Genomic DNA, 55,648 nt, shown 5'->3' on the forward strand with positions numbered 1-55,648 from the left:
GCCCCCCCCCTACCCCCCCCCCCGCGGTGCCCCCACCGCGGGCTGAGGTGGGGGGGGGGGGGTCCCCGGGGTGGTGGCGGTGCCCCCCCGCGTCTGGTGGTCGCAACTCACTCCGCAGCGTGGGGGAGTGGTTGCAGGTTGGGGTTAGCGGTGGCCGTGACCATGTCCGTGACCGTGACCGCGGCCCCAGGATTCGGTGTCGAGGATGCGGCGGTCGTCGTCGCGCAGGGTAGCGGTGTCGCGGTTGTCCCAGATGTAGTCGCGGCGGTCCTGGTAGACGTGGCGGTCGTTGTCGCGGCCGTGGCCGGTGTGGACCTTGACGCTGGAGTGGCCTTCGAGCCGCAGGTGGTGGAAGCGGTAGCGGTTGCCCTGCTTGTCGGTGAGGGTGTAGCCGCGGAGGTTGATGGCCCGGCGGGTGGTGTTCTTCACCTCGACCCATTCGGCGTTCAGGCTGCGGTTGGAGCGGTTGTCGTAACCGGGGCTGTCGTACTGGACGTCACCGATGACGACGGCGGACCGCCGTGCGCGGTCACGGTCGTAGCCGCTGTCGGCGGAGGCCGGCAAAGCTGCCGCGCCGATCACGGCGCCGGCAGCCAGGACGGCAGCGGCGATACGACGGGCGTTACGAGAAGCAGACATGCAGATTGCCCCTTTGCAAGACATGCCCCCAACCCCCGTTACGGCTCGGAGTCGGCGGGCGGTGCAAGTTCCCGGCTTGTTGCCGAGAGCCCACACTTTGGCCCCTGTCGGCCCACATCAGCGGGGACGCCGCGTTGTGTTACCGAAGGCGGACATTTGCGTAACAGTCGCCTGTATTCGGCATGCACCAGAACCGGTTATTAACCTGCGATTCGCTGCCTATTACACCGAGCCGTTGAGCAGTAAACGACAAGCGTTTACTGACCACCCCGCACCACCCCGTACGCCACCCCGCCCGCCAGGCCGGCGAGGGATCGTTTCGCCGTAACAGTGACCGTCCCCGTCCTCTCGCACGCATGGTGCGGACTCGTTCTGACGTACGGCTTCACGGCGGCTTCCTGTAGCCGTTCACCCGATGCTCCTCGTATACCGGGCCCCTGAAGTGGTCCTTCGCCGCGGACGGCCGCCTCGTCGTGACCTTCGGAGGCAATCCGACAACGCCGTAACCGACACCGTCGCCCGGCGTCGCCCCCGCTCGAGGGTGCCAGGGCAATGGCGCGTGCCGGCCCATCCGGTTCGTCTGGATGAGCCGACCCATGGCTGAGAGCGTCGTCGTGCAAGACGATGGGACATGGAGCTGAGACGGAAGGCTATTCTGCGGCTCGTTCGATCTCCCTAGAGTCGAGAACACCAAGCAGAACCGCGCCGGACACCGGCCGGCAACACTCAGGGAGAGATACACGTGCGCGCAGTAACCCAGAAGTCCTTCGGCGGCCCCGAGGTCCTCGAGACTGTGGACGTCGGGCGGCCGGCGCCGCTCACCGGCGAGGTCCTCGTCAAGGTCCATGCCGCAGCGGTCAACCCGGTCGATGTGGCCGTCAGGTCCGGAGCGCTGCCGCTGCTCGGCGAGCCGCCGTTCGGCGTGGGCTGGGACATATCCGGAGTCGTCGAGGAAGTCGGCCCCGGCGCCGGTTTCGAGGTGGGCGACGAGGTGTACGGGATGCCGTTCTTCCCGCGCGCCGCCAACGGGTACGCCGAGTACATCACCGCCCCGTCGAGCCATCTGGCCCGCAAGCCCGCCTCACTCGACCATGTCCACGCCGCCGCCGTCCCCCTCGCGGCGCTCACCGCCTGGCAGGGCCTCGTACGGGCGGCCGACGTCAAGAAGGGCGACAGGGTGCTGATCCAGCGCGCCGCCGGCGGCGTGGGTCACTTCGCGGTGCAGATCGCGAAGGCACGCGGCGCTCACGTGATCGCCGTCGCTGGCCCGGACCGTCGCGACTTCCTCACCGGCCTCGGCGCCGACGAGATCATCGACTACCGGACCACCGACTTCACCACGGCCGTCAAGGACGCGGACGTGGTACTCGACTCCCTGGCCCAGGGGGACCTCTCGCTCGGCGTGCTGCGCCCGGGCGGCGTACTCATCAGCATCCTGGAACACCATGACGCGGAGCTCGCCGCACGGGTCGAGGCGGCCGGCCGGCGTTTCGCCGGCATCCTCGTCGAACCGGACTCGGAGGCGCTCGAGGCGATCGCCGAGCTGGTCGACGCCGGCCGCGTCCGCCCGTACGTCGAGGAGACCTTTCCGCTGGAGGAGGCCGGAAAGGCACATGAGCTGGTCGCCTCGGGACACGTACAGGGGAAGATTGTCCTGACGGTCTGACCACGACGGGCCGGATCAGGAAGGGCGAGGCCGGATGGACATTCTCACCGAGGCACTGGCCTCGATGCGCACCGGGCAGCCGGCGTCCGTACGGACCAACGGCCGCGCCCCCTGGGGCCTGCGCCTGCCGCCGGTCGCGGGCGCCGGGTTCCATGTGGTGCTGTACGGCACGTGCTGGCTCGTCCCTCTCGGGGACACCGTGCCGCGCCCGAAGCCCATCCCGCTGAATCCCGGCGACGTGATCTTCCTGCGCGACGGGCGGGGTCACATCCTCGCCGACCATCCCTCCACCCCGGCGGAGGAATTCCAGGCCGAGCACTATCAAGGCGGTTCGCCGATCGGTGCGGTCACGATCGGCGGCCAGGGTGCCGAGACCAGCCTGCTGTGCGGCAACTACCACCTGGATCAGGGCCGTCCGCACCCCCTCGTGCGTCAGCTGCCCGAGGTGATCCATCTGCCGACCCGGCACGGCAGGCACCCGGAGCTCAGCGCCGCGGTGCAACTGCTGGGCACCGAGCTGGAGAATCCCCGCATCGGTTCGGACGGCATCGTGCCCACCCTGATCGACTCGCTGCTCCTCTACATTCTGAGGGCCTGGCTGGACGACCAGCCGCCGGCCGCCGCGCGGGGCTGGGCCGCGGCCCTGGGCGACTCGGCGGTGGCGCCCGCTCTGTCGGCCATCCATGCGGACCCGTCGGCCCAGTGGACGGTCGAGTCGCTGGCCCGGCGGGCAGGGCTGTCGCGCGCCGCGTTCGCCCGACGGTTCGCCGCGCTGGTGGGCGAGCCGCCGATGGCCTACCTGACCCGCTGGCGCATGACGACCGCCGCCCGCCTGCTGCGCGAGACCAACGCCCCCCTCACGACAGTCGCCGCCCGTACGGGATACGGCTCGGAGTTCGCCTTCGCCAAGGCCTTCAAGCGGGAGTACGGCCAGGCCCCGGGTGCCTACCGGCGTGAGGCCAGGGCGGCCTAGGCCGTGTTACGAAAGATCGCCGCCCTTCGTGATGATCTTCGCGTGGGGCGGGGAGATCTGTCAGGTGATCAATGGGCCGTGCTGGAGCCGCTTCTGCCGGCCCCGGCGACGACGGGCAGGCCGTCCGGGTCGAAGCATGCTGATCGACGGAATCCGGTGGCGAGTGCGGACCGGGGCTCCGTGGCGGGCCCTGCCGTCCTGCCTATGGGCCCTGGCAGACGGTCTACGGACTGTTCCGCCGCTTGGCAGCGCCCGGGAGCGTGGAACAGGGCTGCTCACCAAGCTCCAGGCGAGGACTTCTGATGCGCAGCGCGACCTATTCGATGGGCGTCTCCCTTAACGGCTACGTCGTCGGGCCGGACGGCGATTTCGGCTGGACGGCGCCTGACGAGGAGGTCTTTCGCTTCGTCACCGACGAGATTCGGGAGGTCGGTGTCCACCTGTTGGGACAACGGCTGCACGAGACGATGCTGTACTGGGGGACCGCCGACCAGGATCCATCGCTCGACGACTCGATGCTCGAGTGGGCCGCGCTCTGGAAGCCGCTCCCAAAGGTGGTGTTCTCCACCACGCTGTCGGCAGTGCGGGGCAATGCCCGCCTGGCCTCCGGCGGCCTGGCGGAGGAGATCGAGCGGTTGCGGGCCGAGCCGGGGGAGGGCGACATCGCGATTGGCGGCGCGACTCTCGCCGCCGAGGCGGCCGCGTTGGGTCTGATCGACGAGTACCGGGCCAGGGTCTACCCGGTGCTGGTTGGCGGTGGCATTCCGTTCTTTCCCCAGCGCGAGCGCCGGGTGGATCTCGAAATCGTCGAGAGCCGCACCTTCAGCTCAAGAGTCGTCTACCTCCGCCACCGCGTGGCGCGCTGGGCCGCCGGGTGGGGACGGCCGCCGCCCGTGCAGGGTGCCGGGCGGTATCCAGATCACCGTTTGAGGGCCCGGTACCGCCTCAGGAGAGCGGTGATCTTCTGCTGGTCGGCAGTGCCGTTGAGTTCGGTGAGGAGATCGTCGGGGCAGAGTTCGTAGAAGTCCCCCCACCATCTCCGCCCCCGGTTGTCCCAGACGCGGTAGCCCCCCGGCACGCCTCTGGCGACGTAGCGTCGTCGGCTCACGGCCTCTCCGATGTCCGGTGCTGTGACACGTCCCTGCCCCCTGTCGACCTCTGTGAGCGCACGGCTCGCTCGCTGCGCCGTCGATCTCGTCCTGAGCGGAGGCCGGGCGCCGTATGTCTCCCCCGCGTTCGCGTACGGAGCCGGGTAGGAAGGGGAGCTTATGCCCTGCGTGAAAGGCCCGATGCGGCGACAGGGCCGGCGGGAAGGATGAGGGGCATCCCCTCAGCCCCTGGAGTTACCGTGCCCCTGAGCCCGACCCGGATGATCCGTGCCTCGCCCTACTGGCCGGTGCTCACCCACTCGACGCTGCGGCGGCTGCTACCGGGGTTCACTGTCTCGTCCCTCGGTGACGGCATGGCAGTGGTCGCCGTGAGCTGGCTGGCGATCGAACTCGCACCAGCGGCGGAACGCGGCATGTGGGTCGCGCTGGCCGCAGCTGCCTACACGCTCTCAGGAGCTGTGGGCGCACTCGTCCTGGGAAGGTTCCTGCAGCGCCGCTCTCCCGCCCAACTGGTCGGCTACGACGCTCTGCTGCGAGCCACCGCTCTGGGCGCGATACCCGTGTGTCACGCCTTCGGGGTGCTCACCATCGAGCTGTACGTCGCGTTGCTCGCGACCTCTTCCGTCCTGCATTCGTGGGGCCAGGCGGGCATTTACACGGTCTTGGCACGCCTGCTTCCGGAGCGCGACCATCTGGCCGGGAACGCTGTCTTCTCCGGCGTCGGCTCACTGTCGACCGTCATCGGCCCGCCACTCGCAGGCGCCCTCATCGTCTGGGGCGGTGCGTCGACGGTGATCGCCGTCGACGCAGCGACGTTCCTCGTGCTCGCCGTCACGTTCCTCATCCGGGTCCCGCAGGACAGCGCGCCCGCACCGGAGAAGGGCAGCTCACGAACTGCGGGCTTCGCCGTCATCTGTCGCACACCGGCCCTGCTGGGGCTGCTCAGCATGAGTTTCGCCTTCTTCTTCCTCTTCGGCCCGGTGTACGTGGCACTGCCGCTGCACGTGGCGGACGACCTGGACGGCCCCGCCGGTCTGCTGGCCGCTTTCTACACCGCGTTCGGTGTCGGCGCCGTTCTCGGCGCTCTTCTGACCGGATACCTGAGCCGACTGCCGATGTGGCCGGTCACGACCGGCATCGTCATCGCCTTCGGACTATTCCTGCTCCCGGTCGGCATGGGAGCGCCGACAGGGGCAGCCATTGCCGGCTTCGCCGTCGCCGGTCTGCTCTGGCCTCCGTATGCCTCGCTCTCCACCACCCTTTTCCAGCGCTCGGCGCCCCGCGGGCTGCTCCCTCAGGCCCTGGCAGCAAGCTCAGCGGTCCGCGTGCTGTCGGTCCCGCTGGGCACTGCGCTCGGCGGCCCGCTGGTCACCGTGCTCGGAGCCCAGGAGACCCTGTTGGTCTCGGCCGTGGCGATCACTGTGCTCGGCCTGGCCGCCGCTTGCGCCGCTCGCGCAGTGCACCAGCTGAGGCCGTGACCCACCACGTCACGGCCGACGACCCTGCGGGGCGACCCAGGCACCCGCCAGGCGTACCGGCAGTGGACTTCGCCGCTCGGCCGCGTCAAGGTGCCCGGGTCCTGGTCGGGCTGGGGTCGGACCTGGCGGTGACACCGGCCAGCGAGGGGGGCCGGCTCCCGGCCGTCCTGCCGCCGGCGCTCCTGCCCACTGCGCCAACCGCTGTCGGAGGCGCTGTCGCAGTCGGCGCAGGTGTCAGTCGGCGCACGTGTCGGTCGGCGCAGGTGAGGGATCACGCTCAGAAACCGCTCAAATCTTCCGCGGAATGCGAACAGGAGATCGGGACATTCGTAGGGTCGGGATCATGACCACCAGCGGTTTCCACACCCTGCACATCCCTGACTCGTCGAAGGCCGCCGCGGGGGCCGCCCTGGACGCGTCGACCGAACTCGGCGGCCTAGTGCCCGACACCGCCCCCGGCCTGTATGGGGACTTCGGCGCCAAGCATTTACGCAACCACCTGCCGGCCGCGGTTCTCGGCGTACTCGCCCAGTGGCGGCACCGGCCCACACCATGGCTCACTCTGACGAATCTGCCCGGTCCCCTCCACCCCGCGCCCACGCCCACGGACGGGTTCTGCGACGAATCGCTCCTCAAAGTGCCCAACCTGGTGCACTTCGGCCTGATGCGGCTCCTCGGGCTCACCCCCGTCGCCTACCAGTGGGAGAACGACGGCCGCCTGATCAGGAATGTGGCTCCGCGCCGCGCGGCGGCTCGCGCACTCACCTCGTGGGGTTACGGACAGCAGCTCGACTGGCACACCGACGACTCGATACTCGATCACCGGGCGGATGCCGACCCCGCCCGGGCCATCCCCCACTGCCTGTCCTTCTTCGGTATGCGCAACGAGGAACAGGTCCCCACCGACCTGCTGCCCGTCGACACCGTCCTGGAGGCCTTGCCGACGGCGACCGCCGAGACGCTGCGCCGCCCGGAATTCGCCGTCACCGCGCCGGAGTCGTACATCACCGCGGACAGCGGCAAGCCGATGAGCAGGACCGGCGTCCCCATGCTCTGGACGCTGCCGGACGGCAGCAACGCTCTGCGGTACGGCCCCGGCAGGACGGCCGGACTCACCCCGCGGGCACGTGAGGCGCTGGAGCGCTTCGAGGATCGCGTCGCCGCCCTGCCGGGCATTGCGGTCCTCGTGGAGGAGGGAGGGTTCCACCTGTTCGACAACCGCCGGGTGATGCACCGCAGGGTGCCGTTCGAACCAGCGGCGCAGGGCCGGGCCCGCTGGCTGCGGCGCTGTTACGCGCAGCACGCTGCCAACTGAGCGGGTCCGGGCGCACCGCGGCCGCGTGACCGCGCCGGACTCCGTCGCGGTCACGGGGGAGCGACAGGGACGCCATGACCGCGTGCCTCGACCGTCTGGAGTAGGCCGGTCACATCCGGCGCGCCAGAGCGGCCGACGACCGCCGGGTGGTGCACCTGCACTACGCCGAGGCGGCCAAGAAGGTGGCCCGGGACTACTTCGCACCCCTCGCCCGCGGCACCGACGCCGCACGTGGCCGTTTCACCCCCGACGAGCTGACGGTGGTCGTCCGTTTCCTCGCCGAGATGCACCGGGAGCTCTCTCTCCTGCGCCGGTAGGACACTGCGCGAATCAGCCTCTCCGGGGTACCGAACTGGCCGCGATCGCGGTCCACTTCAGGCCCACCGCCGGGACCCTCGCCATGCGTCCCGCGCACTGCAAGGGATTCCCCTCTTACTCCGCGGCCGGGGTGTCTGACATGTTGCGTCCACCCCCTACACGTTTCGTCCCCGGCGGCCCCATCGGCGTGCCGGGACTCGGAGGACGCATTGAGACGTCACATATTCAGCCGGCTCCAGGCCCCCGCGGTCGCCGCCGTCGCCCTCGGAGCCACGCTGGCCCTCGCGGCTCCCGCCGCGGCCGTCGCGGCGGAGCCGCAGGCATCCACCGCCGCCTGGGCCGCCGGTACGCGCGCCCACCTGGTGATCACCGCCCCCGGGGACACCAGCGCCGTACGGGCGGCCGTCACGGGCAACGGCGGTTCGGTCTTCGCCTCGTACGACGCGATCGGCGTGATCGTCGCCCACTCGGCCTCGGCCGGCTTCGCCTCGGCCATGCGGAGCGTCGCCGGAGTGCAGCAGGTCGGCGCGACGCGCACCTCGGACGTTCCGGCCGACGCGTACAACCCCGCGCTCCCGGCGAACCCGACGCAGTCGTCCACCACACTCGCGGAGAGCCTGACCCGCTGGGACATGACCCAGATCAAGGCGGACCAGGCCTGGTCCGTGACGACCGGCTCCGCGTCGGTCAAGGTCGGCGTACTCGACACGGGCGTGGACGACCAGCACCAGGACATCGCCCCCAACTTCAACGCCGCCGACTCCGTCTCGTGCGCCTACGGCAAGGCGGACACCCGCACCGGAGCCTGGCGTGACGTCGGTACGCACGGCACGCACGTCGCCGGCACGATCGCGGCAGCCAAGAACAGCAAGGGTGTCGTCGGGGTGGCGCCGGGGGTCAAGGTCTCCTCGGTCCGCATCGCCGAGCCCGGCAGCAGCCTGTTCTTCGCCGAGAACACGATCTGCGGCTTCATGTGGGCCGGTGACCACGGCTTCAAGGTCACCAACAACAGCTACTACACCGACCCGTGGCAGTTCAACTGCCCGGACAACGCCAACCAGGCAGCCATCATCGAGGGCGTCAAGCGCGCCCAGGAGTACGCGGAGCGCAAGGGATCGCTCCAGGTCGCCGCGGCGGGCAACTCCAACCTCGACCTGGCGAACAAGACGGTCGACACGGAGAGCCCGAACGATTCCACACCTGTCACCCGGACGATCACCAACGCCTGCCTCGACATCCCGACCGAGCTGCCGGGCGTCGTGACCGTCGCCGCGATGGGCAAGGGCAATGTGAAGGCGTCGTACTCCAACTTCGGCAACGGAGTCATCGACATCGCCGCTCCGGGCGGTGACGGTACGTCAGGTGTCTACTCGACCCTGCCGGGCGGCAAGTACGGCAACATGAACGGTACATCGATGGCCTCCCCGCACGTCGCGGGTGTCGCCGCGCTCCTGGCGAGCGTCAACCCGACCGCCACCCCGGCCGACCTCCGCTCCAAGCTGGGCGTCCAGGCGACCGACACCGCCTGCCCGTCGGACGGCCGGTGCACGGGTACGACCACCAAGAACGGCTTCTTCGGCGAGGGGCAGACCGACGCGCTGCAGGCCGTCGGCAGCGCACCCCCCAACCCGGGCGCGTACTTCGAGAACACCGCGGACGTCACGGTCGCGGACAACGCGACCGTCGACAGCCCCCTCACGGTCTCGGGCGTGACCGGCAACGCGCCGGCCACTCTCAAGGTGGGCGTGGACATCAAGCACACCTACCGCGGCGATCTGGTCGTCTCCCTCGTCGCACCGGACGGGACGGTGTACCTCCTGGAGGATTTCGCCAACAGTGACGGCACGGACAACGTGGCCAAGACGTACACGGTGAACGCCTCCTCCGAAGCCGCCAACGGCACCTGGAAGCTCCGTGTCCGCGACATCGCGTCCCAGGACACCGGCAGGATCGACGCCTGGAACCTGACCTTCTGATTCCACCGCCCGCACACCGCACCGTTGCGCGTCCCGACACCCGGGGCGCGCAGCGGTGTTCCCACGGAGCGGTGCGTCGGCACGGTGCGGTGCCCCCCGGCCTCGTCAGCCGCCCCCTGGGTGGAACATCTCCCACGGCGACGGCTTCGATGTCGTCCGGCAGGCGCAGTACACGTTCCGGGCTTGGGTCGCCGACCGCTGGCAATGCGGCCGCGACACGAGCGTGAACGCAAGCCGCACGCCCGGCATGTGATCCGGCTCGCGGTAGCCACCCTGAGGGATTACGCCCGGACTGCCGCGCCTGCCTCGCCTCGCCGTAGCCACGCGATGGCCTCCAGGTGGTCCTCGCGCATGTCCTCGGCCATTGCCACGTAGTCGATCACCTGGCGCACGGCCTCCGTGCCGGCTGGGTGGGGCACCGCCAGAGAGCTGATGCCGTCCTGAAGGTGGTCCCGACCACGGAGACGGTGCTGTCGAGCGAGAGCATCGCGAACCCCGGACGTCCGGCTGGCGTGCCCAGACACACTCGCCGAATCCGAGCACGCATCTTCCCCAGTGGATCGCACACGCCGCGCCCATGACGTCCCAGCTGTCGAGCAGGCGCCCGGCGCCAGACGTAGCGCCGGTGCAGGTTCACATCCGGGTTGTAGCGGTGGGCGGGCAGGGCGAGCAGGAACTCACGGTCGGCGTCGAACAGGCCGAAGGAGGACGCGAGCTCGTACCAGCCCGGGGTGGCGCGGTCGATGAGGTGCGGGTCGTCGAAGTCGACGTAGGCGTCTCGCCGGCCCTCCTCCTTGTTGCAGTGGACCATCGCACCCACGGCGAACGCCGGCAAGGGAGCCTCCGGCACGCCGCCCTCGATCACCCGCAAGCCCGCCCGGCTCAGCGGCTCGAAGACCTTCCGGCGCATCTCCTGTCTGTCCATGACTTCCGCCTACAGCCGCTTGATCACCGGGTAGAGGATTGGAACCGTGCCAAGTCGGCCGCAGGGCGCGGTACGCGGGCCCTTCTCGTCTCACAGGAAATCACAGGCTCCTCTCATTCACCTGACAGGTCCGGTGTCTAACGTCCGTGCCATGACTGAAACCCAGGGGCCCGCTCACACACGGGACATGACGCGGCGCCGGTTCGTCGTCGCAGGTGGTGCGGCCGTGGCAGCGATCGGAGTCGGCGGTGCGGTGGTCGGTAGCGCTTCGGCCGGGCAGGACTCCGGAACGAAGCCAGGCACGTCTGGTGAGGCGTGCTACCGGCTCACCTCCGAGACCACAGAGGGGCCGTACTACATCGACGCCGACAAGATCCGGAAAGACATCACCGAGGACAGGGAGGGCATCCCGATGACCCTCCGGCTGAAGGTGATCGACACGGAAACCTGCGAGCCACTGCGGGGCGCCGCCGTCGACATCTGGCACTGTGACGCACTGGGCATCTACTCCGGGTACGAGAGCCTCAGCAGTGGGGGTGGGGGCGGGGGAGGTACGCCTCCGAGCGGCGCGCCCACCGCTGCGCCGAGCGGCGCGCCCCCGTCCGGTGAACCTGGTGGCGCGGGCGGCGGCGGTGGCGGTGGCGGGCACGAGGAGCCGACCGACGACGAGCGTTATCTGCGCGGCACCCAGCTCACGGACAAGCGCGGGTACGTGGAGTTCAGGACGGTCTTCCCCGGCTGGTACCGGGGGCGCTGCGTCCACATCCACACCAAGGTGCATGTGGGCGGCAAGCTGACCTCCACCGGCTATGAGGGCGGCTACACCTGCCATACCGGCCAGCTCTTCTTCGCCGAGGAGGCCGTACTTGACTCCGCGAAGGTCGAGCCGTACTCGACCACCACGACCGAGCGCACAACGCTCACCGAGGACACCATCTACCCCGGCAACGGGACCGAGGGCGGTCTGCTGACACTCAGGTACGCGGAGCGGAAGATCGCGAAGGGCGTGGTCGCCACGCTCACCATGGGCGTCGCTCCTGACGAGACCCACACCGGCACCGGCTGACCACGGCGTACGGCTCTGAGTGAGCACAGCGGTGCGGCCCCGGAACCTTCGGCTCCGGGGCCCCATTGGTCGTTCACCGCTCAACGAGTTTTCGTGGCTCGTGAGTTGCCTCGTCAATTGCCTCTTCCCCTGCTGCGGCACGCAACTGTGCCTCGCCATGCGTGGGAGGGGCCTGTGGGGCAATATTGAAGTAAACCCTGCGCCACAAGTCCGCTGAGGGTGCTGGGCGGTTGCTCAGTGATCAGAGCCACGCCTGGGTTCATTGAACCCATGACAACACATGGCACAGGTCAATATTTCCGACGCCTTCTTCGACGTCCGGAACGGTTCCACTGGGCAGAGGCCGGCCGGGCACGTCACCGACATCCCGGAAGCCCGTCGGGCGGTCGCATGTCTTCGCCGGACAAGGCTAGGGCGAGGCTCCCTCTTTTCGTGCCATCGGACTTTTCGTGCCATCGGACTTGAGCGCCTGGCGTCGCACCCATCAATTGAAGCGGAGAGATCCGGGCACGGAGGGCAGTCATGGGTGAGCTCCTCATCAACACGACAACGAACGGCAGTCAGTCTCAACCGTGCGTCGACTCGGTGCGCGGTACGCAGTATGAGGCCATGTGGGCGGATGGGAGCGATATCAGCATCAAGGGGCAGACCTTGAATACGAATGGGGCCAAGGTCGGGGACGAGTTCCGCATCGACGGATCGACGGCATCGGACGGCAATACGAATCGGCAGTGGCCGGCACTGGACTTCGCGGGCTTCAACTCGTTCGTCGTGTGGACAGAGCAACCCTTCACCAGCCCGCCGCCCCACCCTCAGGTAAAACTACAAAGATTTGTCGACGGACAACACGCTGGGCCGGAAGTTCAAGTCAGTACCACCGACATCGACCCGACGAGCCGGCCGTCCTTGACACGCATGATCGACGGCGGCTGCATCGTGGTCTGGACGGGGGCACGCCAGGACCAGCGGATTCGCGCCCAACGCTTCAACATCGAAGGCAACAAGGCCGGTCCGGAGATGACGGTCAACACCACCGAAGGGTTCCATCGCGGCCCGTCGGTGACGGTTCTGGCGGACGGAAACTACGTCATCGCCTGGACGAGTGATCCGTCGTCGATCGGAGGCAATCGGCTCACCTTCAGGGTGTTCAACTTTGACGGCTCGCCCCGGGGAGGCGAGATTCAACCCAACGTGTCGGGGTTTCAGGGAAGGAACTCATTGACCCTTCTCGACACTGGCAAGTTCGTCATCGCGCACATTGAGGAAATCGGTCCCAGCGATCTCGGTGTCCCACAGTCCACCGTGGAAGCCAGCATCTTCGACCCGAACGGTGACGGTACGGTCATCACCAGCGTGATCGCGGGCCCCCCGCGAGACTTCCACCGGTCGTGGCCGGCCCTGGTCCCGATGCCGGGTGGGCGCTTCCTGTTGGCATGGGTGGAAAAGAGCGCAATCACCTTCCAGACCGTTCCCACCGTCATGGCAAAGATGTGCTCTGACAGCGAGCTCTCGTTGAGTGAGAAAGTGCGGGTCAGCTCGGCAACGACCGGTAATCGTTTCCAGGTCTGCGCCGCGGCGGCCTTTGGGGACGGGACGGAAAGTGTCTTCATCGCATGGGCGGACCTGGGAGGCGCCGACGGTGACACGTCGGATGTGTCCGTGCGAGGCCGGGCCTTCCAAGTCACTTCATCAGGCCAACTGACCGAGTAGTGATCCCGCGCCTGGTCAGCGGGCGGTTGCACGTGCACGAAGGTGGTTTGGTTGAGGTCGCCCAGCAGATGGGCCAGTCCCGCATTGAGAGCCGCGTAGGCCGAGCGATGGCTGACTGTCCCTGGATTTTTCAGTGCATCCAGCCGAAGCCGAGGCATTCAAGCTTCAAGGTGCGGGGCGCAGCAACGCCAGCAGCAGGCGGACAAGTTCCTCGACGACCTCGTCGAGAGTGGCGTCCACCCAGCCGGCGGCCCAGTCGTGCAGGAGTCCGTTCACGCTGCCGATGAAGGCCGCTGCCGCGATGCGGTAGTCACGATCAGCCGCCTCACCTCTCATGGCGGCTGACGCTGCCTCGGCGCACATCAAGTTGATCCACCGCGCACGGCGGGCCAGCCGCTGCTCGTCCATGCGAGGACTGACACCGACGATTTCGGTGAAGGTCATGCGGATGCGGCGCGGATCCACGGCGATGCTCGCCGCGTACGCACGGAACACGGCTCCGTAGCGTTCGGCGTGGGGCAGGCCCTCGGTATCGGCGAGAGCTTGGACGACAGCGCTCTCGGCCCAGTCGTTGACCCTGAGGTGCAAAGCGGCAAGCACGTCTTCGAGGGTGCCGAACTCCTCGTAGAACTGCCGGGTCGACAGGCCGGCCGCCTGGCAGAGGGCGGCGACGGTCGCCGACCGGTAACCGGGGCCGGTCCCGAAGAGCTGGAGTGCCGCGTCGAGAAACTTCTGGTGCCGCTCGGCGTGCCGCTCAACGGCTGTCCTGCCTGCGTAACGACCGGTCGACTGCCTGAGTCGCTCCTTCACCGATCCCCCTCCTGTTGACCCGGCCATCTTCTCCCGTCCCGGGGGTTGAGGAACGGGGGCCTCGTCGTTACTTTCAAGTGGCCAAAGTGAAGCGCGGCATTTTCACATTACGCGGTGAAACGCGGGGAACGCCGATGCATTGTCATGTGCAGAACAATATGACCGGTCGTACCCGCCGAACCCGCCCGAAGCAGAGTCGCTACGCGGAGGAAGTCATGCCCGAAGCCAGAAATCATCGCGCGGACACACGTGCGTCCGCAGCGCGGACGACGGACACAGCGCACGCACCGCGCCGCAGGCGCAGGCTCGCTCCCGCCGCTGTCGCCGCAGTCCTCGCGGCGGGCACCACGACCGGTGCATCGGCCGTCGAGCCCGACCAGGCCAACAGCGCGGCAGCCCTCCGGGAAGTGATGTTCGTCGGTAACAACTGGGACGGCACCGCCGACGTGATCGAGTCCAGTGGCACCTTCGGGAAACTCGGACGGATCAACGTGATCCCCGACAAGCAGAAGCGCCTCGCGGAGATCTACACCAACCCTGTGAAGCTCATCTACTTCCTCGGCATCCGCAATGGACCAGGTGAAGGCCACGACCAGTTCGTCGACGACATGTACTCCACCCCGGACGGGACGGCCATGGTCGTCTCCCGCCCCAGCTTCGCCGACGTCGTCTCCATCGACCTGGTGACCGGAAACATCAAGTGGCGCTTCCCCGTGTCCGGTTACCGCTCCGACCACATGGCCGTGTCTCCCGACGGCAAGCGCGTGGCCGTTTCTGCGTCCACCTCCAACACCGTTCACGTGCTCGACATCACCACCGGGAAGGAAGCCGGTTCGTTCAAGACCGGAGACAAGCCGCACGAGAACGTCTTCACCGACGGCGGGAAGTACCTCTGGAACATGGCCATCGGCGACGTGAACACCAGCACCGACGACCCCTGGCTGGACTGGACGAAGGGCGACCGCAGGATCACGGTTGTCGACGCCGCGACCTTCCAGCAGGTCAAGGTCATCGACATGCGGGCCCGGCTTGACGCCTTCGGTCGCAAGGACCTCAACGACGCCGTGCGCCCGGTGGCCTTCACCCCTGATGAATCCAAGCTCTACTTCCAGGTCTCCTTCTTCAACGGCTTCCTCGAGTACGACGTCGCCAGCGACAAGATCACCCGCGCCAAGACGCTCCCGAAGAATCCCGACACCAGCGAGGACCGCACCACCTGGGTCAACGACTCCCGCCACCACGGGATGTCGATGAGCCCCCGGGGCGACAAGCTCTGCGTCGCCGGGACCATGGACGACTACGCCACCATCGTCGACCGCACCACCCTGCGGGAAGGGGCTCTGGTCACCGCTTCCAAGCCCTACTGGGCCACCGTCAGCGGTGACGGCAAGTCATGCGTCGTCTCGGAGAGCGGCAGTGACCAGGTCACTGCCATCGACTTCGCCACCGGAGAGAAGACAGTGTCGGTTCCCGTAGGGGACCACCCGCAGCGCGTCCGCATCGCCCACGTACCGACGGGGTGGCCCGGTCCGGCAAGCTCGGGTGAACCTACGGTACGGGAGGGGCCGCACGACGGAGGGCCCTGAGCGGGGAGCGTGGGCCCGGATTTGGCCCTCACCGGTAACGGCTTCCTCGTGTATCTCACAGATGAGGCGGAATGATTGACTTCTATTCATTTGATAACACGCCTCGTTCAATTTGAAGATCACCATGCTAACGTCGGGAGACTGAATCGCTGAATTGCGGGGGGTCCGATGCTCCAGTTACGTGATCGCCTGAGCGCGGCCCGGGGAACCAAAGCGATCAACTTCAAGCACGTCCTCCTCTCCGTCATGATCAAGAGCGACAGTCAGGCTGACCTGGCCCGGCGAACCGGACTCGCTCAGTCGACCGTTTCGAACATCGTCCGGGAGTTACAGTCGGTCAAGATCGTCACCTCGGAGCCCGGTCGCGGGACGAGGGTCTGCCTGGCCCCGACGCGCAACGTCGCGGTAGGCGTCCACCTCGGCTTCAACCAGGCGACCGTCGTGGCCCGGCGGGTCGACCGCCCCGTCACCGAGACGCACTGGGAGCACGTGGGGAGCGGTGCGAACCGGGGGCTGAGCGAGATCATGCCCTCCTTGAAGCAGGCCGTACGGGATGCGGTTGGCAAGACCGGCCGTGAACTGGAGGACGTTGTGTCCCTCGGCGTGGCGGTCCCGAGGATGGTCGACCCCCGGACCGGCAAGTTCCGTACGCCCGTGCTGCCTCCGTGGAGCGAAGGGGACGCTCCGTCGGACGACTTGGGGGAGTGGCTGCGCGTCCAGGGTGCGCTCGACAACGACGCCAACCTCGGTGCGCTGGCCGAGCAGACGTACGGCACGGACGGCCACTGCGAGATCGTCGTCTACGTCAAGGGGTCCACCGGCATCGGCGCCGGCCTCGTCATCAGCAGCAACCCCATTCGCGGGCACGGAATGGCCGGCGAGATCGGCCATCTCGTGCTCGACCCGGACGGCATGGTCTGCCGCTGCGGCGGGCGTGGTTGCCTGGAGACGATCATCGGTGCCGACGCGCTCGTCCGCCAGGCCCGCGAGGCCCTGGCCGGCAGCGTCGCCGACGTGCCGTACTCCCTCGCCTCCCTGATCGAACGGGCGCAGTCGGGTGACGCGGTGTGCGAGCGGGTGGTGCGGGACGCCGGACGCGTGCTCGGCCAGGCGCTCGCGCTGGTCTGCAACCTCTTGAATCCGGACTTGATCGTCCTGGGCGGGCAGCTCGCCGCCGCGCAGAATCTGGTGCTGGAACCCTGCCGGGAGTCCCTGACGCGCTACGGGCTGCGGGGTGCGGTGGGCCCCCACAGCGAATTCGCCCTCAAACTCAGTTCGATGAATCCGCTGTCCGAGGCCCAAGGCGCACTGGTGCTTGGTCTGACCTCCTTGCGGAGGACGGACATCGACAAGGACTGAGCAACAATTGAAGCTCGGCGCCCGTTTCGTACGGCGTATATCGACGAGCTGAACTCCGAGCCCGTACAGTCGGCTCCCAGCTCTGCGAATTGGCACCGAGATGCGTTGCCGCGCAGCACACCAGTCACTGCGATGCGGCCTTCTGCTGGTCGAGCACCGGTCCTCGCGCGTGGACAACGGCCGCTCCCGCCTGCCATGGTGGCCCACGCCAGGGGTGCGAAAACCTGGTGTGCGGCTAAAGTCGAATAGCAGACTCTGTTCAAACGTGTTCGTTCATGCAAATGCATGCGCCTTTTGAGCCAACATCAGGTGGATATATGACCTTGCTGAGAAAATACGCCCAACGGTCGGCGGCCCGGCCCTCTGTTTCCGATACTGGTACTCAGGAACACAGCGGCACGGCGGATCTCGACCGCGACGACACTTACGCCCCCCCGGTGGTGGTTGATCTCGGTCATGTCCGGGAGGTGACTCTCGGAAGCTCCAGCAGTGGCACCGCCGATGCCAACTCCCATTACTACTGGTGATGGACGTGATCGCTCCCGACCACAGCACCGACCGTTGGGTCCACCCGGACTTCACGGGCTGTTTCCCGTTCCTCGTCGGCTCATCCGCTCCCCTCACGGACGTGACCGGTCGCTGGCGGGAAGGCGAACTGCGCAGTTTCCGATGCGCGGGCGGCACTGTCATCACCGTCGGGCAGTGTCTCGCCGGGGAGCGGCAGTTCGCTGCGGACGCCGAGCGGGCGCTCGCCACGGACCGGCTCACCGTCCTGACCCAATGGGCGGGCAGCTACCTCTGCATCGTCGTACGCCCCGGCGACCTCACGGCCTTCGCCGACCTGGCCGGGCAGTACCCGCTGTACTACCGGCGTCGCCCCGGCCGCACCTGGATCGGTTCGCGGCCGACGGACGTAGCAGCCGCAGCCGGCGGCGGTTGCCGCCCGGACCCGCAGGTCCTGGCCGCGCAGATCTTCTGCCCCGGCGTACCCCTACTGCCCGAGAGCCGGTCTGTGGTGGCCGGTGTCGAGCGGCTGGGCGGCGGGCACGCCCTGCGAATCACCGCTGACGGCAGGGCCGTTCAGTGGGAGTACGAGAGTCTCCGGCCCCGAGGCGAGGTGTCGGCGGCGACGGCGGCCGAGGCGCTCGGAGCGGCGCTCGACGAGTCGGTGGGGCTGCGCGCCGCGCGGGCCCGGACGCTGACCGCGGACTTCAGCGGAGGACTTGATTCCACTTCTGTGGCGTTTCTGTCGCTGCGCCACCGGACCGGCCCGTTAGCGGTATTCACCTATCACCGGTCGGATACGGCGTGCGACGACCTGGAGTACGCCCGTAGCCACGCGCGGCTCGACGAACGGCTCCGCCTCGAGGTGGTGACGGGGACGACCGCCGACACCCTGCCCTATCAGGGGCTGTACGACGCGCAATGCGACGGAGAGCCCAACCCCGCGGCGGTGGGCGCGGCCCGCACGCGGCTCCGCCTGGAGCGCATCGCCCAGCATGGTGCTGACATCCACCTCGGTGGCGAAGGCGGTGACGCGCTCCTCTGCCCGCCGCCCTCCTACCTGGCGGGTCTCGCGCGGCCGGGCGGACTGCGGAGGCTGTTCCGGGACGGGCACGCGCTGGCGCGATCGCGCCACACCTCACCCCTCCGCGTCACGGGCAGGGCTGCCCGGCTGGCTCGGACCCCACTGGCAACCGCCATGCGGCGGACGGCCGAACGCCTGGAATCACCCGAGGAGCGCGACCCGCACTGGCTGGACATGCTGAGCTGGTGGGTCCCTCCGGGCCCTGAGGCGGCTTGGCTCACGGCCTCCGCACGCGCGGAACTCGCCGAACTGGCCCGTACGCGGGTCTCCGGCCGACGCGCCCGTGGGCGGCGGGCGGACCGCCCGCCGGACCTCCGCACGACCCTCCACGAGTTACGTACATCGGCCTCGGCGCAGCGCCAACTTGCTTATGCCGCAGCCCCCTTGGGGATCTGGGCGCAGGCTCCGTTCCTCGACAACGACGTCGTCCGGGCCTGCCTGCTGCTGCCCGCCCAGCGCCGCTGCGATCCACCGGCCTTCAAACCGCTGCTCGGCTCGGCACTGGCGGGCGCCGTCCCCGCCCCCGTGCTGGCCCGGCGGACGAAGGGCGACTACTCCGACGAGGACTACCAGGGCGCCCGGCTTGCGGTAGGCACGCTGCGAGAAATCATCGGTACGTCCCACCTGGCCGCCCTCGATGTCATCGACCCGCGCGCGGTCGCGGCTTCACTGGACCGCGCCCTGATGGGGCTGCGCGCCCCCTTCCCCGCCCTGAACCGCTTCCTCGGCGTCGAGTTGTGGTTGCGGAACACGTCATGGCCAGGCGACTCGCAGTAACGGAGGCAGCTCGTGACCGAGCTCCGGATTCCCCAGCACGTTCACGCCGACGAGGCACCGCACGGCGGGACTGTGCTCTTCAACGCCCGGTCCGGACAGTGGTACGCGATGAACGGCACCGCACGCGACCTCTGGGAGGAATGGCGCCGTACCGGTGATTTCGACACCGGTGTAAAGGCCGTCGCCGACCGTTTCCCCGGGGTGCGATACGACCACGTACGGCTGGATGCCGAAAGGCTCGCCGGCGACCTGGTCGAACGCGGCCTCGTCGCCGCCGAGAAGGACCGGACCTCTGTCGCAGAGGCGGCCCCTGACGCGGGGACGGAAGAGGCGGGCGGGCAGGCGGCCTGCGCGCCACCGGCCGACGGCGTCCGGTGGCTCAGGGCGGCCGGATGGATCGGGCTGAGCCTCGCGCTGCTGCTGCTGAGGCTTCCCTTCCGCGTTCCCGCGCACACCGTGGACGTACTGAAGCGGCCACGGTCGCGCCTGCGTCCGGCCACGAAGCGCCAGGCCGAGTCGGTGCTCGCGGCCGTCCATCGGGCCGGGGACGCGTATCCGGGTCGAGCTGCCTGCCTGGAGCACTCGCTCGGCACGGTGCTGGGGCTCGCGCTCGCCGGGCTCACGGCCGACTGGTGCCTGGGCAGTGCCGACGACCCGTACCGGTTCCACGCCTGGGTGGAGATCGACGGCGAGACCGTCACGCATCTCGAAGCCGACGACCGCGTCTCGTTCCGACGGGTGCTGGTGCTCTGAGAACCCTGCGACGCGCCCGGCTGTGCAGAATGAAGGCCGACCCGGCGTCCTGGTTCCGCTATCTGTTCAATTTCAATGTCAACCCCAGCGGATATACGCGGAAGTCGATCGTTTGCGCGCTCCCACGCGCGGCCGACGGAGAGACATATATGAAAGCTTGCTTCGAATTACCTGCCGCCGCAGACTGCGGGACCTGCCTACCGATCGGTTTCACACTAATTCGTCGGCGAGGGTTTCCTCGGAGTACGCGGAGCGCTATGCTCAACACGCGCACAACGAAGACTTGAGGGGCCGCCCGCGGCAACGGGCAACCCCTCAAGAGCATGAAACTACCTGGTCGGTGAGCGATCAGATCAGGGGCGTGACTCCTTCGTTCACCAGGGCCAGGACGACCAGGATGGTAATGACGATGACCTGGATGACGCGTGTCCAGCTCACGTTCGTGCTGCCCTGGATCGTCATTCGTGCTTTCACGTTCACGGAGGATTTCCCTTCGGGGATGAGGGCCGGCGCAGTGTAGATCGAAAAGCAACACCGCGACAACAGTTTCTTCTGCATTTCGCAGCCTGGCAAGACCTCGGGCTGCGACGTGGCGTCGCCCTGCGGACCATTCCTCGAGGTGGAATTGCACTTGAGGAGCGAGGGTTCTGCAATTCGTCGGTAATGTGCTCCGGGCGTCGAATCCGGAAGCGGAAATTGAATGAGGCGCGCAGGCCGGAACGTACTGTGGCCGACACCTGCCTCCGGCCTCGCCGTCGAGCCCGCCCCCGCGAGGCACGGGCGTCAATCCGCACACCGGGCATCACGGTGCGGCCCCTACGGCATCGGATCGGCCCTTGCTCTTCCAGAACTCGCCTCCGTGCACAGCGAATTGGCGATCGGCGGAGCGATGCCGGCTCCGAAGAAAATCTTGGCCCCGGGTTTCACGCCTGAAGGCGAGGGTGCTCGCGCCCCGCGATGAACTTCATGAAGTGGCCACATCGCACCCCGTCCGGCCGTGGTCAGAGCGCCCGAGTTCGCCCACCGCGTGCGACGGGACGGTCTGCGTCGGCGATCTCCGGTTCCAGGCCCTGCGTAGGTGTCGTGAGCGGCCGGCCGATGTCCGTACGCCAGGCTTCGAAGGCGAGAGCCGTGGCGGTGACCACGGCGAGACCGAGGAACCAGCCGCCGATCACGTCACTGACACAGTGGACCCCCAGCGCGCCACACGCGTACTGCGCCCGCGACCGACGCGCCGAGGAACACCGTCTCGCGCCACCGCGGCACACACGGCAGCACGACCAGCGCGACGACACAGACAAGGGTGACGCCGACGACGCTTTCGGTGGAGGCGATGAGCGTCAGCCACTCGGACACCGCCGTAGCCGGCCCGGTGTGATGCACGGCGAACCAGGCGTTGACATCGCCCTCCGCCGACAGGGTCCACTGGGTGGCGGTCGGGCCTGTGATCAGCAGACCTGTTCCCACCATCCGTGCCCACAGGGGTGAGACCAGCAGGAGGGGTCTCACCCGTCCCACGGCCGTGCCGCTGCCCGTCGTCACGCCCCACGTGTTGCCCGTTGCGGCCGAGTGAACCGTGATGACGTGCGCATCACATCGCATCACATCGCGTCACATCGGGGGAGAGCAGGGATCGGGCCTCTTCGGCCGTCCGTCCCGGGAGAGTTCGGCGTTGAACTGCGCCCCGCCCAGCAGAACGACGTGGGACACCCACAGCCAGACGAGAAAGGCCACCACACCCGCCAGGGAACCGTAGAGACGGTTGTACGTCGCGATGTGCGAGGCGTAGAACGCGAAGCCCGCCGAGGCGACGAGCCACAGCACCACCGCCAGCGCCCCGCCGACGACCGTCTGCCGCAGCCCTCGAGCCTCTGACGGCCCGGACCGGAAGAGCAGCAGAACCAGGGCCACGACCACCAGGAACAGCAATGGCCACTTCAAGCCGGCCCACACGAGCGCCGCCTGATGGTCCGTCCCCGTCCCCCGGCCGATGGCCCGGGCGATCCGTCCGGTGGCGGTCAGCGTCAGCACTCCGCTCACCAGCAGCGCCAGGACAGTCAGCGCCCTGAGCAGGATGGCGGGCAGTGTCCGCCACGCCGGACGGCAGTCCGCAACGCCGTACATCGCGTGCAGCGCCCGCCGGAACACAGCCAGATAGCTGGAGGAGGACCAGAGCGCCGCGCCGCCGGTGAGCACGACCAGCAGCCAGGGACCCGAAGCCCCCTCCGGCCGGCTGCCCAGGGCCTGTTCGAGAACCGGGCGGGCGGTCCGCGGTACGAAGGCGCCGAACTGCGCGATGACCTCCTGGGGTGAGCCCGTGCCGAGCAGCGCGATGGCGAAGACGATCACCAGGAGGGCCGGGAAGACCGCCAGGACCGCGTAGTACGTCAACGCGGCCGCCCAGTCGGTGAGGTCGTCCTCCCACAGAGCGATCGGCGTACGGGCCAGGGCTCTGGCGTACGTACCCCGCTCGCCACCGCGCGCCGAACCGCTTGCGGGGACACCGACCGCCATGAAACCACCACTCCGTTCCGGCCCTGCCGCCCACCTCTGCCGCTTCCTCGTCGCACGGCTGTCGACAGGCTCTCTTCCCTGCTGCCCGGCAACGGTGCTGGCACGCCGTGGCGCGGCGGCGAATCCGAGGCCCGGCGGCGGTCGTGGCCAGTGCCGCCCCCCTCCCCTCGCCACAAGGGCGGGGGTGAGAGACCCCTGGCTGCCCCCTTCTGTGCCGGGCCTTACGATGCGCGGCGGTGGCGCACCGCGAAGTAGAGGAGGCCACCCGCCACCAGCGCGGCGGCTCCCGCGCCCGCGATGGGCAGGGTGTTGTCCGCGCCGGTGGCGGCCAGGTCGCCGGCGTCCGTCGAGGCGCCCGAACCACCGGTGGACGAGGAGGAGGAACCGCCGGCCGACGACGACGCGGAGCCGGAGCTGCTGCCGGACGACGAATCCGAACCGCCACCGGACGACGCAGTGGAGCCACCCGGGGACGAGGAGCCGGAGCCGCCGGTGACCGAGGAGCCCCCCGCGGCAGAGGTTCCGGCACCGCCGCTGGTGGTCCCCGACTCGGTGTTGAGCACGATCTCCGCCGTGTTGTTCGCCGGGTGTTTGTCGAAGGGCGTCCCGGCCTTGACGAACGACGCCGTACCCGTCGCACCCGGGATCACCTTGGCGATCTTCAGGCGGAAGTTGTAGGGCCAGGCGCTCTCCTCACTCACCCAGCCCATCTGGTTCATGCACGCGTACTCGCCCGCCTTCACCTTCTCGCACGGGCGCGGCGCCTCTGTCACGGTCGTACCGGCCGGAATCCGCACCTTGATCGTCAGCGCCCCGGTGCTCACCACCCGGTTCATGTCGACCCAGGCCGGGCCCTTGTTGGCGAACTGGAACGAGGCGTTGATCGTCTCGCCCGCCTTGCCCTTCAGCTTGCCACCGGTCAGCGAGAAGTCAGCCGTGTTGTCCGCCGTCACGAGCGCGTGCGCCGACGCGCTGCTGTAGCCCTCGTCGGAGCTCGGGCCGGCCGCCTTCCGCTCGACCAGTTTGAGCGCCGGCCCTGTGCCCTGCACCTCGTCGCCGGTCCCGTCGGGGTCCGACCAGCCCGGATACTCAAGGTGGACCGACACGCTCAACTTCTCGTACAGTGCCCTGTCCTGGACGTTGAACTGCGGTGCCTTCTCGGGCACGTACACCACACCGGGCTCCAGTGCCTGCTCCACGGCGCAGATGGCGTCGTACCCGTCCGGCATCTCGTCGTAGCCGCCAGACTCCGCGTATGTGCAGTTGGAGTGCTGCTTGGCGAAGTCCAGCCCCGCCGAGCCGTGGAGGTACACCCAGACGCGCTCGGCCCGCCCAGTGCCCCTGTTTTTCAACGAGAGCGGTATCTCCGGGCTGCTGCCGGGCTTCACCCCTGTTGTCGGAGCGAGCTTCCCGACGGCCATGTCCGGCCCGGCCTCGTCCGCGAGGGCGGGGGCGGCCGCCAACACGACCAGGGCAGCGGCACCGGCCGCGCCGACTCCACCGCGCAGCGAGCGACGGCGGGTAAGGGCGTTCTTCATACGGTTCCCTCTGGGTTACATGTAGGCGAACAAATAGGTTCTGCCGGAAAGCAGTTGCGAGAAGCCAGACCTCTGGCGAGACCGGAGGGTTGTACGGAGATCACTCCGACCGGCCTGAGCGGGCAACTGGTGCATGTACGACGCAACTTCGGGCTACCGTCTTCGTCGCGATGAACTCCTGATCCGGTACTCGCACACGCCCCTCACTGTGAACCGGGCGGACGCGCCAATTTCCCCGGGCCGCTCCCCGCCGTCCGCGACCGCGCGGATCACCCTGCCGTCACACGGCTGTGCCGGGGCCCCGAGCGGCGCCTGTGCCCGCCGCAGGTCTCCGTGCACGCGATCCTGAACTGACAGCACCGGACCACCTTCTTCCGGGGCTGGCTCCGCCGACTCCGGTTCGTTTCTCAGGGCTCGTCGGCTCAGGAGTCAGGAGATGAGCGAGCGGGTGTCAGGCGGAGTGCCTGGGGTGCTGCTGTCCGTTCTCGTTCGATGGCCGGCAGGACCTCACCCCGCGTCAGGGGATGGACCTGCACGTCGGCGAGGTGCCGACGGTGCGCATTCTCGTCGGGGTACGAGGTGAAGATCGCGGCGACATTCTCACCGGTGCGGACCGGCAGCCTGGAGAACGTATTGTGCGCGGGCTCGGTGGCCAGGAAAGCAAGTGGCGCGGGCCCCGTCTCCTGGAGCGCGGGGAGGAGGCCGTCCCGGATCAGTGCGATGCCGTCGTGCCGCCCGGGAGGGAAGGACCACACGATGGCGGCCACGAACCGGTCCGATGGCGGAGCACCGACCGGGGGCCGAGCGGGCGGGAATGCCGCGAAGCCGCTTCCGGCCGGCACGGGGCGCAGCAGGAGGACATCGTCTGAGTCGATCATGGTGTCGTTCGCGTGGGGTCCGTGCTCGGACCAGGCGGGCCCTCCGTAGAAGGCCGTGAGCGCGCGATGACGCGTCGCCATGTCCCGGAATCCGCGCAGCCAGTCGAAGCGGTCGGATCGTCGAGGTCCCGGAACTGACCGAGCACGCTCATTCCCACCTCTTCCTGGGTTTCCACGAGTTCCCGGTCGAACAGTTCGATGAGCTCGTCGCGCCGACGGGGACGCAGCGTGTACTGGCGGAGCTCGATCACGGCAGGCGGCGGGCCGACGATGTCGGTGGGCGCAGTGGGACTCCTGTTCTGTGCTCTGTGGATGGGATCCCGGCTCGTTGGATCGGATCCGGGCGTGGACAGACGATAGGAGAACTGTGCGACAGGTTCTGTCAGGGTTTCCGAGGAGAATGCGCACATGCCTGCCAGTCGACGGCTCTCAGTTCGTCTTCTGCTGCAATCGCGGGGCCGTGTCTCCGCGCGGGCAAGCGCCAACGAGCTGAACGTGTCCGTGCGCACCGCCTACCGTGACCTGGCGCGCCTGCAGTCCGCAGGGTCCCGGACTACGCCGAGCCGGGCCGCGGGGGCGGCTACCAGCTGCTCGACGGATACCGCACCCGCCTGACCGGATGAGCGAGGGCGAGGCCCGGGCACTGTTCTTCGCCGGACCGCCCGGGCCCGCCGCCGATCTGGGGCTCGCGGCCGATGTTACGGCCGCCCGGCTGAAGCTGCTCGCCGCGTTGCCGACAGGACTACGCGAAGAAGCGTCACGGGTCGCGACGGTATTCCACATTCCACCTGGACGCCCCGGGCTGGTACCGAGAGCCTGAACAGACAGCATCTCCCCTTGTTCGTCGATGCGGTACTCACGCGGCGTACGGTGGATGTGCGACACCGCCGTTGGCGTGCCCCGCAGGAAGTGGATCGCCGCCTCTGCCCCTATGGCCTGGTCCTCAAATCCGGAACCTTGTACGTCGTGGCCGTCACGGAGCAGGGGACCGCGACCTACCGGGTCACGCAGGTCCTCGACGCGGCACTGGGCGACGAGCGGTTCGACCGACCGGAGGATTTCGACCTGGGCGCGTACTGGGCCTCCTACCTCAAAGACTTCCACGCACGCCGCTACACCGGCACAGCCACCATCCGTCTTTCCCCGGGGGACGCCGACGCCTGCCCGACAACGTGCCCCCGGAGATGGTGCGGGCTGTCGACTCCACCGCGACCGCCATCGGCGACCACGGATGGGTCGAGGCGGTCATCCCTACCGAGGGCACCGAGCACGCCCGCGGCGAGCTGCTCCGCCTCGGTGGAGACGTCGAGGTCATTGCACCACCCGAACTGCGCCAGGCCATGGCCGCCACCGTGGAGATACTCGCCCGAGCCTACGAACTCACCTGACGCCGGAGCGCGCGTCGCCGGGGTGCGTTCTACGTGGCTGCCAGTTGGATACCGGGGTGGGCTGGGCCCGGAGGTGGGACGCGCCAGTACGCCGGGCTCCCCGGTGGACTCCGCCAAAACCCAGCGTTCTACTTCGCCAATCGGGCCACCTAGGACTTTCAGTCACAAGCGTGTTACTGAGCACCGTAGTTGGCCCCAGAACCGCAGGCAGGGCACGGGTGAACCGGGATAAGGTCCCCTCTCAAGATCCCGCGCACAGAGATCCGCAAGGGGGAGATCTGCCATGAGCAGCACCGAAAGCAGCACGTACGAAGGTTTCACGGCCGAGGAGCGGGCCGCGATGAAGGACCACGCCAAAGAGGTGAAGACTGCAGCGCGCCGCAGCTCGCGCGCGGACAAGGCGGTGCAGGCGGAGCAAGACGTGCTCACGAAGATCGCCGAGATGCAGGACTCGGACCGCATCATGGCCGAGCGCGTCCACGCCGTCATCACAGCCAGCGCCCCGGTCCTCGCGCCGAAGCTCTGGTACGGGATGCCCGCTTACGCGCTGGACGGCAAGGTCGTCTGCTTCTTCCAGAGCGCGGAAAAGTTCAAGGCGCGCTACGCGACGCTCGGCTTCAGTGACGTGGCGAATCTGGACGTGGGTGCGATGTGGGCAGCCGGTTTCGCCCTGACCGAGGTGACGCCCGAGGTCGAGGAGCGGATCAGTGCGCTCGTGAAGCAGGCGGTGAGCTGAGGCGCTCACCCGGTGCACGGGCCGGGCGTACCGCTTCTGTACGTGCTCGGCGACCTGGAGCTCGTTCTGGCCGGGCGAATCGGGAGAGCGGCGACGCCTGACTGGTGACTGCACAGCCGGATCGTGTGGCGGACGTGGCCGTGTCATTCGCGGCGTTGCCCCCTCCAGAGGACCTGCCGTGCTGCCGTAGCGGTACGTATCCCCGTTGAGCGCCGTAGGTGGCCGTGCCGGCCAGCTACGGCGCTCAGGCGCAAGTTGGCACCTGAGCACTTCATGGAGTCCTGTGGTTCTTGCCGCTGTACCCTGCACTCGCTGCGCGAGCCGGCGCGCTTCGTCAAGGGCATGGCCCTGTCGGAGCAGATCACCCAGGCCACCGACGGGTTCGACGACTGGGCGGACGGCACGAAGCTCGAGCTCCCCTTTTTTATCGTTCAGGGCGAGAAGAACGTCCTTACATCGCCGGAGCTCGCCCGCCGCTTCTCGGGAGCCAGCTGTTGCAGCGGGTGTCTGACCGGGCTGTGGCCGGTCGAAGCCCAGGTGTGCGCCCCGAACGGGCCATCCGGGCAGGCGTCCCGTGAGGGTTCTGGGTGGCCAGGGTGAGTGCTGAAACCCGGCCCCCGGGGTGGCGGGCTCAGCAAGCCGGATCGCGGTGTTTCACTGTCGTCAGTTCTGATGCCGAGGGCGTCACCCGCAGACGACGAAGGAGACAACCCGATGGGCAAGATCATCACCGGGGCGACGATGTCCCTCGACGGCTATATCGCCGGACCGGAAGAGAGCGGCTTCGACTTGCTGTTCCAGTGGTACGGCAACGGCGATGTCGAGATCCCGTCGGCCAGTCCCGACGTGCCGCCGTTCCAGGTCTCCGCCGTGAGCGCCGAACTGATCAGGCCGGAGTGGGAGAACACGGGTGCGCTGGTCGTCGGCCGGTACCTGTACGACATGACGAACGCCTGGGGCGGCCGCCACCCGATGAACGTGACCACGGTCGTGCTCACCCACCTACGCCCGGACGACCGTCCTGAGGACGACGAGAACTTCGCCTTCGTCACCGACGGCATCGAGGCGGCGGTCGCCAAGGCGAAGGAGTTGGCCGGGGACAAGAATGTGGTGGTCAACGGTGGGCAGATGGCCCGGCAGTGTCTGGAGGCCGGCCTGCTCGACGAAGTCGGCGTCGAGCTGGTACCGGTCGTCCTGGGCGGTGGGAAGACACTGTTCGGTGAGCTTGCCGGCACGCCGGTGCAGTTCGAGGGGCCCACGGTGGTGGTCGAAGGCACGGGCGTCACCCACCTGCGTTACCAGGTCAAGTAGTAGGCTGACGATCTCTCGGCCGGTACTCTCGGGCGACTGCCGAGGTGGCGTCACGCCCGTCCCGGCGGCCGACCGCCTCTCCCGTCACGCCGGTCCGGGTTCCACTGCCGGCTACGGCGCCGCAGCGCGGAAGAGGGCCAGGAGGGCCTGGGCCGGAGGGGCGTCCGCGTCGAAGAACTGCGTGCCCAGCGCTGGTGGCGCGGCCGTTCCGTGCATACGGACCTCGTGGCACCGGAAACAGAACGCCGCCTCGAACAGTGCCAGGTCGAGGGAGTCCTCGTACGCCCGAACGCTCCAGCCTGGCGAGAAGCCGCAGCGGTGCTGCTCGCTGCCGGGCAGGCTCTCGATCAAGCTCAGGGCGTCGGTGGCCTCGCTCCCGGCCCAGTGGGCGACAACCCTGCCGGGATATGAGGCGCCCCGCTTGCTCGGGAGGGCGGAGATCCTTACGACCTCGATCAACACGACGGCGGCAACGGCTTCGGCGGGGAGCTGCATGTGCACAGTCTGCCCGCGGGCTCGGCAGTCGGCTGAGGCATGCCGGAGAGGCCGTTTGCCGGGCGAAGGCCCCAGCTCAAGGCCCGAACAGGGCAACTCCCTCGCTGATGTGCGAACTGAAGCGCCAAGCGGCCCACTGGGGCTTGCACGGAGGGGCGTTGGGCAGGACTCGTCGTCCCGCCGAAGTCCATGATTCCGCTTGTGCTGCCCTGTAGTCGGTGGACAGACGGCTGCGTTGCTTGCAGGCAGCTCGTAGCAGGAGGCAGTCGACCAGCCCGGCTCCGGTCCGTGGCGCGATGCTGCGACCGGACAGGGGTGTCCGTTATCCCCCGCAGCGCCTGACGGCTGCTCGCTCAGCCCACACAGGCGTGTAGCTCCCTTTGCCGACAGGCGAACCACGGACCACCCAAGCTGGGTTCGGCAGGCATGGGCTTGCCTGCCTTCCCGTCCTGCACGGTCTGGCAGGTGTAGTCCGTCTTGCCGTGCACGGGGACGAGCACGGCCGGCGGAATGTTGCTGCAGCGCACAAGGTCGTGCAGGTAGCAGCCGTAGACCGCGTTGGCGGCGCCGTCCCGCGTGAGGATTCCCATGCGAGGTTCAGCGCTCCACTGCACAGACTTTCCGTGGAGGTCCGTCGACTCGCCCACAAGGGCGTCCCACTCGACCTTCAGGCCTCAAATGTGCTCATGCATACGGCCTCGGTGCCCTTCTTCAGCGTGAGGTCGGCAGGGCAACGGGCCGTGGTCGTCCCGGCGGTGTTTGCCATGTCGAGGACCTTCGTACGCAAGCCGAAGGCAACCCTCAAGAGGTAGCGGCGTTCTCCGATGCCCGTGTCGGGGGAGGTCCTGCGGCAGGCCGACCAAGCCTGCGCTGAAACTGGGGGCAGTAGGCTCGACCCCGCGCAGGAAGACCGGCGGCAGCCCCTGACGCGGTCGTAAGAACGTAGTTCGTCGGGCCGTCGGGCCCGACTGCTCACGGTCGATCGTCGCGCCGGCGAAATTCCCTACCTTGGTGGCCGGAAAGGGTGGAGACTCGTCCTCATGGCTGACATGGAGGCATTCCGGGAGGCGGTCACCGCGTGGGCGGCCGGCGGGCCCGGCGGCCCCGCGCACGAGCTGGCCGCGCGGCTGCCCGTACGGACAGTCGTCCTGCTCGAAGGGCCGAGCGACGCCGCAGCGGTCAGCGCGCTGGCCGCGCGCCGCGGCCGGAACCTTGCGGCCGAAGGGGTCTGCGTCCTGCCGATGGGCGGTGCGATGAGCATCGGGCGCTTCGCTCGCCTCCTCGGGCCACTTGGCCTGGACCTCCGCCTCACGGGCTTGTGCGACGAGGCGGAGCGTCGTTACTACGCCCGCGGCCTGGAGCGGGTCAGTGGCGCACAGCAAGGGTTCTTCGTCTGCGCGGCGGATCTGGAAGACGAACTCATTCGCGCCCTCGGCGTGACACGGGTTGAGGAGCTCGTCCGGGCGGAGGGCGACCTGCGTGCCCTGCAGACCTTCCTGCGCCAGCCCGCACAGCAGGGCCGCACCTCGCAGCAGCAGTTGCGGCGCTTCCTCGGCACGAAGAAAGGACGCAAGATCCGCTACGGCCGCGTCCTCGTCGAGGCCCTCGACCCCGACCGCATACCCGCCCCACTCGACGGCCTGCTCACGACCCTGTGACCGCTGGGCGACATCAATCTCCGGCAGAAGAACTTGAGCGAGCGTACGGATCTTGCTGAACACGCGTAGTAGCCGGGAGGCATCCGGAACATACGGACCGGTCAGATCCCCCTTTTGAGGGTCCGAAGCATCACCGAGCCGCGGGAACCGGGTTTCGTCGAGGACCCAGGCGGTGCAACTCTTCCCAATCCTGGGCTTGGTGAGGGCGGGGCGGAGCCTCTGGCACCACCCGTACGAACGGCTCGCACAACTCGTCCGGCACCAGCCGCTCAACGATTCCCACTACAACGGACTGCCGACCCGGCCGCCTGAGATGGCCTGTCAGAACCGCGACGGTCCTAACGAGAGGGCCGCGCGCGACGCCACACCACACGCAGAGCACTCTCAGAGAGGGCGGCGGTGCCCACGACGGCGGCGTTGGCGGTGACGATCACGGCGATGGCCAGCCACGATGCCACATCGAGGTGCTGGTCGAGGACGAGCAGGGCGACCAGGGCGGCGAACACCGGGTTGACGCTCATGAAGACCCCGAAGAAGTGGGCAGGTATGCGGCGCAGCGCGAGCAGGTCGGCGAGGAACGGCACCGCGGAGGACAGCACGCCGGCGGCCAGCGCGCACAGCAGGGCGCCCGTGGTGGGCGGGTGGAGCCACAGGGCGGAGGCGCCGACGGGCAGGTAGAGCAGGCCGGAGACGGCCGCGGCGGCTGCCGATCCCTGCAGCCCGGGCAGGCGCTCGCCCACGGTGCGGTTGAGCAGGATGTAGCAGCCCCAGCAGACGGCGGCGATCACGGCCAGGCCAATGCCGAGGTAGTCGGTGCTGGGCCGCGGGCGGACGAGGACCACCACGGCCGCCGCGGCGGCGAGAGCGCACGCAAGGTCGGTACGGCGGCGGGAGCTCGCCAGCGCCACGGTGAGGGGGCCGAGGAACTCCAGAGTGACCGCGAGGCCGAGCCCGATCCGGTCGATTGCCATGTACAGCGTCAGGTTCATGACCGCGAAGACTGCGGCCAGCCCCAGCACCGGCCACCACTGCGCGGCGGTGAACGCACGCAGTTTCGGCCGGCCGGCGCTCAGAAGTACCACGGCGGCCACCCACTGGCGCACCGCCACCACTCCCACCGGACCCAGCACCGGGAAGGCAAGCGCGGCGACCGACGCCCCGACTTGGTTGGACAGGCCGCTGCCCACCATCAGCGCCATCCCGGACCACCGGGGCGACGGCTGCGCCGGGGCGGTCGTCGGCTCTACGCGAACTTCGATTGACATGGCATGACCATTTGCCACGCCGACACATACGCAAAATGCATCCGACGGCCCACCTATACCCTAGACGCATGGATGGTCATTCGGAGCTGGAGCTGCGGCACCTGCGCTGCCTGGTCGCGATCGTCGACACGGGCAGCTTCACCGACGCTGCGATCGAACTGGGTCTCTCCCAGGCCGCGGTCTCGCGCACGCTGCTCGCGCTGGAGCGGATCCTCGGCGTGCGACTACTGCACCGCACGAGCCGCACCGTCACCCCCACCACCGCCGGCGTGCAGGTCCTCGCCCGCGCCCGCCACCTGCTGGCCGAGACCGACGAACTGGTCCACCAGGCCACCACCGGCCACACGCGGCTGCACATCGGTCACGCCTGGTCCGCGATGGGCCGCCACACCGCCGAGTTCCAGCGTCGCTGGCACGACCGCTACCCCGACGTCGAACTCCACCTGATCCGCCACAACACACCCACCGCCGGCCTCGCCGAGGGCCTGTGCGACCTGGCCGTCCTCCGCACCCCCACCGATACCCGTCGCTACGACCACGCTCTCGTCGGCCAGGAACGCCGCTGCCTCGCCCTCGCCTCCGACGACCCGTGGACCAAACGCCGCAGCATCCGCCTGGAAGAGATTTGCGAGCGCACCCTGGTGGTGGACCGCCGCACCGGCACCACCAGCCTGGATCTGTGGCCCGAAGGCGCCCGCCCCGCAGTGGAGTACACCCACGACATCGACGACTGGCTCGCTGCCATCGCCACCGGCCGCTGCGTCGGCGTCACCCCGCAGGCCACCGCCACCCAGTACCGCCGCGACGGCATCACCTACCGCCCCCTGCGCGACGCCGACCCCGTCCCCGTCCACCTCTTCTGGCGACGGCACGACCCCCACCCCGCCACCCACGCCGCCATCGCCCTGCTCACCGACCTCTACCGCGAAACCGCTTGACCCCCCAGAAGACGTCAACGCTCATTGCGGGCGGCCGAGGTGACACCCCGCGTGTCTGACAAATGATCAGATACGAGTTTGTTTCGGGTGAACCTTTCGATCCGCCGGGCGATGTGCCGCTGGAAGACGAAGGGTGAGGGTAGACCCGGCCAGTGCTGCGAAAACGTCGATGAGGTGCGTGAGCGCGGCATTCCTGTCCTCAGGATCCCCCGTGTTGCCGGTGTGTGCCCCGTTCCCTGACTACCTACGATCGCCTCCAGCCGCCCGGTCATGCCGGTGGCGGGACTGCTGACGGCCGGGGCTCGGTCCATCGGCGTCGCGGAAGGTCAGGACGCCGAAATCTCAACCCGGCGCCCCCTCCGCCTCAACCTGGAGGTCACCATCGTCTGATCTGTGGTCGCTTACGCCGGCATGCTTGTCACCGGGCACGATGCGTGAGCGCGTCGATTGACGACAGCATCGGCCGCCGGGGCCACCATGTCCGGCTGGGACACTCCATGCCCGGACCGTACCGCCCGCGGACTAGTGCGCTCTCGCTCCATCCCCGACGCCGCTTCGCGAAGGACGCCGTGCTCATCGCGGACGGCACCCTGGTACCCACCCCGGACCAGACGATCACCGAACCGTTCACGAACTACCGGTATTCCACCAACCACCAGGTCGTCATCGACGCCGACACCCGCCTGATCGCCGTGGTCGGCCGGCCCCAGCCGGGCGATCGCAACGACTGCAGGCCATGGACAGATCGCTGGCCACCAGTCATGCGGTCGAGACTGCACTCGTCGGTCATTTCCGGGACGGTCCTTGGTGTTCCCCGCCCCTGCCTACGTCTGCGAGCTGGATGGACACAACGGGCAGCCGGTCCGGGCGATTTGCCTCGACCTCCGCCAGAACGGCTGCCAAGCCGTGCACGACCGTGCTCGCGGAACCGACATCGGGTGAGGTCCACGACTGGTCGACCTTGCGCAACTGGTCCTGGACCACCTGCTCTACGCCCTTCTCGTGAATCTCAGAGCATGATGAGCAGCCGCGTGTTCGGCTTGAGCTTTCTGTTCACCGAACGACTCTGCACGTATACCTCCAACTTGGGATTACGCCCCGCCTTCACGGAGACGGTCCCCTGGATACCCTTGCCGAACAGAAGACTGCGTGCCGCGTCGCCCGTGTATGCGCGGTCAGTGTCCTTCTCGACCACGATGACTTCCTTGTCGGGTTGAACCTGAACCCGGGTGCCCAGCTGGTAGTAACACGACCCGCGTTCGTACGTCACACCCGGGTGCGAATCAACGAACGATCGAATCTCGACCTCCGTGTCGACCTTCAGGAGTCGGTATTTGTCGGCCGGGACCGGCTCGAGGTTCGCTCGCACGTCGTCGACCGATATGTCCTGGCCGACCGCGAACAGGTTCTTCGTGCCGCGCACGCCCTGCTCGCGGCCACGGAGGAAGCTGGTGGCGGCAGCGCGCACGGTACCGATCGCCTCCTCGACACCCTCCTGGGAATCCGCGTCCCAGATGGCGATGTTTCCGGCCGGGAAGCCGTAGTTCTGGGCGGTTCGCTTGGCCAGCGAGTTCGGAACGAGGATCGCGGAAGTCCAGTGGCCAGGAAGCGCACCCATCTTCGCCGCGATCTTATCGAGCCAGGGGCCGAGGATGGCCATGTCGCCGTCGTGCCGTCTGTCGCCACCGGAGGCGTTCTCCTCGCCGTCCGTCACCACGATCTGGAGGAAACTGTGTTCGCCGTACGCCTCCCAGATGTGGCCCAGGTCGTCCAGGGACTTCAGAGAGGCTTCGATGAGGGCCGTAGCGCCATTGTTGACCTTGTACAGACCCCGCATGGACGGCAGATGCTTCACGTCCATGTCCCAGACCAGGTTCTCCACCTTATGGTCGAAGGAGTAGAGACTGATCCGGGTCTCATGACCGAGGCTGTCCGACTCGGCCTTCAATCCCGCCACGAACTCGTCGACGACGCGGATGAGTTGACTCTGGTGCTGATGCATGGAACCCGAACAGTCCACTACCAGCGCGACGTGATTCACCTTGTGCTGGATCTTGTTGGCGGACACGATTCTGCTCCTTCTCCGAGGCTCCCCGAGTGATGCCTCCACACTATGGCGAGGCACTGACAACGGAGCTTGAGGGACGATCACCCGCCTGACCCCGCAGCGGACCCCGGGCGGGAGGCAGCGGTGAGAGCCGACGCCCGTGTCGGGAACACGGCCTGCACAGGGTGAACCTTCCCCGCCTCCTTCCTCACGCCTCGCGAACTGCTTGACCGCGTAGCAGCGCAAGAGTGCCGTAGAGGTCGAGGGCTCGTCGGGGTCCGTCGCGTAGTGCGCGGCGATGTCGGACCATCGGCCCAGCTGTAGAGGCGGACGTGGCGGCGGTGGACCAGCGGCAGCTCCGTTCCTGTCGGTGATCAGGTGGATCTTCGGTCCCCGACTTGCCGTGTCGGTCGGATTCGTGCCGTCAGTGGCTCCCTCGGACTCCGAAGACCGCACATCGCGCGGCGCCCGGCGCCGGGGCTGCTGGTGCACCGTTCAGCTGATTGGCCGCACCACCCGCCGGAATTAGGGGGAAGCGCCGGCACCGGCTGGGGCCAGTCCTACGGTTGCTCACCTAATTCAGGGGCGACCCACCATCGGCCACCCGGGTTGCGTTCCGGTCGACACAGGCACATTCGGGCTCCACCCGCCTGCGTGCGCGCGCGGAGGAATGATCGAGCGCCTTACGGTGGGCTGATGCGAGCTGTACCCAGGTGGGCCCTGTTTTCGTCGGGGTGTGCCCCCCTCCTGTTGATCGGGGGCTGGACGATCGCGGCACTACTGGAGGGGCCCGCCTACGATCCCGTCACTCAGACGATCAGCGTCCTGGGGGCCTACGGGGCTGCGGGCTTCTGGGTGATGACCGGAGCCTTCTTCGGCCTGGGCGTCTGCCACCTGGTTACCGCCTGGGGGCTGCGCGCAGCTGCGTTCGCCGGACGTGTGGCGCTGGGAGGGGGTGGAGCGGTGGCGTTGGTGGTGGCTCTGCTCCCGGTGCCGAGCAGTGGGGGGTCCCTGATCCACGGATCAGTCGTCGCGGTCGGCTTTACTCTGCTGGCGGTGTGGCCGGTCCTGGCTGCCGATCGCGGCGGAACCGCACCATGGGGACTACGGCCCGTGCCCTCCACCATGGTGACCGTTCTGATGGGCGTCGGTGCAGGCTGGTTCCTCATCGAAATGCACCGTCACGGTGCTGCTGGTGTTGCTGAACGCCTTGTGACATGTATTCAGTCCCTGTGGCCCTTGGTAGTCGTCGCCTCCTGCCTCAGTCATTCCGACAACGATGGACCTTCGCAGTGATCCGGGGGAAGAGAGACCGCTCTGTCAGACCGAGTGGGCGTTCACAGCCTGCTACGGGGGCGCCTGGCGCTGCTTGTGAAAATGGCTTTGCGCTCCCAGTCATAGCTGGGGAGCGCAAAGCCATGCAGCAAAGCGAGCTCGGTGTGTTCTTACAGGCGATGCTGTGATGCGAGGCGAACCGTACGGGGTTCAGCGCTGCACCTGACCACCAAGTGGCGCACTCGCACCGCGCGTTTATCGAAGGGTGAGCGGCGTTTCGGATGCGACGCGGGACAGCTTCTCGGGGTTGCGGACGTAGTAGAGGCCGGTGATGCGGGCGTCCTCGATTTGGATCGCCATGATGCCGTCGATCTCGCCGTCCAGGTGTACGAGGAGTGCGGGGTTGCCGTTGACCACGGTGGGAGCGACGGTGATCGGGCGTTTGTTCTTGCCGAGACCACCGACCATGAAGCGGGCCACTTTGTCGGCGCCGGTGATCGGCCGCAGCGCGGCCTGCTTGATGCCGCCGCCATCGCTCACCAGGACGACTTCCGGGGCGAGCACGTCGAGGAGGCCCTGCGGGTCCCCGGTTTCGAGTACGCGCTGGAACGACTCCAGAGCCGCCCGGGTCTCGGCGGCGGAAACCGACTGGCGAGGGCGGCGGGCATCGACGTGCCGGCGAGCACGGTGCGCGATCTGGCGCACGGCCGCGGGGCTCTTGCCGACGGCGGCAGCGATCTCGTCGTAGCCGACGTCGAAGGCCTCGCGCAGCACGAAGACGGCACGCTCGGTCGGCGACAGTGTTTCGAGGACGAGCATCATCGCCATCGACACACTCTCGGCGAGCTCGACGTCCTCGGCCACGTCCGGCGCGGTGAGCAGCGGCTCGGGCAACCAGGAGCCGACGTACGCCTCCTTGCGGCGGCTCATGGTGCGCAGCCGGTTGAGCGCCTGCCGGGTCGTGATCCGGACCAGGTAGGCGCGGTGGTCGCGCACCGGCGCCAAGTCGACCTTGACCCACCGCAGCCAGGTCTCCTGGAGGACGTCTTCGGCATCGGCCGCCGATCCGAGCATCTCGTAGGCGACGGTGAAGAGCAGGTTGCGGTGGGCGACGAACGTCTCGGTCGCCGGGTCAGTGGTGTGATCGCTCATATCTCGACCCCTCTCCTTCGCGGCCGGCCCTGGTGGGCGAAGGCCTTCAAGCGTGCGTCCACAGCAAGATCCTTTTCGTTGGTGGCCGTTGGATTCTGACCCATCCGTTCGGTGAGATCGGGAGTGGGGCACCACTCGGAGCACGGCTGTGACACGCCGAGTTGGCTACCGGATCGGCCGCGAGTGCCTGGCTAGGCTGTCCGTTCAGCGGTGGCCGGCGCGTCGCCGCGCTTGACCTGCAGCAACTGTTGGCGCTTGGCACCTCCTGAGATGCGGTGCAAGCTGTACGAACCGGGCTTGCCTGCCTCGTCGGCCAGGTGCTTGACGATGCCCCTGCACACGAGCTCCTTGAGCCTCGCGCCAGGGCGACCGTCGATGTGGAACCACACCGCGACGTCGTTGCGGGCGAACTGGAAGATGCCGACGCGTCGGCCCAGGCTGATGCACTGGGCGCCGAACGGCTGGTTGAGGGGCGAGGGCTGCTCACCCGCGATCCGGCTGAGCACCGTGTCGGCGGCCCGCGCGCCCAGAGGCATCGCGGCCTGGCAGCTCATCCGCAGTGGCAGGCCTGACGGTGCCGCCGAGTCCCCGGCCGCGACGATGCGTACGTCGTCCACGCTCGTCAACGTCTCGTCCGTGAGCAGACGGCCCAAGGCGTCGGTACGCAGCCCGCTGCGCACGCCCAGGTCCGGCACACCGAATCCGGCCGTCCAGATGGTCACCGCGCTCGGCAGCTCGCGGCCGTCAACGAGCCGCACGGCGTCGCGGCTCACCGCCGTCACCTTCGTGTCGGGGCCGTCGAGCACGGTCACACCGAGCCTGGCCAGCCGCCCGGCCACCGAGTGTCGGCCCCGAGCGTGCAGGTACGGGCCGAGTACCCCTCCGCAGACCAGGGTCACGGCGCGGCCGTTCTCCGCCAGCTCGGCGGCGGTCTCGATGCCGGTCGGACCAGCTCCGACCACCGTCACCGCGGCTGTCGTCTGCGCGGCGTCGAGGACCGGCCGCAGCCGCCTCGCCTCCTCGAAGGTGGCGATCGGGTAGGCGAACTCGGCCGCTCCGGGCACGCGCGGGTCGGCGCTGCCACTGCCCACCGCATAGACCAGGTAGTCGTAGCCGACCGTGCTACCGGTCGCCAACGACACGCTGCGCCCGGCCGCGTCGATCCGTGCCACGGTGTCGACCACCAGCCGGACGCCTTCCGCCAGTACGTCTCGGTAGTCGACGACCGCGGCGTCGGACCCGCCCACCAGTTGGTGCAGGCGGACCCGATGGACGAAGGACGGGCGCGGGTTCACCAGCGTCACCGTCACGTCGCCGCGCCGCGTCAGGCGATTGGCCGCCATGACGCCGGCGTATCCGCCGCCGATCACGACAACATCGGTGTTCTCAGTCATGATGTCTCCTCCGCTTCAAGGGTTCGGGCACAAGACACCACTTGGTCGATCCCTGTGACAGCGTGTGAGGCACCTCACTCCACAGATGTGGCTGCCTGGACGGGTTCCGGTCTGACCCCTGTGGCTTCGTATTCCGAGAACGGACACCGCTTGTCGCCAAGTTCGGGCGGCACTTGCTGATGGCAGAGCCGAAAAGTGCCGACGAGAAGTGACACCGGTGCGGCAGGGGCCCGTCACATCGGGAGGGAGAACAGACGGACTGGCTCTGGAGGCCAGTACGCGTTGTCGTGCAGGGGCTTCACCATGGTCCGCAGCGGCATGGTCACCAAGCGGCTTTCGGGTTGTTCCACGAGTACGTCCTGGTCGAGCGGGTGCCATCCGAGACGCTGGTACAGCGGCACGAGAGGAGGTCGGCAGAACAGGAGTGCGTGCTGAGGACCCATCGCGCGCGCGTGGTCAAGCGCCGCTGTGACGACGATCCGAGCCAGCCCCTGGCCCTGCATGTCGGGTGCGACGGCCACTCCGCCGACACCCACCACCTCTGTCTCGGCGTCACCGATCGCAACAGGCAGCCGTAGCAGGCCGGCGTGTGCCACAAGCCGGTCGCCATGTCTGACACCGAAGTGTTCTTCCTTGGGCAGCCAGGTCAAGCCGGTCGCGGCAACACCGAAGGGATCAGCGCCGTCGCCGAGGATCTCGTTCTGCTCCGTCTTCGTGTACCGAGGGAGCCGCACTACGATCGGTGCTGCAGCGGATTGGTTCTCAGGCATCCTCACATGATGATCTCTCCTCCGAGGACTGGCCAAGCGGTTGCTCAGCCGATCATCGAGACCGGCTCGACTGGATGCTCATGACTTCCCGGTCGACAGTGGCCTCGCCTCCCTCTCGGACGTGGCGAACTCCGGCCCTCGAGATGCGTCTACGCAGGCCGCACGTGTCGTCCTCCCGAACGTCAGAGGGGGCGTGCCGGAGGGGCGCCGCGCTACCGACGTGCAACCGCCAGGCTGCTCACCCGCCCGGTGGTGGGGTTCACCGCAGCAGCAGCGCGTACCTTCTGGTGGAGCCCGACAGGGCGGACGCGCTGCGGTTCTGGGAGGGCCGGGGCTGGCAGAGGGCTGTCGAGGCCGAGCAGCCGCACACGCGCGTCCTGATGGTCAAGGAGATCGCCTCTGCCGCAGAGCCCGAGAGGCGGGGTGTCGGCTCCTGAGTGGACTGACCGCCGCCCGCGCCGATGAACTGCCGGGCCGCCGGATGCAGGTGGGGCCCGCATGGGTAAAGGCTCGCTCAGTCCGGCATGCTGATGGCGATTCGCCGACCGCGCTCATCCTCCTTGCTGGTCAGCACGCAGATGTAGCGGTCGGGGCACTCCTATGCCTCGTCGCCTGCCTCGGCGCGTTCGGTGGTGATCACACGGCCGTCTGCCGGCCCGTACTTCAGGCAGATGTTCATGAGAGCGGACCGTGGAGAGCCGCTCCTGCTTGCGTCTCGTGCCGGCCGATCCCCGGCTCGCGGACTCGCGGTCGCGCTGGACGACGCCCCCACGAGGCCCCTCCGTCAGGCGAAGCACCAGCACCTCAGTCCGAGACGGACAGATCGCCCCTGCACGAGGCGCAAGGGGTTTCGTCGCCACGGCCGGTACGGCCCGCTTCAGGTGAGGGGCGCGCCCAAGGTTGCGGGGGTGGGGCCGTCGGGGCGGACGGTGATGCCGTACACCGCCTTCGTGGGGGTGGAGCAGAAGGCCAGGGTATGGGCCGGCAGCAGGTGTTCGAGCAGGACGGTCGATTCTCGGAGCGCGAATTGCAGACCGAGGCAGGCTCGGGGACCGATGCCGAAGGGGAAATAGGCGCCCGTGTGGGGAGGTTTGCCGTCCGGGGCGATGAAGCGCCGGGGGTCGAAGCGCTCTGGGTCTGGCCACAGTTCGGGATCGCGGTGCGTGAGGTACGGGCAGATCAGGATGTCGGTGCCCGCTTCGACGGCGTAGCCGGCCAGAGTGTCGTCCTCGGTGGCGTGGCGGGGCAAGATCCAGGCGGACGGGTAGAGCCGGAGCGTCTCATGGACCAGGGCCTGGATGGCCTGGCGGCGTTGGGCTGAGCCTTCGCTGCCGGCGGCGAGAGCTTGTTCGCGGGCGGTGGGGTACCGGTCGAGGAGCAGGTAGAGCCAGGTCAGGGTGGTGGCGGTGGTCTCGTGCCCGGCTACGAGCAACGTGACCAACTCGTCGCGGATCAGCCGGTCGGTGTACTCGGGGCGCTCGGTGGCGGCGTCGATGAGAACGTGCAGCAGGCCCGGACTGTCGGGGCCGGCCGCCCCGCTGCGGGCGGCCTCGATAGCGTGCCGGGCGACCGCATCGATCCGGGCGAGGTCGGCGGCAACGGCGTCCTGGGCGTCGGTGACATCAGCGGGCAGAGTCGGAAGGGCGGCCGTCACGGCTGCCACGGCGGCCAGTTCGCGTTCGGTCCCGTCGTCGAGGGGATGCCCGGTAAGAGAGCGCCAGATGGTGTCCAGGGCGAACCGGCGCATCTCCTGCCCGACATCGAGGGTCTGCCCGCTACGGGCGTACTGGCCCCAGCGCCCGGCGGTGGTCCGGGCAGCCTCGCTGATCCGCTGTTCGTAGCGGCGTATCCCGGGGCCGGTGAACTGGGACTGCAACAAGCGGCGTTGCCGCTTCCACGCAGCACCGGTGGCGGCGAGGACGCCGTCGCCGATCAGCACACGGGCGCGGTGGGAGCGCTTGACGTACCGCTCCGGATTCCGGGCGAGTACGTGCTGGACCGCCTGCGGGTCAGTGACGAGAACGGTGGGGGCCGGCCCTAGTCGGAACGCGGCGATGCCGCCGGACCGCTCGCGCACCTGGGACAACAGCCCGACCAGCTCGCCTCCCCCCGAACGCCACCGCTCCACGAGCCCAGGCTCGACTTCGGGGATTGGCCGCCCCGTCCCGGGAACGTACGGAAGGGAGCCGAGACTGGCTTCGGTGTCCATGTTTCTTCTCCTGGTCAACCGCTGGGTTTGGCCATAACGGAGCGCTGGCACCACGGACTGTACGGGAACGGGTACACCTGGTGACAGCCCGCCTCGGTGCGGCCATTGTGCCGGCATAGCCGGATCCCGCCGGTCTCCTCGAACCAGTTCTGCGGGCGCACCAGTCAGCCTCTAGGCAACCGGTGATCCCCGATTGGTGCACCCGGCGTCTCCGGCGTGGGCCGTGGCGGTCCTCACGGATTCGGATACTGCCCGCCGGACGCGTGGAGGAGGATGCGGGCCACCTCCTCGGGGTGGGTGAGCTGCGGGTAGTGCCCAGCTTCGGGGACGGTGAGATGGCGTGTCCCGGTGACGGTCAGGGGGTCGGATGTTCCGGCGACCAGGGTGACGGGTACCGCGACGTCGGCCAGTTCCCGCCGCAGCGCGCCGTAGTGGCGGCGGGCCGTGCGGAGGGCGGCCGCTGTGCGCCGAGCGGTGCCCGGCCGGTGCAGGGCGGCCGCCGCGCTGTCGAGGGCGGGACCAGTGGGGACGCCGAGCCGGGTGGCGAGCCGGGCGGCGGACATCCGGCGCAGGGCCACCGGGGCGACGAGGTCGTGCCCGAACCGGCGCGGCACGTCCTGGAGAAAGGCCGGCGCGATCAGCACGAGCCCGCTGATCCGGTCCGGGTGCCGCCTGGCATAGCGCACGGCGGGCCCGCACGCGAGGGAGTGTGCCGTGAGGAGCGGACGGCTCGTCACCGGCTCCAGCAGTTCCGCGAGCCAGCCTTCCAGAGTGGTGCCGGCCGGGCTGGAGCGGCCCAGGCCGGGGAGGTCGGCGGTGAGCGTACGGCTGCCCAGGCGTGCGCTCACCGGGACCCATGACTCGGCGTCCAGCGGCAGACCGTGCAGCAGCACATGCGCGGGCGCTTCCCGGTCCCCGACCACCCAGGTGCGGCTGCCCGCGACGTCGTGGAAGCCGTGCGGATCTGCCGGTGCGCCGGTTTTTCCGAAGCGCGTGGCGACGAGATGGTCGGCCCAGGCGCGCAGCGCCTCCTCGACCGGTGGCGCGGCGAGACCGTGGGAGCGGGCGAAGGCGTCCGCCGGGCCGGTGGGGTAGCGGTCGGTGGACAAGAAGGAGAACGTCTCGGGGTCCGCGCCGGTCAGGGTCCGGGGCAGGCGCCGCAGCAGCGGCACGGGGAGGTGGCGGCGGGGAGCGCGTACGCCGGTGTGCTCGGCGATGCGCCGCAGCAGGGCAGGGAGTTCGGGGGTCGTGTCGTCGAGGATCCAGTAGTCCCGGCCGGTGGCGCCCGGATCCTCGGGCAGCACGGCGAGAAAACGGGTCAAGTGGTCGAGGCCAACGACCGGCAGGAAGGTGCGGGGAGTGCCGGGGACGGCGGGCAGACGACCGTGCCACAGGTCGTCCACCATCGAGGCCAGCCCGATGTACTGGCCGGGGCCTATCACGGAGCCCGGGTTCGCGACGGTGAGGGGTACGCCCAGTTCGGCGGCGCGGCGACGCACCGCGGTGTCGCCCTCCTGCTTGGAGGCTTCGTAGGCGCCGAGCCGGTCGTAGTCGTCGTCACCGCTCGCGCCGCTCACGCGGTAGCCGCTGATGTGGACCAGGCGGCGCGGGGCATGCCGTGTCGCGGTCCACTCGACGACGTGGACCGCTCCGGTGACATTCACGGCCCGCGCCTCGGCGGGGTCGAGCCCGAAGGCGAAGCGGGCCGCGCAGTTGAACACGTCACGGACGGCGGGAAGGGCGCCGGGCGGAAGGCCGAGTCCGGGGCGGGTGATGTCGACGGCGATGACGGTCAGCGCGCCGGTGTCGACGCCCGTGCCGGCCAGCGATGCGATCAGCGGCTCCGCCGGGCCGCGTACTGCGGCGGCCACCTGCCGCCCGCGACGGAGGAGTTCGGCGACGAGTGCGCGTCCGACGAAGCCGGAGGCGCCGAGGACGAGGGTGTCGGCGGATGAGGACATGACGTGCTCACTTTCAGTAGACCGATCTACATATTTTCGAGCTCTGGAGGGGCCCACCCGGTGGGTGGGCCGGGGGAATCAGGCCAGCCAGGTGAGAGCCTGGGTCGCCCGGTCGAGTGGGTTGCGGCTCCGGTGGGCCCTCGCCAGTACCAAGGCGCCCTCGATCAGGGCGAGAACGGCCGTGGCGGCGGACTGTGGGGAGGAGTGGCCGTCGGCCTCGAAACGATCGGCGAGGGCGGCCTCCCAGGACGCGTACACGTCGGAACAGGCCCGCTGGAGCGCGGTGTTGCCGGCCGCCATCTCCAGGGCGACGGTCGTCACGGGGCAGCCCTGGCGCCAGTCGGACGCCTCCAGCCGGTCGCCGAGGGTCTTCAGGAGCGCGGCAAGCATCTCCGTCGTACCGCCCCCGTCGGAGTCCTGTTCGAGGCCGATGAGGAGCGCGGAGATCTCCTGGCCGCCCCGACGGACGGCTTCCTCGATCAACTGGTCTTTACCGCCGGGGAAGTGGAAGTACAGCGACCCCTTCGGGGCGCCGCTCGCGGCGACGACCTGGTTCAGCCCGGCGTTGTAGTATCCCCCGGTTTCGATGAGGCGCTGAGTGGCGTTCAGGAGTTTGCCGCGGGTCTCCTCCCCCTTCTGTCCCATGCTCAGAAAATAGACCGGTCTTCCTATTATTTCAAGCACGTCGGCGGGCTGGACGCGGTTTCTTGATCCGCCGCGCCGTGTCAGCGCGCGCCTTGGTGCCCCACACTCTGTCATCGCCGCGCCGGGGGAGGGGCTGCCGTGCGCTCGCGGCAGTCGCGCAGGAGGCGGACTTCGTCCGTGGTGGGCGCACGAAGCGCGGTTCCGCGCGCCGCCGGGTTGCTGCCGCCGGACGGCAGGGTCACCACTACGGTCGCCTGCGACTACGGGCGCGCCGTGTACCTCGCCGGCTGGAGGCTGCAGCCCGGTGGTGCGATCCGCACGAGGCCGAGCAGGCCACGTGCACGCCGGAGCACTGAGCACGTCGGCTTACCACTCGTGGGGAGACTTCTCTGCCGCCTACGCAATGGGCAGAGTGCCGCGCTTCGACGACGAGGAGTACGGGGCCGTCCTGCTGTTCACGGCCGATCCAACGGGCCGCGCCCCGGCGCTGGACCGCCTTGCCCTGCGTTCCCAGAGCCGCGATCGCCGTACCCCACCGTGTGTTGTGTCCTCGACGGCCGCCTTCCGTCACGTCTGTCAGCCACCGCTGGAGCCGTGAGCTGGGCGTCGTCTGGTCGGGGGATCCAGCCGGGTGCCGGGTCGGCGGCGTAGGCCAGGACTGCGGCGAGGTGGTCGGCCGTGGTGTAGGGGACGTGGGGGTCGGTGATGAAGGCGGCGGGCTCGGTGGTGCGGGTGACCATCAGCGGCAGGACGCGCCAGTCGTGCTTCTCGGTGACGCCGCACGCTGCTGCTGCATGGGCCGGGTGGGCAGCGATGGTGGCAGCCTTGGCCAGGAGCTTGTCGCGGTAGCGGATCGTGAACTTTTGAATGTGCTGGATCAAAGCGTGCGGCGCGACGGCGCCGGTGGGGTTCTTCGCCTCGATCACCCAGAGGCGGCTGGTGGCCGGGTCGGCGACGAGGAGGTCGATCTCTCCAGCCAGGCCAGGGACGCCGAGGTCGGCGGCCGTCTTCTCCAGGAGGCGGAAGCGGTGCGGCAGCCCTGCCGTACGAGCGGCCTTCGTGACGTCGTGCTCCAGGCGCTGGTCGAGCTGCTGGCGGTGACGGTGCAGCGCCTGCGTGACCGGGGCAGGAATGTCGGGGTGCGGGAGCCGGCCGTCATCGAGGTAGGCCGCGTACGCCTCGCGGGCGGCGCAGGCCAACCAGGGCAGGACAAGGAGCGTTTCGCCGTCCGCGATCAGGGGGTGGGTCAGGGGACGGGTCCGGCGCTCGACTTCGGTGTAGGCATGCGGGCCGGTACTGGTGGCGTTGCCCGGGTGCAGGCGTAGCCGGGCAACGGCTGCGTGGAGGTGGTCGAGGGGCAGTGCGGACCAGGCGGCGGTCTCGGCTACCAGGTCCTCGGCCGTGACGGTGGCGATGCTATCGGGCTCCACGGGCCAGTCGGCCACGGTGGCGAGGACGGCACCGAGTGCGGCCAGGTCGCAGCCCCAGTGCCGGGTGAGCAGCCGGTCAGCCTGGGCGAGCTGGCTGCCGGTGGGCAGGTCCGGCGCGGTGAAGGCGGTCGCGGTGCGGGCGGTCGGGGAGGCGAGTACGGAGGCGGCGTCGACCAGTTCGGGCCCCGCGGTGACGGCCTGGGCGATCAGGCGCTGCTGTCGGGCGTGCTGATAGGCGCCGATGTCGAAACCGAGGTGCGAACCGAGCGCGGCGTCCGTTGCCGGGGCGGCTTCGTCGTCACCGGGGCCCGGGCCGGAGGTGAGGGTGAAGATGCCGCTGGATTCAGTGTCCAGGTGAAGGTCGTGCAGGCGGCGAGCGGCGGAGACCGCCGTGATGCCGCTGTGCAGCACGAGTTCGGCCAGCGCGACGAGATCGGCGACGGCGAGGACGTCGACGGGCCGGTCGCCGACGGGCGGGGCGGTGAGCGCCTGCTGCAGCAGCATCTGCAGGGCGGATGTGGCCGTCGCCCCGTCGATCTGGCGGTGTACGGTCTCCCGGATCCAGTTGGCCGCCCAGGGAGCGGCGAGATTCACCGCGCTCTCCTGGGCCGAGCGGGTGCGATGGGCCCAGGCGGCGTTGAGACGGCGCGCCAACTCGCCCATCAGGGCGGGATGATGGGTGCGGATCTGCTCGGCCAGCTCTTCCTCCAGCGCGTGCAGCAGCTGCTCGGCGGGGCCCCCGCGACGATAGGCATCCGGGCCGCGCCAGGTGCCGGCCGGAACCCCGGAACGCCGGAGGGCGGTGGCCGCGGTGCGCAGGGCGCGGGCGTGCACGTGCCGGGAGTGCGGCAGGGCGTGGGCGGGGACCGTGGCAGGCCATGCGTTGGAGACAGCGGTGAGGCGCAGCAGCGGGTACGCGCTGTTCCAGGCCACAGCGAAGGCCTCCGCGTCGGTGCCAGGTCCGGATCCGCGGCCGCGGCGGACCTGCTCGACCAGGTGGTGCATGAGCCGGCCCATGATGCGGTGTCCTTGGCAGCCGTCGCCGGTGAACGTGCTCAGCAGTGGGGGGTCGATGTCGATCCAGATGCGCGCGGCGTCCGGGTCCGCTCCGGAGTGCAGCAGCAGCCACTCCTCGTTCGCTGGATCGTCGTCGCCGTCCGGAGGCCGGACGGATGCGGGCTGGCGGGCCTGGTCGGCGACAGCCACCTGCACGATGAGGGGCGTGCCGTCGGGGAACGTGGCGTGGTCGGCGACCGGCGCGATGGTGGTGAGCGTAGTGCGCAGCGCGTCGGCGAGCCCGGTCATGGCGGCCGCGTCCATGAGGGTGCCCGGTTCGGGGGAAGGGACGGCGACGATCGCGAGCGGCGGCACAGTGGCAGCCCGCACCACCAGCGGTCCGCCCGGGGCGATGTGTGAGAGGTTGGCCTGCACGCCGTCTGCGCCCGGCTCCGGTGTGCTCAGCCGGGCGTGCCGGAAGTCCCGTACGGCCGGGAGCTCAGCGGCAGCAAGGACCTCGTCGATACGCGCACATGCGGCGGCCCGATCCCAGACCTCGTCGCGTACGGTCACGGGAACAACGGCGATGTCGTCACCGTCCGGACCAGGCGTCAGCAGCGTTCCCTCGCGGAACCAGGCCGACCACGCATCGAGCACGTCGCGGTAGAAGACGCCGTGCACGCCGGGATGCTCGGTCAGTTCCAAGACGAACAGGGCCAGGACCGAGAGGTCGCCTTCGGCGTCGTGGACGATCTCGGCCAGCTCCTCCACGTGGAGGAAGAGGGTGTCGCGGATCAGCTCCGGCCCGAGAAACCGGGGGCCGCCGTAGACAACCAGTCGGCCGCGACCTGCCGGGACGTCGGCGAGCGCGGCCCGGCCTTCCTCCACGCGCGCGGCCAAGACGCCGTCTGCGATCGCGCTGACGACGGCGATGTCGTAGCGATGACTGGGCGAGGTGAGCAGGCACACCGGGCCCGGTCGGGCGGGAGCGGCTTCCAGGTCCAGGAGTTGGGCGAGCCGGGAGACCGTCACCACCTGGACACGCGTCTCGGCCGCCTTCAGACCGGCGGGGGAAAGGGAGTCGAGCAGCTGGGCGACGGCCGGGGCGAGGGCGTCCGTCGCGACGCCGGCCGGCACGGGCAGCCGCTGACCATGCGTGGTGACCGCGAGTACCGGGCCGAGCAGAGGTGCGTCGGGGTGGTAGCGCAGTGATAGATCCGCGATGCTGCAGGTCATCCACTGAAGTGCCCGTTCCGTGCGCTCGGGGCATCGAGAGGCCCCCACGAGTTCTGAGGGGTCCGCGCGGGCGATCGCGGCGGCCGCACGGACCTCGGCGGGAGTGACCCGGCAGGAGAGCTCGCGCGCCTCCTCTCCCTCCTCGCGCCCCGGGGCGTCTTCGGGCTCCGGCCAGGCCGGGGAGAGCGCGGTGAGGCTCCGGTCGGTCAGGCGCAGCACCAGGTCGAGGACGTCCTCCACCCCCAACCCGACGGCCTCGTGCAGGGTTTCGTCGACAGCCAGGGCCGTCAGCTGCAGGCTGCGAAGGACCAGCAGGGGGTGGGCCAGCTGCCCGGGGTGGACCAGGAACTGCTCCCCAGCCACGCGGAACCGCACCCGGCTCCGTACATCGCCCGGATCCCGATCAGTCACGACGCCGCGTCCGGGCGCGGCCCGCACCGCGGTTTCCACCAACACGGGCAGGTCGGCGGCGCCGGCCGGAGTGCCGCCGCGGGCGGGGACGCGCAGAACGCGCGTGAACAGCAACAGCAGGTGATCATGGAGGCGGGCGCTGCCCGGCGAGACCAACGCGGCGTGGAGCAGCACGATCAGCGATTCGGTGGAGAACCGGGCCATGGCGCGGTCGAGGACCTTCCACTGCACGCGGCGGTGCTGTGCGGAGGTGAGCGGCCTGGCGGTCATCATGCGTCCGTTTCCCCGTGCCGGCTGATCTGGAGGGACAGCCTCGCAGGCAACTCCGCATCCGCGCGCCTGGTTTGCTCCGATGACGCCTCCGGAGTCCGGCGGGGCTGTCCCGGGGATGCTGGCCGGCACTGTCCCACTTGAGTGCGGGCGCGGGACGGTCCCGGCCGCCCCGCACAGGAAAAGGCGATGACCGGGGCACGATGCCGGCATCCGGCGATCAGATGGGGGGTGAAGAAGGTGCGTGTACGGCGCGGCAGGCGGTCCGCATCTGACTGTGGGCAGCGTCTGCGCGACCTGACGGCGACGGCGCACGTTGGTGGCGCTCCACCCGGAAGGGGCGAAATCAGTGATCACGATCGCGCATCAGGGACGGTCCGGACGTGATCAGCTCTTGGCTACGCGCGCATGGAGGGGCCAGTCAAAGGGAGGCTCCGGCGAAGACCCGGCGCCGCCACTCAGCCGTAGATCAAAAGCCACAGCGGCTCCGCCGTGAGCTACGAGGTACTGCTTCGACCTCGCGATCAGCTGCGTTCGAAGCAGTGCGAGTGGCCGATGGCGGAAAAGCCGCGGCGCTCGTACCAGTGTCGTGGCCAGTCCGTCGCATCGGCGGTCAGGAACCGGGTACCGCAGTCCTGGTCTGCGGACAGGCGCAAGGCAGTCTTCAGGACAGCATCGGCGTAACCACGCCTGAGGTGGGCCTCCGAGGTGATCAGGTCCTCGATCTGCGCTGTGCCGGTTGCCGGGTCCAGGTAGAGGTCGGCCCATGAGGCGACCTCACCCCCTCCGTGCGGGCACCGATGAAGTGAACGACGTCGGCCCCGCGGCGGCGGGCCTCTCGTCGGTCGACGAGGTGGCGTATGACCTCGTCGTCGACGTCCGGCAGGAGGTCCCGCCATCGCCGGGTGAGGGGGATGCGTATGGCGTCGAGGTCCGTCTCCTCCGCGGGTCTACCGGCTGGCACCGGGCCTGCGTGCAGCATGACCAGATAGGTGGAGTGGGTGTATCCGGCCCGGATCAGTGGCTCTGCGCACGCCATTCCGATTTCGTTGTCCAGGACGGAGATCAGGCGGTGTGGCAGATGCCCCAGTGCCTCCTCCGCGATGGCGGGCAGTGCCTCTGAGTCAACGGCCGTGTCGATGATGACCTGGTTGTTCGCGCGGGAATGCGCGAAGGCGGCGTCATATACGGCGAACCCGCCCGGGAGGTCGACGATGCGGGCGGCCTGGCGGCGGGCGAAGGCCGTCAGGAAGGAGTTGATCCGCTGTAGTTCTGAGTTCGGCATGGGGGGAGCGTAGGCATCCGTTGACCATGGCGGTCTACGAATGGCCAGCATGGGCTCAGAGCACTTTGTTCCGCCTGGCGGCCCGCGTCCGCGGTTGCTGCGCGGCGGAGGGAGCGTCACGTTCTGATACGGGGCGTCAGGCCGCCGCGGACGCAGGCTGCTGTCGGCCGGAAGCTCAGCCGTCGGTGATGCTCCGCGCTGGTGTGCGCTCCCAGAAGAGCTCTTGCGGCGGGCCGGGCTACCGTCCACGCACCCCCCAGCCCAGTATGTGCGCGGACGGCGTACGCCCGGGCCCGGCCTGTTCGGTGTAGGCCCTGCCGTCCTCAGCGCCTTTCGTCAGCCTAGCCCTACGGGGTACAGATCCGGGCCGACTACATGCGGGATCGGTGTGTGGTCGTGCTCATCATGGTGGAAGTGGCCTCCGTACCAGACAACGAGGTCCTTGCCGTCCACGGACTCTCCCCCGATGAAACTGTCGAGGCGCGCCCTGGACAACGCGGGATCGGTGGTGAAGCCCTGACCGTCGTCGATCTCGGTGCCACGATGACGCAGTACCCATAGATCGCCGGCCCCGTAGGCGTCGGCAGTGCCGTCGTTCGGTCCAGGAACAATGTGATAGCCCTGATGGGTGGCGCGATTGACCACACGCCACTGGCGTCGGTGCAGTGGATGTCGCTTCCGGCCGGTCTCAAAGCGAACGTGCGTCCAGGCACTGCCCCCGAGCGGGGGGTCGTTGTACTCGTCGGCGCGGTCGTCGGCGGCGCCAGCGATGTCGAAGTTGAACCGCCAATAGGCATGGTGGGTGTGCACCTTGCAGGTGCATGGATTGCTCACGCCGGCGAAGCCGAAGCGGGGGCGGATTACACCATCGTCGGCGAGCCGCCAGTCGCTGATGTAGCGGTACCAGCCTGCCGTGAGCTCGCTGACGATTCGCAGCTCGGAACCGTCGTGGTGGAAGGCAACGCCACGGAAGTCCCCACTGTCGGTTCCGCTTTCGAGGATGGTGGCCGGGGCGGAGCGGCACAGCCGGTATCCAGGCCCCGCCGGATCACTGCCGTCAGCGGTGAAGCAGGCTTCCTCGTTCTGCCAGTCGCGGTACGTGGGGCCACATCCGATGGCGTGGCCGTCCGCCCCGTATTGGACGTTGAGGATCGGCACATGAGCCTGGTACAGCACGCGAGTACCGCGGTAGTCCACGAACCGCAGTTCCGCCCCGGAGCCGTTGGTACCGGAGGAATGGGACGGACGGCTGACGATCAGATTCCACAGCTCGGTGGAACCGCGGCGGACACGTACCCGGACCGAGTGGTGTCCCGGCCGCTCTTGAGGGCAGTCGTCCACCCCCGGAGTCGTTTCGCATTCATACGACGCAGGGGCAGGTACTCCGGGAGGTGAGGGAACCACGACGTTGTCCCGCATTCGCACCCCGACGATGCGGTGCTTCACCTCGCCTCCCGGATCGCGCACCCCAACGGTGACGACACGGTCGGTCGTACCATCTGCGTGCTCAATGTCGGCCAGGGGAGGCATGGGTCGATACACATGAGCACCATCACGGGAGAGCACTTCACCCAGTTCGGAGTGCCTGCCCACCGCTTCGACTGCTCGCGCGAACTCTTCGGAATCCGGACGTGGCCGGAACCGCACAGAGTGGACTTCCGCCTCGCCGAGCGCGGAAAGCTGCCCGGTGACCAACACGGATCGATATGCCTCAGGGTCGTGAACCACAGCCTGGAACGGTGCGGCGTTCCCCCCGTCCTTGTCCAGCAACCGGAAGTCGGACACACGCAGGTGCTTCCCGGGCAGCTTCTGACGTACACCACTCAATGCCACCACGTCACTGGCCACAGCTTGAGCGGCATCCGACTCGGTCTCATAAGGTTGGATCTCGATGACGACTGGATCACTCATAAAGACTCCTAGGTTAGTTGCCACACTCCGTGGCTGGGACCCGGAGTGTGGCAGCAGTTGCACGAGGTGCTGCTGGCCGAGCGGAACACTGCGTCCCGGCTTGACTGATCCGCTAGGCTGTGATCCTCCGGCGGCAATCGCAATGCCATCACGCCGCTCGCGCCCCGGCTGGACGCGATCCCCGCGAGGGCGGTCCCGTTCAAGTCGCCGACGAATCGGCGCCCTTGTCCTTGACTTGTCGTCCGCGTATGCCTGCTCAAACCGAGATGCCCGGACGCCATTCCGCCGGGCGGCGACCCTCTAGCCGAACTCTCCGCCGGTCTCTGTGGATTTCGAGCGGACCTCAAACCCGGCATTCGTTCGCCGCGCCACATAAAGTGAGTTGCTGCCTTCGTGCTTAGTGATGAATACATGGTATGGATCGCTGCTGATGGAGGAGGTGAACGCTTCGTCAGTACAATTACCGCGCGGCCATTCATCAGCTGTCCAAAGCCGAACGTGCCGCCAACCCTTTCCGTGTACCCCCGCACCACTTTCACCGGTGCCGACACCTGCTACACGATTACCACTTTGCCCGTCGGCAAGTGGTAATGACGCCAGCGTTGGTGTCAGAAATCTCTACTCCATGGATGATCCTCGTGGCATGAGTCCGGAAGTCAACGTTGGCGGGTCCCAGGGCAGCGAAGGTGTTGTCTTCGGTAGACCTGGTCGTTCTCCGTATAGCTCGTGACATTGCCTGTGATTCCGGTGTTCAGCAGGCGCTTTCTCGCGCAACTGATCGCACGGGCATATGCCTGTGTCACGTTATACCTAGAAGTAAAGCATTTGAATCGTAAGTCCTCGCACCGTCAGCCATATGGTGGACCAAGTTGACTCTCATCGAGGTCGAACCCGTGGTGCGCGATCCACCTGGGCCCGTATCGGCGGTCAGTTCCCGCCTATTCCGCGACGTCACCAACGGCCCATCCGTGTCGAACCCGCCGCCCTTGACCGGCAGATGGCTCGTCCAGCCGGCGGTTGGAGATGGGCCGCGGTAGTGCTGGCCGGGGCTTAGGTGTCGCGGCCGGTGGGCCAAACCTCTGGAGTTGCTCAAGTTCGCTTTGGCTTCCGGCGGTCGGGGGCATCTCCCAGCCACACAAGGAAGCGAGCGCCTCGCTTCGGGGGACTGGAAGGGCAGTGAGGGTCGTGAGGATCTTGGCTTTTGGCCTGGTGGCGATTGTGGTGTTGCTGATCGTGGGGCTGGCGGCGACCGCTGGGAGTCGCGGCGGTCGGCGGCCGCACAAGAGCGGGGGCAGCTGGTGGGAGGGCAGCCACCGGGGTGGCTCGTCTTGGGGTGGCGGTTCCTCCTGCGGAGGCGGAGGCGGCGGCTGCGGAGGAGGCGGAGGAGGCGGAGGTGGCGGAGGCTGTGGCGGAGGCAGCTGACCCGGAGCAGTCGTCCCCGCCGGCCCGATCGCACCCGCTGAGAAGCCTGACACCCCGGCCAACAAGCACGCCCGCCACCCCGGCGCCCTCGCAGCACAACGACGCGAACGCGCCCGCATCCGCAGCGAGAAAGGCATCCCCTGCGACGGCAGACCCCTACCCATCGCCGCCTGACACCCAACCCGGCAAAGGTTGGTTCAGGACTAGAGGTGCCGGTGGCGGCGGTGGAGTTCCAGCGTGGTGACGACCGTCACGCCGAGGGTGATGTGCATCAGGGCCAGGGCGGCGACGGTGCCGCCATCGGCGCCGGACGACAGCGGGCCGGCGACCGACAACAGTGCCAGGCCGCCGCCCACGTACTGCGCGATCCGCAGGAAGACCGGTTTCCACAGGGACAGCAACAGGGCAGCACCCGTCCCGACGACCAGCGGGACGGCTGAGGCGCCGATGACGCCCACGGCCGCGATCGGATGCTCTTCGCCGCTGTTGACGATGATGAGCGAGGCATCGGCCAGCTTGGCGACGGCGAGGACGATCAGATTGACGACGACCGCGCAGACCGCCCCGGTGACCAGTGCCTTCCACCAGGTGAGGCCGGAGCGGTGGACGTGGACGGGGGTTGCGTCGGGCACGGTGGGGCCGGGGTTCTGAACGGTATTGCTCGACATGGGGCTTCTCCAATGTGTGAAGTGCTGCGCCGCCCTTGGCCGCCGGCGGTGCGTACGAGTAAGCCTCCAACCTGAACGGCACTTGAGGTCAAGTCCCGGTCGCAGCACTGGGTAGCGAGCCATTGATTGGTCGCCGTGAGTCGCGGTCGGGTCCGGAGATATCCGTATGCCGCGCGGAAGCTGGTGCTCTGCTGGTGTCGTGGCATGCCGAGCACCGCCCCGGCCGATGCCCCACAGCGTGACTGCCGCCGTCCCCATCCGTGTCGCCTTGCCCGCCAGCCATCGCCAGGCCATGAATCTGCCGAGCATCTGCCGAGTAACAAGCAGAGGCAGGACTGCCGGGGGGAGGGGCTCGGTCGGAGTGTCACCACGCTCGATGAGACGGCCTCGCACGCCACGAGGACGTGGCCACAGTTGCGCCGGCTTGGCCGTCTCCCGCCGCAGCATGCGGCTCGGGTCGACCGGGGTACGCTGCCGCACGCTGAGAACCGCTCCGAGGAGGAGCGACAAGGGGGGAGCGACCATGCGCAGAGCTGCGGGAATCAGGCACAGGGGGATGGTGGCCGTCGTCGTGCTGGCCACTGTGCTCACGGCTGCGGGGTGCGGCACGGACTCCGATCCGAACGGCGCCCGGACCACGGGCCCCGCCGGCAAGGCGGACTCCGGTGGCACGGATGCCCAGCCCAAAGCCCCTGCGGGCTCTCTCACTTGGGAGTTCGAGCACATCGCTGACTTCAGCGGAGAGCTCAGCGATGTCGCCGTTCTGGCCGAGAACGACATCTGGGCGGTCGGCACCGAGAGCAACGGCCAGTCCAACGCCCACCTGCTGCACTACGACGGTACGCAGTGGAAGCGCGAGCCCCTTCCTGAAACTCTCGGCACCAGCGTCTACCCGCCACTGCTCGAAGAGGTCGGTGAGGAAGCACTGTGGCTGCGACCGCAGACCTCTGAAGATGGCACCGCTGTGAACCGCTGGGCGAGGTGGGACGGCACCCGCTGGTCCGCGGTGCCGAGCCCCCCGCCAGGCAGTGTCGGGGACTTCGAGGCCGCGGGCCCGGACGACATCTGGGTCCTCGACGGCGAGCAGACCGCCAAGCACTGGGACGGCACCCGCTGGACCACGACCCGGCTGCCGTACCGCTCGTCCGACCTCGCGGTGGTGGGACCGGCCGACGTCTGGGCGGTCGGCAGCCGCACGACCGGGCCGGGCACCGAGTTGAGCTACGGCGAGCGGTACAGCCAGCCCGCATCTATGCACTGGGACGGCACGTCCTGGAAGTCGGTGGAGACTCCGCAGGCCCGCTTCAACGAGCCGCTCCCGCCGGAGCCCAGCGCCGGCCTCGGCCAGGTCTTCGTGCTCGACAGCGGTGAGGTGCGCGCGTACGGCAGCAACTCGTTCAACCACGGCGAGGTCGAGAACGAACCCGGGGACGAGTTCATCCGGCTGCGCTGGGACGGTTTGAAGTGGGACGAGCAGGAGGGCGTGCCCGCCGTATGCGCGCTGCGGACCCCGGTGGGCCAGGACGACAAGGGGCTGTTCCTCGACGGCAACTGGTATCTGTCCGACGACGGCCGCTGCGTGAAGATCAAGCGCGACCGACTGCCCCTGTCGACCGGTGCCCGCAAGGGGTCGAACCAGTCGCTGTGGCTGAAGGAGATCCACCGGGTGCCCGGCACAGATGAGTGGCTGGGTGCCGGACACGTCCAGGTCAACCAGTCCGGCGATCCCTTCGGCGCCCCCGTCGTCGTACGCCTCAAGCGCGGCGGCTGACCTTCTCGGTCGGCAGCCGACCGAGA

At 68.7% G+C, this 55,648-nt stretch carries 44 protein-coding genes and 5 pseudogenes; 24 read left to right on the forward strand and 25 right to left on the reverse strand.

All coding sequences use genetic code 11. From position 1 onward, the window contains the following. Positions 1-144 precede the first annotated feature (144 nt). Complete coding sequence (locus tag ACWIHY_RS28135; RefSeq protein ID WP_454378541.1) at positions 145-639, reverse strand: lamin tail domain-containing protein; 495 nt, start codon at positions 637-639, stop codon at positions 145-147. Positions 640-1,381: 742 nt separating this feature from the next. Between ACWIHY_RS28135 and ACWIHY_RS28140 the strand changes: the two genes are divergently transcribed. From ACWIHY_RS28140 to ACWIHY_RS28150, 3 genes and pseudogenes are all read left to right on the forward strand, one after another. After that, complete coding sequence (locus tag ACWIHY_RS28140) at positions 1,382-2,305, forward strand: NADP-dependent oxidoreductase (RefSeq protein ID WP_454378543.1); 924 nt, start codon at positions 1,382-1,384, stop codon at positions 2,303-2,305. Between the two features lie 34 nt (positions 2,306-2,339). Next, complete coding sequence (locus ACWIHY_RS28145) at positions 2,340-3,278, forward strand: AraC family transcriptional regulator (RefSeq protein ID WP_454378545.1); 939 nt, start codon at positions 2,340-2,342, stop codon at positions 3,276-3,278. Positions 3,279-3,580: 302 nt separating this feature from the next. Further along, positions 3,581-4,141 (forward strand): annotated as a pseudogene (locus ACWIHY_RS28150) (dihydrofolate reductase family protein); the annotation flags it as partial. A 56-nt stretch (positions 4,142-4,197) separates the two neighbouring features. Here ACWIHY_RS28150 and ACWIHY_RS28155 read toward each other — a convergent pair. After that, a complete protein-coding gene (locus ACWIHY_RS28155) occupies positions 4,198-4,386 on the reverse strand; it encodes a hypothetical protein (RefSeq protein WP_454378547.1) in 189 nt (62 codons plus the stop codon). Between the two features lie 240 nt (positions 4,387-4,626). Between ACWIHY_RS28155 and ACWIHY_RS28160 the strand changes: the two genes are divergently transcribed. The 4 genes and pseudogenes from ACWIHY_RS28160 to ACWIHY_RS28175 all read left to right on the forward strand — a co-directional run bounded on the left by ACWIHY_RS28160 (position 4,627) and on the right by ACWIHY_RS28175 (position 9,474). After that, positions 4,627-5,865 (forward strand): MFS transporter, encoded by a 1,239-nt coding sequence (locus ACWIHY_RS28160; RefSeq protein ID WP_454378549.1) that lies wholly within the window; start codon positions 4,627-4,629, stop codon positions 5,863-5,865. A 343-nt stretch (positions 5,866-6,208) separates the two neighbouring features. Then, positions 6,209-7,180 carry a TauD/TfdA family dioxygenase gene (locus ACWIHY_RS28165; protein ID WP_454378551.1) on the forward strand — a complete coding sequence of 324 codons (972 nt, stop codon included), beginning with the start codon at positions 6,209-6,211 and terminating at the stop codon, positions 7,178-7,180. Between the two features lie 68 nt (positions 7,181-7,248). Continuing rightward, positions 7,249-7,497: pseudogene (locus tag ACWIHY_RS28170) on the forward strand (MarR family transcriptional regulator); the annotation flags it as partial. A 210-nt stretch (positions 7,498-7,707) separates the two neighbouring features. Then, positions 7,708-9,474 carry a S8 family peptidase gene (locus ACWIHY_RS28175; RefSeq protein WP_454378553.1) on the forward strand — a complete coding sequence of 589 codons (1,767 nt, stop codon included), beginning with the start codon at positions 7,708-7,710 and terminating at the stop codon, positions 9,472-9,474. A gap of 379 nt (positions 9,475-9,853) precedes the next feature. On the opposite strand, the gene ACWIHY_RS28180 is transcribed toward ACWIHY_RS28175, so the two are convergent. After that, a complete protein-coding gene (locus ACWIHY_RS28180; protein ID WP_454378555.1) occupies positions 9,854-10,399 on the reverse strand; it encodes a hypothetical protein in 546 nt (181 codons plus the stop codon). 151 nt (positions 10,400-10,550) lie between these two features. Here ACWIHY_RS28180 and ACWIHY_RS28185 point away from each other — a divergent pair, with 151 nt between their 5' ends. Further along, on the forward strand, positions 10,551-11,465 hold the full coding sequence (locus tag ACWIHY_RS28185; protein WP_454378556.1) for an intradiol ring-cleavage dioxygenase: 915 nt from the start codon (positions 10,551-10,553) through the stop codon (positions 11,463-11,465). 522 nt (positions 11,466-11,987) lie between these two features. Next, complete coding sequence (locus tag ACWIHY_RS28190) at positions 11,988-13,175, forward strand: hypothetical protein (RefSeq protein ID WP_454378558.1); 1,188 nt, start codon at positions 11,988-11,990, stop codon at positions 13,173-13,175. A gap of 165 nt (positions 13,176-13,340) precedes the next feature. Here the strand turns inward: ACWIHY_RS28190 and ACWIHY_RS28195 are convergent, their stop codons facing one another. Next, a complete protein-coding gene (locus tag ACWIHY_RS28195; RefSeq protein WP_454378560.1) occupies positions 13,341-13,985 on the reverse strand; it encodes a TetR/AcrR family transcriptional regulator in 645 nt (214 codons plus the stop codon). Between the two features lie 215 nt (positions 13,986-14,200). Between ACWIHY_RS28195 and ACWIHY_RS28200 the strand changes: the two genes are divergently transcribed. From ACWIHY_RS28200 to ACWIHY_RS28220, 5 genes are all read left to right on the forward strand, one after another. Further along, positions 14,201-15,571, forward strand: a complete 1,371-nt coding sequence (locus tag ACWIHY_RS28200; protein ID WP_454378562.1) for a YncE family protein — start codon at positions 14,201-14,203, stop codon at positions 15,569-15,571. Positions 15,572-15,739: 168 nt separating this feature from the next. Further along, a complete protein-coding gene (locus tag ACWIHY_RS28205) occupies positions 15,740-16,930 on the forward strand; it encodes an ROK family protein (protein ID WP_454378564.1) in 1,191 nt (396 codons plus the stop codon). Positions 16,931-17,247: 317 nt separating this feature from the next. After that, on the forward strand, positions 17,248-17,457 hold the full coding sequence (locus ACWIHY_RS28210) for a lasso RiPP family leader peptide-containing protein (protein ID WP_454378566.1): 210 nt from the start codon (positions 17,248-17,250) through the stop codon (positions 17,455-17,457). Beyond that, a complete protein-coding gene (locus ACWIHY_RS28215; RefSeq protein ID WP_454378568.1) occupies positions 17,457-19,295 on the forward strand; it encodes an albusnodin/ikarugamycin family macrolactam cyclase in 1,839 nt (612 codons plus the stop codon). The genes ACWIHY_RS28210 and ACWIHY_RS28215 overlap by 1 nt, the downstream gene beginning before the upstream one ends. A 12-nt stretch (positions 19,296-19,307) precedes the next feature. Next, on the forward strand, positions 19,308-20,048 hold the full coding sequence (locus ACWIHY_RS28220; RefSeq protein WP_454378570.1) for a lasso peptide biosynthesis B2 protein: 741 nt from the start codon (positions 19,308-19,310) through the stop codon (positions 20,046-20,048). A gap of 348 nt (positions 20,049-20,396) precedes the next feature. On the opposite strand, the gene ACWIHY_RS28225 is transcribed toward ACWIHY_RS28220, so the two are convergent. From ACWIHY_RS28225 to ACWIHY_RS28250, 6 genes are all read right to left on the reverse strand, one after another. Then, positions 20,397-20,528, reverse strand: a complete 132-nt coding sequence (locus tag ACWIHY_RS28225) for a hypothetical protein (RefSeq protein ID WP_454378571.1) — start codon at positions 20,526-20,528, stop codon at positions 20,397-20,399. A gap of 521 nt (positions 20,529-21,049) precedes the next feature. Then, positions 21,050-21,223 carry a hypothetical protein gene (locus tag ACWIHY_RS28230; protein WP_454378573.1) on the reverse strand — a complete coding sequence of 58 codons (174 nt, stop codon included), beginning with the start codon at positions 21,221-21,223 and terminating at the stop codon, positions 21,050-21,052. Between the two features lies 1 nt (position 21,224). Then, on the reverse strand, positions 21,225-21,590 hold the full coding sequence (locus ACWIHY_RS28235) for a hypothetical protein (RefSeq protein ID WP_454378574.1): 366 nt from the start codon (positions 21,588-21,590) through the stop codon (positions 21,225-21,227). A gap of 69 nt (positions 21,591-21,659) precedes the next feature. Then, positions 21,660-22,562 carry a YihY/virulence factor BrkB family protein gene (locus tag ACWIHY_RS28240; protein WP_454378576.1) on the reverse strand — a complete coding sequence of 301 codons (903 nt, stop codon included), beginning with the start codon at positions 22,560-22,562 and terminating at the stop codon, positions 21,660-21,662. A gap of 221 nt (positions 22,563-22,783) precedes the next feature. Continuing rightward, a complete protein-coding gene (locus ACWIHY_RS28245; RefSeq protein WP_454378577.1) occupies positions 22,784-24,100 on the reverse strand; it encodes a peptidase in 1,317 nt (438 codons plus the stop codon). Between the two features lie 422 nt (positions 24,101-24,522). Further along, positions 24,523-25,059, reverse strand: coding sequence for an NIPSNAP family protein (locus ACWIHY_RS28250; RefSeq protein ID WP_454378578.1), 537 nt, complete (start codon positions 25,057-25,059; stop codon positions 24,523-24,525). A 327-nt stretch (positions 25,060-25,386) separates the two neighbouring features. On the opposite strand from ACWIHY_RS28250, the pseudogene ACWIHY_RS28255 reads away from it, so the two are divergent. The 3 genes and pseudogenes from ACWIHY_RS28255 (at position 25,387) to ACWIHY_RS28265 (ending at position 28,413) form a co-directional block, all read left to right on the forward strand. Then, positions 25,387-26,366: pseudogene (locus tag ACWIHY_RS28255) on the forward strand (helix-turn-helix transcriptional regulator). Between the two features lie 283 nt (positions 26,367-26,649). Next, positions 26,650-27,102, forward strand: coding sequence for an iron chaperone (locus ACWIHY_RS28260; protein WP_454378580.1), 453 nt, complete (start codon positions 26,650-26,652; stop codon positions 27,100-27,102). A gap of 714 nt (positions 27,103-27,816) precedes the next feature. Further along, complete coding sequence (locus tag ACWIHY_RS28265) at positions 27,817-28,413, forward strand: dihydrofolate reductase family protein (RefSeq protein ID WP_454378582.1); 597 nt, start codon at positions 27,817-27,819, stop codon at positions 28,411-28,413. Between the two features lie 111 nt (positions 28,414-28,524). On the opposite strand, the gene ACWIHY_RS28270 is transcribed toward ACWIHY_RS28265, so the two are convergent. Together ACWIHY_RS28270 and ACWIHY_RS28275 are read right to left on the reverse strand one after the other, a co-directional pair. After that, positions 28,525-28,908: a hypothetical protein gene (locus tag ACWIHY_RS28270; protein ID WP_454378584.1), complete on the reverse strand. Its 384-nt coding sequence runs from the start codon at positions 28,906-28,908 to the stop codon at positions 28,525-28,527. 353 nt (positions 28,909-29,261) lie between these two features. Continuing rightward, positions 29,262-29,498, reverse strand: a complete 237-nt coding sequence (locus ACWIHY_RS28275; RefSeq protein ID WP_454378586.1) for a hypothetical protein — start codon at positions 29,496-29,498, stop codon at positions 29,262-29,264. A 450-nt stretch (positions 29,499-29,948) separates the two neighbouring features. Between ACWIHY_RS28275 and ACWIHY_RS28280 the strand changes: the two genes are divergently transcribed. Then, positions 29,949-30,566 (forward strand): TOPRIM nucleotidyl transferase/hydrolase domain-containing protein, encoded by a 618-nt coding sequence (locus ACWIHY_RS28280; protein ID WP_454378587.1) that lies wholly within the window; start codon positions 29,949-29,951, stop codon positions 30,564-30,566. Between the two features lie 338 nt (positions 30,567-30,904). On the opposite strand, the gene ACWIHY_RS28285 is transcribed toward ACWIHY_RS28280, so the two are convergent. After that, a complete protein-coding gene (locus ACWIHY_RS28285) occupies positions 30,905-31,756 on the reverse strand; it encodes an EamA family transporter (RefSeq protein ID WP_454378606.1) in 852 nt (283 codons plus the stop codon). A 143-nt stretch (positions 31,757-31,899) separates the two neighbouring features. On the opposite strand from ACWIHY_RS28285, the gene ACWIHY_RS28290 reads away from it, so the two are divergent. Continuing rightward, positions 31,900-32,769 (forward strand): LysR family transcriptional regulator, encoded by an 870-nt coding sequence (locus ACWIHY_RS28290; RefSeq protein WP_454378588.1) that lies wholly within the window; start codon positions 31,900-31,902, stop codon positions 32,767-32,769. 530 nt (positions 32,770-33,299) lie between these two features. Continuing rightward, positions 33,300-33,515 (forward strand): annotated as a pseudogene (locus ACWIHY_RS28295) (IS5/IS1182 family transposase); the annotation flags it as partial. A 263-nt stretch (positions 33,516-33,778) separates the two neighbouring features. Here the strand turns inward: ACWIHY_RS28295 and ACWIHY_RS28300 are convergent. Continuing rightward, positions 33,779-34,837: a VWA domain-containing protein gene (locus ACWIHY_RS28300; RefSeq protein WP_454378590.1), complete on the reverse strand. Its 1,059-nt coding sequence runs from the start codon at positions 34,835-34,837 to the stop codon at positions 33,779-33,781. A 675-nt stretch (positions 34,838-35,512) separates the two neighbouring features. Between ACWIHY_RS28300 and ACWIHY_RS28305 the strand changes: the two genes are divergently transcribed. Beyond that, positions 35,513-36,112, forward strand: coding sequence for a DUF998 domain-containing protein (locus tag ACWIHY_RS28305; protein ID WP_454378591.1), 600 nt, complete (start codon positions 35,513-35,515; stop codon positions 36,110-36,112). A gap of 234 nt (positions 36,113-36,346) precedes the next feature. Here the strand turns inward: ACWIHY_RS28305 and ACWIHY_RS28310 are convergent, their stop codons facing one another. From ACWIHY_RS28310 to ACWIHY_RS28320, 3 genes are all read right to left on the reverse strand, one after another. Further along, positions 36,347-37,243, reverse strand: a complete 897-nt coding sequence (locus tag ACWIHY_RS28310) for an RNA polymerase sigma-70 factor (protein WP_454378592.1) — start codon at positions 37,241-37,243, stop codon at positions 36,347-36,349. A gap of 191 nt (positions 37,244-37,434) precedes the next feature. Beyond that, complete coding sequence (locus ACWIHY_RS28315; protein WP_454378593.1) at positions 37,435-38,637, reverse strand: NAD(P)/FAD-dependent oxidoreductase; 1,203 nt, start codon at positions 38,635-38,637, stop codon at positions 37,435-37,437. Positions 38,638-38,870: 233 nt separating this feature from the next. Further along, on the reverse strand, positions 38,871-39,407 hold the full coding sequence (locus ACWIHY_RS28320) for a GNAT family N-acetyltransferase (RefSeq protein WP_454378594.1): 537 nt from the start codon (positions 39,405-39,407) through the stop codon (positions 38,871-38,873). A gap of 287 nt (positions 39,408-39,694) precedes the next feature. Here ACWIHY_RS28320 and ACWIHY_RS28325 point away from each other — a divergent pair, with 287 nt between their 5' ends. Continuing rightward, positions 39,695-39,844 carry a hypothetical protein gene (locus ACWIHY_RS28325; protein ID WP_454378595.1) on the forward strand — a complete coding sequence of 50 codons (150 nt, stop codon included), beginning with the start codon at positions 39,695-39,697 and terminating at the stop codon, positions 39,842-39,844. 440 nt (positions 39,845-40,284) lie between these two features. On the opposite strand, the gene ACWIHY_RS28330 is transcribed toward ACWIHY_RS28325, so the two are convergent. The 3 genes from ACWIHY_RS28330 to ACWIHY_RS28340 all read right to left on the reverse strand — a co-directional run bounded on the left by ACWIHY_RS28330 (position 40,285) and on the right by ACWIHY_RS28340 (position 44,222). Further along, positions 40,285-41,616 carry a cytochrome P450 gene (locus ACWIHY_RS28330; RefSeq protein ID WP_454378596.1) on the reverse strand — a complete coding sequence of 444 codons (1,332 nt, stop codon included), beginning with the start codon at positions 41,614-41,616 and terminating at the stop codon, positions 40,285-40,287. Positions 41,617-41,849: 233 nt separating this feature from the next. Beyond that, positions 41,850-43,577, reverse strand: coding sequence for an alpha/beta fold hydrolase (locus ACWIHY_RS28335; protein ID WP_454378597.1), 1,728 nt, complete (start codon positions 43,575-43,577; stop codon positions 41,850-41,852). 78 nt (positions 43,578-43,655) lie between these two features. Further along, on the reverse strand, positions 43,656-44,222 hold the full coding sequence (locus ACWIHY_RS28340; protein WP_454378598.1) for a TetR/AcrR family transcriptional regulator: 567 nt from the start codon (positions 44,220-44,222) through the stop codon (positions 43,656-43,658). Between the two features lie 204 nt (positions 44,223-44,426). On the opposite strand from ACWIHY_RS28340, the pseudogene ACWIHY_RS28345 reads away from it, so the two are divergent. Beyond that, positions 44,427-44,664, forward strand: a pseudogene (locus ACWIHY_RS28345) (DUF1266 domain-containing protein); the annotation flags it as partial. Between the two features lie 13 nt (positions 44,665-44,677). On the opposite strand, the gene ACWIHY_RS28350 reads toward ACWIHY_RS28345, so the two are convergent. From ACWIHY_RS28350 to ACWIHY_RS28370, 5 genes are all read right to left on the reverse strand, one after another. Continuing rightward, positions 44,678-48,568: a hypothetical protein gene (locus ACWIHY_RS28350; protein WP_454378599.1), complete on the reverse strand. Its 3,891-nt coding sequence runs from the start codon at positions 48,566-48,568 to the stop codon at positions 44,678-44,680. Between the two features lie 521 nt (positions 48,569-49,089). After that, positions 49,090-49,317 carry a GNAT family N-acetyltransferase gene (locus ACWIHY_RS28355; RefSeq protein WP_454378608.1) on the reverse strand — a complete coding sequence of 76 codons (228 nt, stop codon included), beginning with the start codon at positions 49,315-49,317 and terminating at the stop codon, positions 49,090-49,092. Further along, a complete protein-coding gene (locus tag ACWIHY_RS28360; protein WP_454378610.1) occupies positions 49,278-49,850 on the reverse strand; it encodes a GNAT family N-acetyltransferase in 573 nt (190 codons plus the stop codon). Before ACWIHY_RS28360 ends, ACWIHY_RS28355 begins: the two co-directional genes overlap by 40 nt. Positions 49,851-50,186: 336 nt before the next feature. Next, positions 50,187-51,761 carry a hypothetical protein gene (locus ACWIHY_RS28365; RefSeq protein WP_454378600.1) on the reverse strand — a complete coding sequence of 525 codons (1,575 nt, stop codon included), beginning with the start codon at positions 51,759-51,761 and terminating at the stop codon, positions 50,187-50,189. Between the two features lie 1,625 nt (positions 51,762-53,386). After that, positions 53,387-53,851 carry a DUF6069 family protein gene (locus ACWIHY_RS28370; RefSeq protein ID WP_454378602.1) on the reverse strand — a complete coding sequence of 155 codons (465 nt, stop codon included), beginning with the start codon at positions 53,849-53,851 and terminating at the stop codon, positions 53,387-53,389. A gap of 523 nt (positions 53,852-54,374) precedes the next feature. Here ACWIHY_RS28370 and ACWIHY_RS28375 point away from each other — a divergent pair. Next, positions 54,375-55,622, forward strand: coding sequence for a hypothetical protein (locus ACWIHY_RS28375; RefSeq protein ID WP_454378604.1), 1,248 nt, complete (start codon positions 54,375-54,377; stop codon positions 55,620-55,622). Positions 55,623-55,648: the final 26 nt, after the last annotated feature.

Source organism: Streptomyces sp. NPDC055287, from assembly GCF_053646035.1.

Bases quoted from the DNA above. Each gene is read 5' to 3' on its own strand.
- ACWIHY_RS28135 (WP_454378541.1), bottom strand. From the start codon at position 639: ATGTCTGCTTCTCGTAACGCCCGTCGTATCGCCGCTGCCGTCCTGGCT.
- ACWIHY_RS28145 (WP_454378545.1), top strand. From the start codon at position 2,340: ATGGACATTCTCACCGAGGCACTGGCCTCGATGCGCACCGGGCAGCCG.
- ACWIHY_RS28165 (WP_454378551.1), top strand. From the start codon at position 6,209: ATGACCACCAGCGGTTTCCACACCCTGCACATCCCTGACTCGTCGAAG.
- ACWIHY_RS28180 (WP_454378555.1), bottom strand. From the start codon at position 10,399: ATGGACAGACAGGAGATGCGCCGGAAGGTCTTCGAGCCGCTGAGCCGG.
- ACWIHY_RS28185 (WP_454378556.1), top strand. From the start codon at position 10,551: ATGACTGAAACCCAGGGGCCCGCTCACACACGGGACATGACGCGGCGC.
- ACWIHY_RS28190 (WP_454378558.1), top strand. From the start codon at position 11,988: ATGGGTGAGCTCCTCATCAACACGACAACGAACGGCAGTCAGTCTCAA.
- ACWIHY_RS28200 (WP_454378562.1), top strand. From the start codon at position 14,201: ATGCCCGAAGCCAGAAATCATCGCGCGGACACACGTGCGTCCGCAGCG.
- ACWIHY_RS28205 (WP_454378564.1), top strand. From the start codon at position 15,740: ATGCTCCAGTTACGTGATCGCCTGAGCGCGGCCCGGGGAACCAAAGCG.
- ACWIHY_RS28210 (WP_454378566.1), top strand. From the start codon at position 17,248: ATGACCTTGCTGAGAAAATACGCCCAACGGTCGGCGGCCCGGCCCTCT.
- ACWIHY_RS28215 (WP_454378568.1), top strand. From the start codon at position 17,457: ATGGACGTGATCGCTCCCGACCACAGCACCGACCGTTGGGTCCACCCG.
- ACWIHY_RS28240 (WP_454378576.1), bottom strand. From the start codon at position 22,562: ATGGCGGTCGGTGTCCCCGCAAGCGGTTCGGCGCGCGGTGGCGAGCGG.
- ACWIHY_RS28245 (WP_454378577.1), bottom strand. From the start codon at position 24,100: ATGAAGAACGCCCTTACCCGCCGTCGCTCGCTGCGCGGTGGAGTCGGC.
- ACWIHY_RS28250 (WP_454378578.1), bottom strand. From the start codon at position 25,059: ATGGCGACGCGTCATCGCGCGCTCACGGCCTTCTACGGAGGGCCCGCC.
- ACWIHY_RS28260 (WP_454378580.1), top strand. From the start codon at position 26,650: ATGAGCAGCACCGAAAGCAGCACGTACGAAGGTTTCACGGCCGAGGAG.
- ACWIHY_RS28265 (WP_454378582.1), top strand. From the start codon at position 27,817: ATGGGCAAGATCATCACCGGGGCGACGATGTCCCTCGACGGCTATATC.
- ACWIHY_RS28270 (WP_454378584.1), bottom strand. From the start codon at position 28,908: ATGCAGCTCCCCGCCGAAGCCGTTGCCGCCGTCGTGTTGATCGAGGTC.
- ACWIHY_RS28275 (WP_454378586.1), bottom strand. From the start codon at position 29,498: ATGGGAATCCTCACGCGGGACGGCGCCGCCAACGCGGTCTACGGCTGC.
- ACWIHY_RS28280 (WP_454378587.1), top strand. From the start codon at position 29,949: ATGGCTGACATGGAGGCATTCCGGGAGGCGGTCACCGCGTGGGCGGCC.
- ACWIHY_RS28285 (WP_454378606.1), bottom strand. From the start codon at position 31,756: ATGGTGGGCAGCGGCCTGTCCAACCAAGTCGGGGCGTCGGTCGCCGCG.
- ACWIHY_RS28290 (WP_454378588.1), top strand. From the start codon at position 31,900: ATGGATGGTCATTCGGAGCTGGAGCTGCGGCACCTGCGCTGCCTGGTC.
- ACWIHY_RS28305 (WP_454378591.1), top strand. From the start codon at position 35,513: ATGCGAGCTGTACCCAGGTGGGCCCTGTTTTCGTCGGGGTGTGCCCCC.
- ACWIHY_RS28310 (WP_454378592.1), bottom strand. From the start codon at position 37,243: ATGAGCGATCACACCACTGACCCGGCGACCGAGACGTTCGTCGCCCAC.
- ACWIHY_RS28315 (WP_454378593.1), bottom strand. From the start codon at position 38,637: ATGACTGAGAACACCGATGTTGTCGTGATCGGCGGCGGATACGCCGGC.
- ACWIHY_RS28320 (WP_454378594.1), bottom strand. From the start codon at position 39,407: ATGCCTGAGAACCAATCCGCTGCAGCACCGATCGTAGTGCGGCTCCCT.
- ACWIHY_RS28330 (WP_454378596.1), bottom strand. From the start codon at position 41,616: ATGGACACCGAAGCCAGTCTCGGCTCCCTTCCGTACGTTCCCGGGACG.
- ACWIHY_RS28335 (WP_454378597.1), bottom strand. From the start codon at position 43,577: ATGTCCTCATCCGCCGACACCCTCGTCCTCGGCGCCTCCGGCTTCGTC.
- ACWIHY_RS28340 (WP_454378598.1), bottom strand. From the start codon at position 44,222: ATGGGACAGAAGGGGGAGGAGACCCGCGGCAAACTCCTGAACGCCACT.
- ACWIHY_RS28350 (WP_454378599.1), bottom strand. From the start codon at position 48,568: ATGATGACCGCCAGGCCGCTCACCTCCGCACAGCACCGCCGCGTGCAG.
- ACWIHY_RS28360 (WP_454378610.1), bottom strand. From the start codon at position 49,850: ATGCCGAACTCAGAACTACAGCGGATCAACTCCTTCCTGACGGCCTTC.
- ACWIHY_RS28365 (WP_454378600.1), bottom strand. From the start codon at position 51,761: ATGAGTGATCCAGTCGTCATCGAGATCCAACCTTATGAGACCGAGTCG.
- ACWIHY_RS28370 (WP_454378602.1), bottom strand. From the start codon at position 53,851: ATGTCGAGCAATACCGTTCAGAACCCCGGCCCCACCGTGCCCGACGCA.
- ACWIHY_RS28375 (WP_454378604.1), top strand. From the start codon at position 54,375: ATGCGCAGAGCTGCGGGAATCAGGCACAGGGGGATGGTGGCCGTCGTC.